General features: G+C 63.6%; 48 protein-coding genes, 2 tRNA genes, 1 pseudogene and 1 other annotated feature. Of the genes and pseudogenes, 24 read left to right on the forward strand and 27 right to left on the reverse strand.

Features of this window, described 5'->3' with window-relative positions:
* Positions 1-13: 13 nt before the first annotated feature.
* Together AB5Y64_RS11215 and tsaA are read right to left on the reverse strand one after the other, a co-directional pair.
* Complete coding sequence (locus tag AB5Y64_RS11215) at positions 14-1,342, reverse strand: IS4 family transposase (protein ID WP_053288733.1); 1,329 nt, start codon at positions 1,340-1,342, stop codon at positions 14-16.
* 126 nt (positions 1,343-1,468) lie between these two features.
* Positions 1,469-2,173, reverse strand: a complete 705-nt coding sequence (tsaA, locus tag AB5Y64_RS11220) for a tRNA (N6-threonylcarbamoyladenosine(37)-N6)-methyltransferase TrmO (protein WP_041214760.1) — start codon at positions 2,171-2,173, stop codon at positions 1,469-1,471.
* A gap of 305 nt (positions 2,174-2,478) precedes the next feature.
* Between tsaA and AB5Y64_RS11225 the strand changes: the two genes are divergently transcribed.
* The gene (locus tag AB5Y64_RS11225; RefSeq protein WP_368203801.1) at positions 2,479-3,474 is read left to right on the forward strand and encodes an NAD-dependent epimerase/dehydratase family protein; all 996 of its coding nucleotides are present in this window, start codon (positions 2,479-2,481) and stop codon (positions 3,472-3,474) included.
* A 71-nt stretch (positions 3,475-3,545) separates the two neighbouring features.
* On the opposite strand, the gene AB5Y64_RS11230 is transcribed toward AB5Y64_RS11225, so the two are convergent.
* The 4 genes from AB5Y64_RS11230 to cydD all read right to left on the reverse strand — a co-directional run bounded on the left by AB5Y64_RS11230 (position 3,546) and on the right by cydD (position 7,933).
* On the reverse strand, positions 3,546-3,932 hold the full coding sequence (locus AB5Y64_RS11230) for a DUF488 domain-containing protein (RefSeq protein WP_368203803.1): 387 nt from the start codon (positions 3,930-3,932) through the stop codon (positions 3,546-3,548).
* Between the two features lie 8 nt (positions 3,933-3,940).
* Positions 3,941-4,312 carry an Rcs stress response system protein RcsF gene (gene rcsF, locus AB5Y64_RS11235; protein ID WP_010673578.1) on the reverse strand — a complete coding sequence of 124 codons (372 nt, stop codon included), beginning with the start codon at positions 4,310-4,312 and terminating at the stop codon, positions 3,941-3,943.
* 107 nt (positions 4,313-4,419) lie between these two features.
* The gene (gene cydC, locus AB5Y64_RS11240) at positions 4,420-6,165 is read right to left on the reverse strand and encodes a cysteine/glutathione ABC transporter ATP-binding protein/permease CydC (RefSeq protein ID WP_171865648.1); all 1,746 of its coding nucleotides are present in this window, start codon (positions 6,163-6,165) and stop codon (positions 4,420-4,422) included.
* Complete coding sequence (gene cydD, locus AB5Y64_RS11245; protein ID WP_368203805.1) at positions 6,158-7,933, reverse strand: cysteine/glutathione ABC transporter permease/ATP-binding protein CydD; 1,776 nt, start codon at positions 7,931-7,933, stop codon at positions 6,158-6,160. The genes cydC and cydD overlap by 8 nt, the downstream gene beginning before the upstream one ends.
* A 201-nt stretch (positions 7,934-8,134) precedes the next feature.
* Here cydD and AB5Y64_RS11250 point away from each other — a divergent pair.
* Positions 8,135-8,208 (forward strand) — tRNA-Gly (locus AB5Y64_RS11250).
* Positions 8,209-8,302: 94 nt separating this feature from the next.
* Positions 8,303-8,377 (forward strand) — tRNA-Gly (locus AB5Y64_RS11255).
* A 147-nt stretch (positions 8,378-8,524) separates the two neighbouring features.
* Here the strand turns inward: AB5Y64_RS11255 and arcA are convergent.
* Positions 8,525-9,244: a two-component system response regulator ArcA gene (gene arcA, locus AB5Y64_RS11260; protein ID WP_010673581.1), complete on the reverse strand. Its 720-nt coding sequence runs from the start codon at positions 9,242-9,244 to the stop codon at positions 8,525-8,527.
* A gap of 385 nt (positions 9,245-9,629) precedes the next feature.
* Here arcA and AB5Y64_RS11265 point away from each other — a divergent pair, with 385 nt between their 5' ends.
* Both AB5Y64_RS11265 and AB5Y64_RS11270 read left to right on the forward strand, forming a co-directional pair.
* Positions 9,630-10,028 (forward strand): DUF3293 domain-containing protein, encoded by a 399-nt coding sequence (locus AB5Y64_RS11265; RefSeq protein ID WP_368203808.1) that lies wholly within the window; start codon positions 9,630-9,632, stop codon positions 10,026-10,028.
* Positions 10,029-10,135: 107 nt separating this feature from the next.
* Positions 10,136-10,615, forward strand: a complete 480-nt coding sequence (locus AB5Y64_RS11270; RefSeq protein WP_104455996.1) for a putative 4-hydroxy-4-methyl-2-oxoglutarate aldolase — start codon at positions 10,136-10,138, stop codon at positions 10,613-10,615.
* 3 nt (positions 10,616-10,618) lie between these two features.
* Here the strand turns inward: AB5Y64_RS11270 and AB5Y64_RS11275 are convergent, their stop codons facing one another.
* Entirely contained in the window at positions 10,619-11,095 is a 477-nt protein-coding gene (locus AB5Y64_RS11275; protein WP_104454508.1) for a hypothetical protein, read from the reverse strand.
* Between the two features lie 166 nt (positions 11,096-11,261).
* Here AB5Y64_RS11275 and AB5Y64_RS11280 point away from each other — a divergent pair, with 166 nt between their 5' ends.
* Complete coding sequence (locus tag AB5Y64_RS11280) at positions 11,262-11,651, forward strand: META domain-containing protein (RefSeq protein WP_104454507.1); 390 nt, start codon at positions 11,262-11,264, stop codon at positions 11,649-11,651.
* Between the two features lie 102 nt (positions 11,652-11,753).
* Here AB5Y64_RS11280 and aceK read toward each other — a convergent pair whose 3' ends face one another.
* Positions 11,754-13,481: a bifunctional isocitrate dehydrogenase kinase/phosphatase gene (gene aceK / locus AB5Y64_RS11285; protein WP_104454506.1), complete on the reverse strand. Its 1,728-nt coding sequence runs from the start codon at positions 13,479-13,481 to the stop codon at positions 11,754-11,756.
* Positions 13,482-13,676: 195 nt separating this feature from the next.
* Here aceK and AB5Y64_RS11290 point away from each other — a divergent pair, with 195 nt between their 5' ends.
* From AB5Y64_RS11290 to AB5Y64_RS11320, 7 genes are all read left to right on the forward strand, one after another.
* On the forward strand, positions 13,677-14,384 hold the full coding sequence (locus AB5Y64_RS11290) for a tRNA/rRNA methyltransferase (RefSeq protein ID WP_042878886.1): 708 nt from the start codon (positions 13,677-13,679) through the stop codon (positions 14,382-14,384).
* A gap of 72 nt (positions 14,385-14,456) precedes the next feature.
* Positions 14,457-14,587: a sequence feature (Thr leader region), on the forward strand.
* 57 nt (positions 14,588-14,644) lie between these two features.
* Positions 14,645-17,104, forward strand: coding sequence for a bifunctional aspartate kinase/homoserine dehydrogenase I (gene thrA, locus AB5Y64_RS11295; protein WP_368203812.1), 2,460 nt, complete (start codon positions 14,645-14,647; stop codon positions 17,102-17,104).
* A 1-nt stretch (position 17,105) separates the two neighbouring features.
* Positions 17,106-18,098 (forward strand): homoserine kinase, encoded by a 993-nt coding sequence (gene thrB, locus AB5Y64_RS11300; RefSeq protein WP_029314022.1) that lies wholly within the window; start codon positions 17,106-17,108, stop codon positions 18,096-18,098.
* Complete coding sequence (thrC, locus tag AB5Y64_RS11305) at positions 18,095-19,369, forward strand: threonine synthase (RefSeq protein WP_103244495.1); 1,275 nt, start codon at positions 18,095-18,097, stop codon at positions 19,367-19,369. The genes thrB and thrC overlap by 4 nt, the downstream gene beginning before the upstream one ends.
* Before the next feature lie 124 nt (positions 19,370-19,493).
* Positions 19,494-19,916, forward strand: a complete 423-nt coding sequence (locus AB5Y64_RS11310; RefSeq protein ID WP_103244496.1) for a DUF4440 domain-containing protein — start codon at positions 19,494-19,496, stop codon at positions 19,914-19,916.
* A 453-nt stretch (positions 19,917-20,369) separates the two neighbouring features.
* Entirely contained in the window at positions 20,370-20,588 is a 219-nt protein-coding gene (locus tag AB5Y64_RS11315; protein WP_233721005.1) for a hypothetical protein, read from the forward strand.
* A gap of 783 nt (positions 20,589-21,371) precedes the next feature.
* Positions 21,372-21,752: a hypothetical protein gene (locus AB5Y64_RS11320; protein ID WP_049636634.1), complete on the forward strand. Its 381-nt coding sequence runs from the start codon at positions 21,372-21,374 to the stop codon at positions 21,750-21,752.
* 159 nt (positions 21,753-21,911) lie between these two features.
* On the opposite strand, the gene AB5Y64_RS11325 is transcribed toward AB5Y64_RS11320, so the two are convergent.
* On the reverse strand, positions 21,912-23,936 hold the full coding sequence (locus AB5Y64_RS11325; RefSeq protein WP_279975352.1) for a BCCT family transporter: 2,025 nt from the start codon (positions 23,934-23,936) through the stop codon (positions 21,912-21,914).
* A 298-nt stretch (positions 23,937-24,234) separates the two neighbouring features.
* Here AB5Y64_RS11325 and AB5Y64_RS11330 point away from each other — a divergent pair, with 298 nt between their 5' ends.
* From AB5Y64_RS11330 to AB5Y64_RS11365, 8 genes are all read left to right on the forward strand, one after another.
* A complete protein-coding gene (locus tag AB5Y64_RS11330; RefSeq protein ID WP_010673595.1) occupies positions 24,235-24,498 on the forward strand; it encodes a DUF2282 domain-containing protein in 264 nt (87 codons plus the stop codon).
* 59 nt (positions 24,499-24,557) lie between these two features.
* Complete coding sequence (locus AB5Y64_RS11335; RefSeq protein ID WP_171865701.1) at positions 24,558-25,400, forward strand: DUF692 domain-containing protein; 843 nt, start codon at positions 24,558-24,560, stop codon at positions 25,398-25,400.
* Positions 25,401-25,514: 114 nt separating this feature from the next.
* On the forward strand, positions 25,515-26,267 hold the full coding sequence (locus tag AB5Y64_RS11340) for a DNA-binding domain-containing protein (RefSeq protein ID WP_109422587.1): 753 nt from the start codon (positions 25,515-25,517) through the stop codon (positions 26,265-26,267).
* On the forward strand, positions 26,264-26,719 hold the full coding sequence (locus AB5Y64_RS11345) for a DoxX family protein (RefSeq protein WP_109422586.1): 456 nt from the start codon (positions 26,264-26,266) through the stop codon (positions 26,717-26,719). The genes AB5Y64_RS11340 and AB5Y64_RS11345 overlap by 4 nt, the downstream gene beginning before the upstream one ends.
* Before the next feature lie 60 nt (positions 26,720-26,779).
* The gene (locus AB5Y64_RS11350) at positions 26,780-27,244 is read left to right on the forward strand and encodes a GNAT family N-acetyltransferase (protein ID WP_109422585.1); all 465 of its coding nucleotides are present in this window, start codon (positions 26,780-26,782) and stop codon (positions 27,242-27,244) included.
* Between the two features lie 202 nt (positions 27,245-27,446).
* Positions 27,447-28,742: a PAS domain-containing methyl-accepting chemotaxis protein gene (locus AB5Y64_RS11355; RefSeq protein ID WP_200164695.1), complete on the forward strand. Its 1,296-nt coding sequence runs from the start codon at positions 27,447-27,449 to the stop codon at positions 28,740-28,742.
* A gap of 144 nt (positions 28,743-28,886) precedes the next feature.
* Positions 28,887-29,444 (forward strand): DUF3332 domain-containing protein, encoded by a 558-nt coding sequence (locus AB5Y64_RS11360; protein WP_319884014.1) that lies wholly within the window; start codon positions 28,887-28,889, stop codon positions 29,442-29,444.
* Positions 29,445-29,528: 84 nt separating this feature from the next.
* The gene (locus AB5Y64_RS11365) at positions 29,529-30,902 is read left to right on the forward strand and encodes an HD-GYP domain-containing protein (RefSeq protein WP_210539122.1); all 1,374 of its coding nucleotides are present in this window, start codon (positions 29,529-29,531) and stop codon (positions 30,900-30,902) included.
* 70 nt (positions 30,903-30,972) lie between these two features.
* Here the strand turns inward: AB5Y64_RS11365 and AB5Y64_RS11370 are convergent, their stop codons facing one another.
* The 3 genes and pseudogenes from AB5Y64_RS11370 to mobA form a co-directional block, all read right to left on the reverse strand.
* Positions 30,973-32,052, reverse strand: a complete 1,080-nt coding sequence (locus AB5Y64_RS11370) for an FUSC family protein (RefSeq protein WP_045523960.1) — start codon at positions 32,050-32,052, stop codon at positions 30,973-30,975.
* Between the two features lie 345 nt (positions 32,053-32,397).
* Positions 32,398-32,883, reverse strand: a pseudogene (gene mobB, locus AB5Y64_RS11375) (molybdopterin-guanine dinucleotide biosynthesis protein B); the annotation flags it as partial.
* Positions 32,880-33,494 carry a molybdenum cofactor guanylyltransferase MobA gene (gene mobA / locus AB5Y64_RS11380; RefSeq protein ID WP_368203818.1) on the reverse strand — a complete coding sequence of 205 codons (615 nt, stop codon included), beginning with the start codon at positions 33,492-33,494 and terminating at the stop codon, positions 32,880-32,882. The pseudogene mobB and the gene mobA, both read right to left, overlap by 4 nt.
* A gap of 221 nt (positions 33,495-33,715) precedes the next feature.
* Between mobA and AB5Y64_RS11385 the strand changes: the two genes are divergently transcribed.
* From AB5Y64_RS11385 to AB5Y64_RS11395, 3 genes are all read left to right on the forward strand, one after another.
* Complete coding sequence (locus AB5Y64_RS11385; RefSeq protein WP_103244506.1) at positions 33,716-35,425, forward strand: NAD-dependent malic enzyme; 1,710 nt, start codon at positions 33,716-33,718, stop codon at positions 35,423-35,425.
* Between the two features lie 353 nt (positions 35,426-35,778).
* On the forward strand, positions 35,779-37,017 hold the full coding sequence (locus tag AB5Y64_RS11390; protein WP_274450079.1) for a uracil-xanthine permease family protein: 1,239 nt from the start codon (positions 35,779-35,781) through the stop codon (positions 37,015-37,017).
* A gap of 144 nt (positions 37,018-37,161) precedes the next feature.
* Complete coding sequence (locus tag AB5Y64_RS11395) at positions 37,162-37,902, forward strand: dienelactone hydrolase family protein (protein ID WP_368203821.1); 741 nt, start codon at positions 37,162-37,164, stop codon at positions 37,900-37,902.
* A gap of 63 nt (positions 37,903-37,965) precedes the next feature.
* Here the strand turns inward: AB5Y64_RS11395 and AB5Y64_RS11400 are convergent, their stop codons facing one another.
* From AB5Y64_RS11400 to AB5Y64_RS11465, 14 genes are all read right to left on the reverse strand, one after another.
* Positions 37,966-38,964 (reverse strand): beta-propeller fold lactonase family protein, encoded by a 999-nt coding sequence (locus AB5Y64_RS11400; protein ID WP_279976702.1) that lies wholly within the window; start codon positions 38,962-38,964, stop codon positions 37,966-37,968.
* Positions 38,965-39,020: 56 nt separating this feature from the next.
* Positions 39,021-39,629 (reverse strand): LysE family translocator, encoded by a 609-nt coding sequence (locus AB5Y64_RS11405; protein WP_279976701.1) that lies wholly within the window; start codon positions 39,627-39,629, stop codon positions 39,021-39,023.
* A gap of 120 nt (positions 39,630-39,749) precedes the next feature.
* On the reverse strand, positions 39,750-43,067 hold the full coding sequence (gene mscK / locus AB5Y64_RS11410; protein ID WP_151028259.1) for a mechanosensitive channel MscK: 3,318 nt from the start codon (positions 43,065-43,067) through the stop codon (positions 39,750-39,752).
* A 148-nt stretch (positions 43,068-43,215) separates the two neighbouring features.
* Entirely contained in the window at positions 43,216-44,628 is a 1,413-nt protein-coding gene (gene pykF, locus AB5Y64_RS11415) for a pyruvate kinase PykF (RefSeq protein ID WP_010673615.1), read from the reverse strand.
* A 403-nt stretch (positions 44,629-45,031) separates the two neighbouring features.
* Positions 45,032-46,162 (reverse strand): cupin domain-containing protein, encoded by a 1,131-nt coding sequence (locus AB5Y64_RS11420; protein WP_049636809.1) that lies wholly within the window; start codon positions 46,160-46,162, stop codon positions 45,032-45,034.
* Between the two features lie 152 nt (positions 46,163-46,314).
* The gene (gene purB, locus AB5Y64_RS11425; RefSeq protein ID WP_010673617.1) at positions 46,315-47,685 is read right to left on the reverse strand and encodes an adenylosuccinate lyase; all 1,371 of its coding nucleotides are present in this window, start codon (positions 47,683-47,685) and stop codon (positions 46,315-46,317) included.
* 30 nt (positions 47,686-47,715) lie between these two features.
* Entirely contained in the window at positions 47,716-48,327 is a 612-nt protein-coding gene (gene hflD / locus AB5Y64_RS11430; RefSeq protein ID WP_010673618.1) for a high frequency lysogenization protein HflD, read from the reverse strand.
* 347 nt (positions 48,328-48,674) lie between these two features.
* Entirely contained in the window at positions 48,675-49,781 is a 1,107-nt protein-coding gene (gene mnmA, locus AB5Y64_RS11435) for a tRNA 2-thiouridine(34) synthase MnmA (protein ID WP_010673619.1), read from the reverse strand.
* Between the two features lie 303 nt (positions 49,782-50,084).
* The gene (locus AB5Y64_RS11440) at positions 50,085-50,552 is read right to left on the reverse strand and encodes an NUDIX hydrolase (RefSeq protein WP_039039255.1); all 468 of its coding nucleotides are present in this window, start codon (positions 50,550-50,552) and stop codon (positions 50,085-50,087) included.
* 64 nt (positions 50,553-50,616) lie between these two features.
* Complete coding sequence (locus AB5Y64_RS11445) at positions 50,617-51,525, reverse strand: pseudouridine synthase (RefSeq protein WP_368203822.1); 909 nt, start codon at positions 51,523-51,525, stop codon at positions 50,617-50,619.
* A gap of 82 nt (positions 51,526-51,607) precedes the next feature.
* Positions 51,608-52,075: a GNAT family N-acetyltransferase gene (locus AB5Y64_RS11450; RefSeq protein WP_103244510.1), complete on the reverse strand. Its 468-nt coding sequence runs from the start codon at positions 52,073-52,075 to the stop codon at positions 51,608-51,610.
* On the reverse strand, positions 52,072-52,266 hold the full coding sequence (locus AB5Y64_RS11455) for a hypothetical protein (RefSeq protein WP_199767306.1): 195 nt from the start codon (positions 52,264-52,266) through the stop codon (positions 52,072-52,074). Before AB5Y64_RS11455 ends, AB5Y64_RS11450 begins: the two co-directional genes overlap by 4 nt.
* A gap of 7 nt (positions 52,267-52,273) precedes the next feature.
* Entirely contained in the window at positions 52,274-53,035 is a 762-nt protein-coding gene (locus AB5Y64_RS11460; RefSeq protein ID WP_274450088.1) for a DUF3142 domain-containing protein, read from the reverse strand.
* 3 nt (positions 53,036-53,038) lie between these two features.
* Positions 53,039-55,159, reverse strand: a complete 2,121-nt coding sequence (locus tag AB5Y64_RS11465; protein WP_274450089.1) for a hypothetical protein — start codon at positions 55,157-55,159, stop codon at positions 53,039-53,041.
* Positions 55,160-55,354: the final 195 nt, after the last annotated feature.

Below are 55,354 nucleotides of genomic sequence, written 5' to 3' on the forward strand. Positions count from 1 at the left end.
TAATGCCAGTCAGTTAAGCCTGACTGGCATTGTTTTTACTAGGTTTTCTCGTCGCATACTTCTGTGGTTTGGCTTTGATGCACCTTGGGTAACTTCGTTCTCGGCGGGCGGGTAACTTGAACTGCTCTGCCTGTTTGTCCAACTCAGCGACACGCCCTGGAACCATGCCCGGTGACACAAACGGCAGGCAACTGAGTTCATGCAGCAGATACACCGATGCCATGTGAAAGCTCAACTGGCTGGCCGTATAGCCCTTTAAGCTCGCCGCCATCCTAACCATCTGATATCTCAGTAGGTTATAGGCCAATACCAAGCCCCATAGCTCCTGCCTTACTCCATCGGGTTTCTTGCTGCGCAGCGTCAGCCGGTGCTGTTGCAGGCTATGTTTCATCTCCCGATAGCCCAGCTCGATTTCCCAGCGATTCTGGTATAGCTCCATCAACTCGCTGGCCGGGAAGCGCAGCGGGTCGGTGAGCGAGGTCAGCACCTGCCGCTCCTTGCCGTTTACCGTCCGGGTCAGCAGCCGGGCTTCGAACTGCTCCGGCAACTCGCTCCACTTCTTCTTGGCCTGCGGACTGGCACTGAGGCGTACCAGCACATCCTGCCGCCCCAGCTTGCGGATGACCTCGTATTGAGCCCCCTTTTTCAGCGGAATAAGCCAGTGACGCGCTACGCCCTGGCGTTGCCAGGCATGGAGTAACCCCAGTGAGTAGAAGCCCTTATCGAACAGGGTCAGGCTATTATCGGGTGTTTTTTCAATCAGTTGCTCTGCCAACACCATCTCGTTTACCGCACAGGAGTCCATCACTGTCTGGGTCAGCAGATGACTGGTCAGCTCCATCTGACACAACATGCGGACCTGGGGATATTGCGTCTCCCCCTGGACGGTTTTCGACTTGGCAAAGGCGCCGGCATTGTCCGGAGTATCGGGCGTGCGCCAGACCACCCCGTCCACGGCCAGCAGCTGCAAGCCGGCCCAGGTGGGGTGCTGACACTGCTGATGCCAGAGTGTGGCGGTCTGCTGGAACACCTGTCGAACGGCTTGGTCAGCCAGTTTTTGGCGCGCCTGGATGAAGGCGCTGGGGACGACAAACGGCCGGTCGCCGGGTAACAGGATATCGAGCTGGTTGGCCAGCTGGGCCATAGGGACATGACGAAACAAGGACATCCCGATAATGGCCCATAGCACCCGCTCCATGGGCATGCGCCGTCGGCGCAAGGAGACGGAGCCCGTCTCGGCCAAGCAAGCCTGCACCAGTTCAGGTGACAGCAGGTCAGACAGGGACTCAAACTTTCCGGGAGGACAGGCGTGAATGAAGTCGAGAGCTTGGTCGATACGCATAAAAAAATCCGAAACCCAACAAGGAGTTTCGGATTCTTACACAGCCTGAGGATCGGTCAATGGATCCTTAACTGATCGGCATTAACCCGGGAGGGTGGCTTTTTTCATGCTGCCCGAGAGGCTTTTTCAAGCGGGTTCGATGGCCAGTACCTGACATTGCGGTTCTTTTATCTGAAATCGCACGTTCACATCGAACAATCTGACACCGTACACCTTGTCATCCGGCTTGCCCTTCTTGTAAGCAGGGCGGGGATCCTGGGCCAGCACCTCCCTCACCAGTTCACGCAGCTCCGGGTGGGCCTTGAGCCAGGGGGCGAGCTGCTGCTCGGCCTGGGCGCTGAAGCTCACCGCCAGCGGCGGGGTGGGGGCATCGGGGGCGAAACCACCACGGGCGTGGGGCAGGCTGTCGGCATAGGGGACATAGGGCTTGATGTCGACGACGGGGGTGCCGTCGAGCAAGTCCACGGCGCCCAGCTCGAGCCAGAGCTTGCCGCGCTCACGTCCCACCCCGTGCAGCTCGACCACGGAGAGGCCAAGGGGGTTGGGGCGGAAGGTGGAGCGGGTGGCAAAGACCCCGACCCGCTCGTTGCCGCCGAGGCGCGGCGGGCGCACCGTCGGGTGCCAGCCCTGATCCATGGTCTGGTGAAACACGAAGCTGATCCAGAGATGGGAGAATTGCTCGATGCCGCGCAGCACATCGGGCTGATCGTAGGGAGGAAGCAGTTCGAGGCGGGCGCGAGCCGCGCTGACCAGACCGGGCTGGCGGGGTATGGCGAACTTCTCCTTGTAGGGAGAGCGGATGATCCCTAGGGTATCGATATCGAACTTCATGGCGGATCCTGGCTGAAAACCCGGGCAATGTAGCACAGGCACGCCGAAAACGCAGGGGGAGTACCAGGACGCGGCCCCTGTGATCCCGATCCCAGACCCGGTGCCAGGGGGCTGTGTCCTGGTGCCAACTTGCGTAGGGTGGGGCGGCAAAAGGGGTGGCGGGGGAGCGGACAAGGAATCTGCTGCCCGCACCATGACGATATGCCTGGCGGCATCAGGGCGTGTGCTCACCATGCCAGGCCATGGCCGTTTCGGCTGCCCGTGGAGGGGCTGCAAGGAGAGGGCGCCATAGAGGAGAGACAGGGATGAAATTGTTGATTATCGGCGGCACCGGCTTTCTGGGTCGCCACCTGACCACGCTGGCCCTGGATTGGGGGCACGAGGTGACGCTGTTCAATCGCGGCCACCGCCAGCACCCGGATTGGCGGGAGCTGACCCAGCTTCACGGAGACAGAGACGGGGACCTGGCCCCCTTGCGGGGCGAGGGGCGGCACTGGGATCTGGTCATCGACACCTGCTGCTATCGCCCCGAACAGGCCGAAGGGCTCTCTGACGCCCTGCTGGGGCGCTGCGATCGGCTCATCTTCATCTCCACCATCAGTGTCTATCGCGATTTTTCCCAACCCGGCATGGATGAGTCGGCCCCCCTGCACGAGATGGCAGGAACGCCCACCGACTACGGCCCCCTCAAGGTGCTGTGCGAGTCGGTGTATCGCGCCCGCTGGGGAGATCGCCTGTGCACCCTGCGCCCCGGCGTGCTCTGCGGCCCCTTTGACCCGACCGCTCGTCTTGCCTGGTGGGTGAGGCGGGTGCAGCGGGGCGGGCCCTGGCTCTTGCCGGGGCTGGGGGAGGACAGGCTGCAATACCTGGATGTGCGCGACTGTGCCGAGTTCGTGCTGCGGGCTGCCGAGCAGCGACTCGCTGGGTGCTTCAACCTGATCAAGCCCGGCATCGCACTGAACGACTGGGTGGAGCGCCTCGCTGCCCGGCTGACGCCAGTGACCCCCTTGCAGCTCGAGTGGGCTCCCTGGCGTGACCTGATGGCGGCAGGGGTGGCGCCCTGGCAAAGCTATCCCACGCTGCTGCCAAACGAGCTGCCGGAGTATGCTGGGTATGGCACCATCAGCGCCGAGGCCGCCATCGTCCATGGGCTGAACTTTCGCCCCCTGGAGGAGACGGTTGACGATCTGGTGGTATGGCTTGCCAGCAACCCCCGGGGGCCGCTGCCGGGCATGACCCCTGATGAGGAACAGGCCTTGCGACGACGGGGGGCGCTTCCCCTGTCATCGAATGCGTACTAGCTGACATCATAAAGAAGAGGGCACCCTGGGGTGCCCTCTTCTCATGTGGGGTGTTCATCCATGACGGGCGCTCAGCGCAGCACCGCACCCGCCTCGGCCAGCAGGGGCCTCAGCACACTGCGATGGCAGCGGGACTCCTGTTCGCAGTAGCACCCCACCGAGAAATGGGTGGTGTGGGAGAGGGCGGCCAGCAGGGCCAGATCGTGCCTCGCGGCCGGGGCGGCCATCTCAGCCTTGTACTGCTTGCAGAAGGCGGTCCACCGGGCCGGGGTGTCGGCAGTCTGACCGAGTTTCATGGTCTCGGCGCTGGGGGCCAGATTGGGGAACCAGACGTCGTACCAATCCAGGCTGGCGAACGCCGCTTTGGGCACGCCGCGAGGGGGGCGACGCACGGTGCCGATGCGAAGCCCCTCATCCTCGAGGCGGAGGCTGCCGAGTCGCACGATGGCGATCGCCATGGCAGGACTTACTTCTCTTCGGCCACTTTCAGCGCCTGGCCGTAGCAGATCACCTGCTTCAGGCAGCCGGGCACGTCGCTGAACTCGGCGCACTTGTCGAAGCTGACGCCGTTGCCCCCCATGTCCGCCACGCGGCGGCGGGCCAGGGTACGGGCTTCACCGGCATTGGGCACCGCCTGATTGGCATCGCTCTGGCAGGATTCCCCCTCGACGGTGCCGAGATAGAGGTAGTTGAGGTCGGCGAGCTCGCTCTGCTCGTAGATCCGCACGCTCCCCGGCTTGAAGTACTCGTCGAAGTTTTCCTTGTCCAGATTGCTGTTGAAGGCGAAGTCGGCGCAACCGGAGGCAATCAGGGGCATCATCAGGATCAGGCGTTTCATATCGGCATCTTGTTGGGTGGCGAGTGGGTCATTATAGGGGGCAGTCGCCGATGGCGACCAGCCCCATTTTTAGCCATATCAATGGATTGTAGCGAGACGACCCCGGATCAGGCGGGGGCCAGTCGCCGGTGCAGGCTGCGGTAGTGATCATCTTCCAGCAGCTCCTGGTGGGGGGCACACAGACGGATGCGACCCTCTTCCATCAGGGCTACCCTGTCCATCCGTTCCAGCCCCAGCAGGCGGTGGGAGATGAGCAGCAGGGTGCGATCCGCCCCCAGGGTCAGCAGCAGATCCATGATCTCCCGTTCGGTCTGGGTATCGAGCCCTTCGGTGGGCTCGTCCAGCAGCCAGAGCGGTGCATCGTGGAGCAGGGCGCGGGCGATGCCGATGCGGCGGCGCTCCCCGCCGGAGAGCGGACGCCCGCCATCCCCGAGCCAGGCATCCAGCCCCTGTTCGGCCTGCTCACCCTCATCGCACAGCAGAGTCCCGAGCCCCACCTGGGTGAGTACCTCGATGAGCCGTTCGTCGCTGGCTCCGGGGGCGGCCAGGGTGAGGTTGCCACGCAGGGTATCGGCAAACAGGTGGACCCGCTGGCTCACCACGGAGCAGGAGGCGCGCAGCGCCTCTTCGCTGTAATCGGTGAGGGGCTTGCCATCGAGCAGGATCTCCCCCGATAGGGCCGTCCACTCCCGGGTCAGCAACCCCATCAGGGTGGACTTGCCACAGCCGGTCTGCCCCAGCAGCGCCAGCTTCTCTCCGGCATGCAGTTGCAGGGTGCACCCTTGCAGCACGGGTGCATCCTGGCCTGGATAGGTGAAATACAGGTCGCTTATCTGCACGGCACCCCGGGCAGCGGGGGCTTGCTGTGCTCCCCACTCCGGCGCCTTGGCCTCTTGCAGGATCTCGTTGAGACGGCGGGCGGAGGTGAGGCTGGTGGAGAGGTGCTGGAAGGCACCGGCCAGCGGCAGCAGCGCCTCGAAGCTCGCCAGGGTAGCGAACACCATGAGTGCCGTGATGGGGTCAGGGGCACTGCCACCGACGCCGTGACCGGCCAGCCAGAGCATCAGGGTCAGAGTCCAGCCGCTCAGCAACTGCACCGAGAAGGCGGCCAGGCCGCTGACGCGGGCCATGCGGGCCTGGGCCCGGATCAGGGCCTGCTCCGCCTGCTGCAATCCGGTGAGCGCCTCGGGAGCGGCGGCGAACATCTGCAGTTCGGCCTGGCCGTCCAGATAGTCCACCATGCGGGTGCGCAGGTTGGACTTCTCGGCGATGAGCTGGCGGCCCGGCGCGCGCCCGGCAAAATAGAAGACCAGGGGCAAGGCCAGCATGCCAAAGAGCAGAATGGCTCCCAGCGTCAGCGCCAGGCGACCATCGAAGAAGGAGAGGAAGAAGACCAGCCCGGCGCAGCTCAGCAGGGCCGCCCCAATGGGGGTGATGAGGCGCAGATAGACGTGATCCATGGCATCGATGTCGGCCACCAGACGGTTGAGCAGGTCAGCCTGGCGAAAACCGGCAAGGGAGCCGGGGGAGAGAGGGGAGAGCTTTTGCCAGAACCAGACCCGCAGCCGGGTCAGCACCCGGAAGGTGGCGTCGTGGCTCACGACCCGCTCGCCCCAGCGACTGGCGGTGCGCACGATGGAGAAGAAACGCACGCCCCCCGCAGGGGTCATGTAGTTGAAGGTGTCTCGGGTGGCGACCGCCAGCCCGGCGACGGCGGCGGCGGAGAGGAACCAGCCGGAGAGGGAGAGCAGGCCCATGCCGGCCACCAGGGTGACCAGGGCCAGCAGCAGGCCGATGGAGAGGCTGAGCCAGTGCTGGCGATAAAGGCGCAGGAACGGCAATAGATCAGTCATCGAGAGAGTCTCCGAAACCTTGGGATTGCGACAGGAGGCGGGCGAAGGGGCCCTGGGCCTCGCCGAGTGCGGCAAAACGTCCCTGCTCCACCAGCTTGCCGTGCGCCAGCACCAGGATGTTGTCCATCTGGCTGAGCTGATCGAGGCGGTGGGTGATCATCAGCAGGGTCTGACCTTGTGCGGCCTGTTCGAGGGCGCTCATGACGGCTCGCTCAGAATGGCGATCCAGGCTGGCAGTGGGTTCATCCAGCACCATCATCTGGGTCGTCTTGAGCAGGGTACGGGCAAGGGCGATGCGCTGGGCCTGGCCGACGGAGAGGCCGCCTGCCTGATCCCCGACCCGATAGTCCAGCCCTTTCTCGTTGACGAACTCCCAGGCCTGGGCGCGCTTGAGCGCGGATTCCAGCTCGGCGTCGCTGGCGGATGGTCTGGCCAGAAGCAGGTTGTCCCGCAGGGAGCTGTGGAAGAGTTGGGGATTCTGGGAGAGCCAGCCTAGCTGCTGGCGCCACTGGCTGATGTCCATGGTACGAAGTTCCACTCCGTTGACGCACAGGGAACCGCGATAGGGGGCAAAACCGAGCAGGGCATTGACCAGGGAGCTCTTGCCCGCGCCGCTGATGCCGACCAGGGCGGTGCGCGTGCCGGCTTCCAGCGTGAAATCGAGGGGACCGACCAGCACCTTGCCCTCGGCGCTCAGCACTTCCAGGCTGCGGGCTTCTACCTTGACGGGGCCATCCGCATGGAAGGGGAGCGTCCCGGAGGCGGGTTCGCTCACGTCGGCCTCGAGAAATTCCAGCAGTTGTTCGGCGGCGCCAATGGCCTGTGCCTTGGCGTGATAGTGGGCACCGAGTTCCCGCAGCGGCGCGTAGAACTCGGGGGCGAGGAAGAGCACGAACAGGCCGGTAAAGAGGGTGACCTTGACACCATAGCTGCCAAAGTTGAGGTGATCGATGTAGGAGAAACCGAAGTAGACGGCCACCAGGGCCACCGCGATGGCGGCGAAGAACTCCAGCACGGCCGTGCTCAGGAAGGCGAGGCGCAGCACCTCCATGGTGCGCTCGCGAAAATCTTCCGATGCATCGCGGATGGCCTCCCCTTCCGCCCGGGTACGCATGAAAAGCTGCAGGGTGCGCAGTCCCTTCAGGCGATCGAGGAAGTGGCCTGAGAGGCGCGCCAGCGACTGGAAGTTGCGGCGGTTGGCATCGGCGGCACCCACCCCCACCAGGATCATGAAGAGAGGAATGAGGGGGGCCGTGCCGAGCAGAATGAGGCCCGCCGCCCAGTTGACCGGGAACACGGAGACCAGGATCACCAGGGGAATAAAGACGGCGATGGCCATCTGGGGCAGATAGCGGGAGAAGAAGTCCTGCATCTCTTCGATCTGCTCGAGCAGCAGGCTGGCCCAGCTACCGGCGGGACGACGCTGGATATAAGCAGGGCCGAGCCTGGCGAGGCGGGTGAGCACCAGCTCGCGGATGGCCTGGCGCACCGCACTGCCCGCCTTGAAACTCGCCACCTCGCGGCCATAGGCCAGGGCCGCCTTGGTCAGGGTCACCAGCAACAGACTGATGAAGAGGGGGGCGGAGTGCTTCGGCGTGGAGCCTTCGATGATGAAACCGTGAATCAGGGTCGCCAGCAACCAGGCCTGCATCACCATCAGGACGCCCTGACCCAGCCCGAAGGCGATGGAGATGCCGATCCAGCGCCGACCATGGCCCGATTGTTTGCGCAACCAGCCATAGAGATGTTTCTGTCTGTTCTTGTCCATTACCACCCTCCTCAAACGAGTGGCGCAAGACTATCGTCGCCCCCACGGCTTGGCAACCTTGCAGAACCGGGCGGAGGAACATCATTGTGTGAAAAATCGGCTTCATGCTCATTAGTTGGCCGAACAGCTTGATTTATGGCAAAAAATGCGAGGTCGGTGATTGCGCTCGGCGGCAAAATGCATATAGTAGAGGCCACTGACGCGGGTGTAGTTCAATGGTAGAACGGTAGCTTCCCAAGCTGCATACGTGGGTTCGATTCCCATCACCCGCTCCACATTCCAGATAGCGGCACGCGCCGTTGTCCATATCAGCCAGATGGCTGTCTGTCGTGGGGATTCCCCATCACACCAAGCAAGTTTTGATGCCTAGCGGGCATCGTATAATGGCTATTACCTCAGCCTTCCAAGCTGATGATGCGGGTTCGATTCCCGCTGCCCGCTCCAGTCTTCACACAAAAAGCCCACTCCTGCGAGTGGGCTTTTTGTTGTCTGTTTTTTGATGCCGGCGAGAGTGCCAGAGCGGCCAAGCTGAAAGGCGCAGACATGGAAAAGGCGCCACAGGGCGCCTTTTCAACTCGGGAGTGGGGAGGATTACTCCTGCTCCAGCTCGCCGCAGAAGCGATAGCCTTCGCCATGGATGGTGGCGATGATCTCCGGGGTGTCGCCCACGCTCTCGAAGTGCTTGCGAATACGGCGGATGGTCACGTCCACGGTGCGGTCGTGGGGCTTGAGTTCGCGGCCCGTCATCTTCTTGAGCAGCTCGGCACGGGTCTGGATCTGGCCCGGGTTCTCGCAGAAATGCAGCATGGCGCGGAACTCGGAGCGGGGCAGCTTGAACATGTCGCCAGCCGGGCTGACCAGGGCGCGGCTGTTGATGTCCAGGGCCCAGCCATTGAACAGATAACGTTCCACCAGCTTCTTCTCTTCGCCACCGGCGGCCACGTTCATGGTGCGGCTCAGCAGGTTGCGGGCACGGATGGTCAGTTCACGGGGGTTGAACGGCTTGGTGATGTAGTCATCTGCGCCGATCTCCAGCCCCAGGATCTTGTCCACTTCGTTGTCGCGACCGGTCAGGAACATCAGGGCGATGTTGTCATCTTCACGCAACTCGCGCGCCAGCAGCAGGCCGTTCTTGCCCGGCAGGTTGATGTCCATGATCACCAGGTTGATGGTGTGGCTGGTCAGGGCCTGGTGCATCTCGTCACCGTTGTTGGCTTCGAGCACGATGTAGCCTTCGGCTTCGAAGATGCTCTTGAGGGTGTTGCGGGTGACCAGCTCGTCTTCGACGATCAGAATATGTGGTGTTTGCATGAGTATTCCCAGATTCTTATCAGTTAATTATCGAAATTTTAACACTCTTTGGCGTTATCCGACCGGTCCTGAAAATTTATTACGTCATCCTGGGTATGAATATCAGGTCGAATCATCGCGAATTTGGTAACTATGTCGGCAAGCATCCCTGTGCCGTACATGGGCTCTCAACAAGTCTGAACAAGAGAAGCCCGGAGAGGTAGTCCATTACAAAAGTTGCTGCATTTTATCAGTTAACAGGCGCATAACAACACTCTTTGCCGTCAGATAGCAACTTTTTAACTCAGCTTTGATATAAGTCAATCCCCGAGTTCGCTGCATCATACTTGGGCTGACCCGCTTTTTCGCCCTTAATAAATGTAATGGGATGTAACATGTGGTTGACATGACTTTGTGGGAAAACTACAGAAAAGTGTGCTTCATCGCCCCCTTTGCGCCTCCCTGCTGCCCAGCCTATGCCATTGTCACGGCCTGGAACCCGGCCAGCCGGTGGGTGGGGCTGCGCCGCAATGCCCGTCGCCAGCGAGCCCTTGTCCGGCAAGTGGGCGAGTGTCCCGTCATGGGAGAGGTCTGGGGGAGCGATGAGGATGAGCGCTGGCAGGAGGCGTCGCTGTTGTTGCCGCTTTCGCTGCCAGAGGCGATCCGGCTGGCCGCCCGATTTGGCCAGAATGCCCTCTATTGGGTGCGTGAAGGAGAGCTCTGGCTGGTGCCCGTGTTGCTGGAAGGGCCGCCCTGTCATCTGGGGGCGCTTGCGTCCCGCTGGCGGTTCAGGCCTTCGGGCTGACATGGCCCCCCGCCATCCGGACAGGGCACCCGGCCGGTGGATTGTCAGCGCCCCGACATGATGAAAGAATGAGCGGACACATTTCACTCCATGGAAGGATGATGATCATGCTGGACCTGCTGCCCGACCTTTGCGATGAACATGGCGATGCCCTTAGGGTCGCTGACCCCCTGTTTCAGGACTATGGCGGCAAGGCGCTGTTTTACGGCGAGGCCGTGACCCTCTCCTGCTTTGAAGACAACAGCCTGGTGCGTGAGCTGGTCAATCGTCCCGGCCATGGCAAGGTGATGGTGATCGACGGGGGCGGCTCCCTGCGTCGGGCGCTGCTCGGGGATCAGCTGGCCATCAAGGCGGTGGAGCAGGGGTGGGAGGGGATCCTCATCAATGGTGCCGTGCGGGATGTGGGGACGTTGGCGACCCTGGCGCTGGGGGTCAAGGCCCTGGCCCCCTGCCCGGTCAAGACAGAGAAACGGGGCCTGGGCACGCTGGACACCGTGGTCTCTTTTGCCGGTGTGACCATAGCGCCCGGCGACTATGTCTACGCCGACCTCAACGGTGTGCTGGTGAGCGGCGCCAGGCTCCTCTGAACCTCAGAAGTTGAAGCCCACTCCCAGAGTGAGAAAGTGTTCCGTGCTGAAGGCACTGAGTCCGTAGTTGGCGGTCAGCGCGAGCTGGGGCGTCAGCAGCAGGCTGCTGTTGAGCTCAACCAGGGTGCTGGCCTTGCTCACCCCCAGCTGCTTGAGCTGGCTGCCGATGTTGAGTGACGGGGAGAGGCGATAGCGCACCCCTGAGCTGATATTGAACCCGGCCTGCCCGCTTTGGGGGCCGATGGCGGGGCCGGCCTCCATGTAGAGGCTGATGTCATCCTGAAGCGGGTATTGGTAGCCGGTATTGATGAGCCAGAGGTCGAAGTTGTCGCCAAGATGGCTCTGGTTGCCGAGCAGTACGCCGGAATAGCTTTTGACGTAGAGCGGGTTGTCCGATTCGGTCTGGAGAAAACTCCAGTCGGCGGCCTGAGCCGAAAAGACGAGGCTGGATGCCATGGCGATGACGAGAGACTTGACCATTCGTTTCCCCTCCCTGGGTCCGAACAGGACTACAAGCATGGCACATGCCAGCGGGGAGTAAAGGGAACCCCGATCACAATAAAAGAGTTTTGATTGACGCCGCAGTCATGGTACACAGGCCCCTCACTCCGTGTCGTTACGACACGCGCCATCACGAGGTGAACTGATGAACCACAAACTGATCCTGCTGGCCGCTCTGGCCCTGGGAGGCTGCGCCATGACTACGGGTTCCACGCTGGCACAATTGCAGGCATCGACCTGGCAACTGCAAGGGGCGAGCGGTGATACCTTCACCCTGCAGGTCGCCGGTGACAAGGTGGCGGGCAAGGGCGGCTGCAACCGCTACTTTGGCGGCATCACAGAGCAGGGTGACGGCGTGTTGACGCTGGGCGCCATGGGTTCGACGCGCATGATGTGTGCGGGGGATCTGGCCGGCAAGGAAATGAACTACCTGCAGACCCTGGAGAAGGTGGCGAGTTTCCAGATCAGCGGCAAACAGCTGGTGCTAAAGGATGCCGACAAGGCCACCTTGCTGACCTTTGACGCCGTGAAATAAGCCGGGATCTCGTCAAAGGCTGTCGCAGGCGACCCCTGCGCCAGCGTGCAGGAGAATGTGAAAAGGGACGCAATAGCGTCCCTTTTTGTGCCTGATGCCGGGTCATCCCCCTCGCTGGAAGCGAAACCGCTTCTTGCGCCGGTAGGGATAGACATCCTCGAACATCCCCTCCTTGATGTTGCTCTGCAGCATCTTCCAGTAGTTGGCATCGAAGAGCTCCTTGTGCAACTGCATCATGATCTCCCGTACCTGGGGTTTTTGCAGCAGGAAGGTGGCGAACTCCTCCGGGAAGATGTCGTTGGGTGCCACCGAATACCAGGGTTCGGCGCTCCACTCGTCCTCCGGGTAGCGCGGCGGCGGGATCTGGCGGAAGTTGCACTCCGTCATATAGCAGATCTCGTCGTAGTCATAGAAGACCACCCTGCCGTGGCGAGTCACCCCGAAGTTCTTGAACAGCATGTCGCCGGGGAAGATGTTGGCCGCCGCGAGCTGGCGGATGGCGTTGCCGTACTCCTCCAGGGCGAGGCGGGTCTGCTGTTCGTCCGCCTGATCCAGATAGAGGTTCAGGGGGATCATCTTGCGCTCGGTGTAGAGGTGTTTGATCACCAGCTTGTCGGCGGTGAGGGTAAGCGCAGAGGGCGCCACCGCCTTGAGCTCGGCCAACAGCTCCGGCGAGATGCGATCGAGGGGAAACTCGAAGTTGGTGAACTCCTGGGTATCTGCCATGCGGCCCACTCTATCGTGCTGTTTTACCAGCCGGTATTTCTCCTTCACCTGCTCGTGGCTCACCTCCTTGGGCGGGGTGAACTCGTCTTTTATCACCTTGAACACCACATCGTAGGAGGGGAGGGTGAACACGCTCATCACCATCCCCTTGATGCCGGGCGCAATGACGAACTGCTCCCGGCTCTGGGCCAGGTGCTGCTGGTAGTGACGATAGAGCTCGGTCTTGCCGTGTTTCTGGCAGCCGATGGCGTTGTATATTTCATAGTCCGGTTTGCGGGGCATGATCTGGCGAAGGAAGGCCACAAAGAGCGCCGGTACCGGGGCATAAACCATGAAGTAGGCGCGGGCGAAGCCGAACACGATGGAGGCCAGCTCCGGCTCGAAGATGACGGTGTCCACATAGATGCTCTGACCGGTGCTGAGCAGGGGCAGGATGAAGGGATAGACTTCTCCCTTCACCCGGATGAGCCCCACCAGATAGGCTCCCTTGTTGCGATAGAACACTTCCCTGAGCAGCTCGATGGCGAAGGGCTCCTCGTGCAGGATGGCCGGGCCGCTCTCTGCCAGATGGCGGTGGATGTCCATGATGTCCCGCTGCTTGTCTTCGAAAGGGAGGGTGAAGCTGTAATCTCCGAGCAACTGGCTCAGGGTCTGGGGCAGGTGGGAGAGATCGGTGCGATAGATACGCAGCAAGGATCCCAGATCAGGCTTGTCACCCCGGCTCACGAAGGGGTGGATATAAAGGTTCTCGTCGCGGATGTTGCGATGGCGGAAGATGCGGCGATAGACGGAATTGAAGAAGGACTCCGCCACCTCGAAGTTCTCGCAGCGGGGCAGGAGATCGCTGAAGGCGCCTTTCACCTGCTTGAGCAGGGCCTGGGTCGGCAGCTGCTCCCCCATCATCTGTTTGATCTGCGCCGTGGTGGCGCCGACATGGTGATCATAGAGGCGGATGCGCTCTCGACCGGCGAGCTGCACCCCCAGCCAGTCGCTGTTCTCGAAACGGCTCTTGCTGCCCTGGGTTATCTCGAGAAAGCGGCTGTAAAACGACTCAAAACGTTGCAGGATCGTCTCGGCGACCGCCTGCTCCAATGGCTGCTGCATCTCTCTCTTCCTTGTGATCTGTCGGGCCCATGGCGTCAGTGCCCTGAGGCGGCGGACTCGCGTCCAAGGCCACTATGGCAACATCCAAACATCTGTTCAAGTGGCAATATTTCGGGATAAACGGTAGATTGCGCCCCTGTTTTGCCGACGGTTCGCCGCAGTTCGCGGCGTCGGCCTCATCCTGGAGAGAACCCGATGAAACTCTATTTTGTGCTGGTGTCGCCAGCCCGTGCCGCCAACGTGGGGGCTGCTGCTCGCGCCATGAAGACCATGGGCTTCGACGCCATGCGACTGGTGGGGAGCCGGGTGCACGAAGAGGAGGAGGCGAGCTGGGTTGCCCACGGGGCGCAGGAGATCCTGACGGATGCGCAAGCCTTCGACACCCTGGAAGAGGCCCTGGCGGACATGGATCTGGTGGTCGCCACCACCGCCCGGCAGCGCGGCCGCTACCAGCACTACCTCACCCCGGCGGACATTCGCGACCAGATCCGGGCCAAGCCCTCCCTCGAGAAGGTGGCCATCGTGTTTGGCTGCGAGGAGTCCGGACTCTCCAACGAACAGCTTGCTCAGGTGGATCTCATCAGCTACCTGCCTCTCAAGGTCTCATACCCGTCCCTGAACCTGGGTCAGGCGATCATGCTGTATGCCTATGAGCTGAGTCCGCTGCTCGATGACCAGAAAGTGAGCGACGAGCAGGACGTAGCAGAAAATTTCGAGAGTGCCGGGCAGGTTCGCGTGCTGAAATCAAAAACAGCAGAATTGCTTGGTGAAATCGGAGTTTCGCAGGATGAAAAACTGCATCAATGGGTGATGGACCGAGTGCCCATGCTGCCGCAGCGGGATCTCAATATGCTACATCTGCTCTGCAAAGACCTTGCCCGCAAGTTTGGCAAGGAGGTTTAGGTTGACAGCCCCTCGCCGGGCGCGGTATTGCTAACAACCAGATTCGTTCAAGAGTGTTCGTCATGCAGCTATTCACCAACATCATCACCACCACCATTATTACCGGTACCACCACAGGTGGCACTGGGGCCGGTTGATGCGCTGACGAACAAGCACAGAAATCAGAAAAAGGCCCGTACCCACCCAGTACGGGCCTTTTTTGTTGGATTGTTTTTAGACCAATTAGCAGATCAATTTGCAGGGAATACAGGGAGATAGCGATGAGAGTGTTGAAATTTGGCGGGTCGTCACTGGCCGACGCAGAGCGTTTCTTGCGGGTTGCCGATATCGCGGTGAATACCCATGGCCAATCCCAGGTGGCCCTGGTGCTGTCGGCACCGGCCAAGGTGACCAATCACCTGGTCGCCCTGGTGGAACAGACCAGTCGCGGCATGGATGCAAGCAGTACCCTGTTCGAGATCAACGGCATCTTCTCCCGCCTGCTGGCCGGCTTGAAGGCCGCCTATCCCGCGCTGGATGACAAGGCGCTGCAGGCTCGTTTGACCAGCGAACTGGATCAGGTCGAGCGGCTGATGCAGGGTATCCGTCTGCTGGGGCTGTGCCCGGACAACGTCCAGGCCCGCATCCTGAGCCGTGGCGAGAACCTCTCCATCGCCTTCATGCACGAGCTCTTGCGGGTGCGCGGCCTCGAGCTGGATCTCATCGTGCCCGAGCAGTTGCTGGTCACCGATGGCGGCTACCTCGAAGCCCATGTGGACATCGAAGCCTCCCGGGTGCGCTTCGCCGCCAAGGGCCTGCGCTCTGATTGTCTCTACCTGATGCCGGGCTTCACCGGTGGCAGCGACAAGGGCGAGACCGTGCTGCTGGGCCGCAACGGCTCCGACTATTCCGCAGCCGTCTTGGCCGCCTGTGTCGATGCCGAGTGCTGCGAGATCTGGACCGACGTGGAGGGCTGCTACAACTGCGACCCGCGCCTGGTACCGGATGCCTACCTGCTCAAAACCCTCTCCTATAAAGAGGCGATGGAGCTCTCCTACTTCGGTGCCAAGGTGCTGCACCCGAAGACCATCGCCCCCGTGGCCCAGTTCCACATTCCCTGCCTCATCAAGAACAGCTTCAACCCTCAGGGTCCGGGTACCCTCATCGGGGTCGATCAGGGGAATGACGATCTGAAGGTGAAGGCCATCTCGGATCTCTCCGGCATGTGCATGTTCAATGTCTCCGGTCCCGGCATGAAGGGGATGGTGGGCATGGCCGGTCGCATCTTCTCCGCCGTCTCCCGCGCCGGGGTCAGCATCGTGCTGATCACCCAGTCGTCCTCCGAGTACAGCGTCAGCTTCTGTATCCACAGCTACGACAGCGACAAGACCCGCAAGGTGCTGGAGCGCGAGTTCGAGCTGGAGTTCAAGAACCAGTTGCTGGACCCGCTCGAGATCATGACCGATCTGGCCATCATCTCCCTCATCGGTGACGGCATGCGCACCTCCAAGGGGATGGCGGCGCGCTTCTTCACCTCCCTGGCCCAGGCCTCCATCAACATCGTCGCCATCGCGCAAGGGTCGAGCGAGCGCTCCATCTCCGCGGTCGTGCGCTCCGGCAAGGTGGCGGAAGCCATCAAGGCGTGCCACCAGAACTTCTTTGGCAGCCAGCAGTTCATCGATCTCTTCGTGGTCGGGGTGGGCGGCGTCGGTGCGGCCCTGGTGGATCAGATTGCCCGCCAGCAGCCGGTACTGGCCGAGCAGGGCACCGGCCTGCGAGTAGTAGGTATCGCCAACAGCCGTCAGATGGCGGTCAACAAGGATGGTCTGGCCCTCGCCAACTGGCGTGAACAGCTGGTGGAAGCACAAGGCAGTTTCAGCCTGGAGGCGGTGAAGAAGCTGGTGGAAGAGAGCCACCTCATCAACCCGGTGATCGTCGATTGCACCTCGAGCGAAGCCGTGGCCGTCCAGTACGCCGACTTCCTCGGGGCCGGTTTCCACGTGGTCACCCCGAACAAGAAGGCCAACACCGGGTCGCTCGATTACTACAAGGCGCTGCGTCGCACCGCCCGCCAGACCCGCCGCAAGTTCCTGTACGAGACCAACGTGGGCGCTGGCCTGCCGGTCATCGAGAACCTGCAAAACCTCATCAAGGCCGGCGACAAGCTGCGCGCCTTCGACGGCATCCTGTCCGGGTCGCTCTCCTTCATCTTCGGCAAGCTGGACGAGGGGATGGCCTTCTCCGAGGCTACCCAGATCGCCCGCGGCAACGGCTTCACCGAGCCGGATCCCCGCGATGACCTGAATGGCATGGACGTGGCTCGCAAGCTCCTGATCCTGGCCCGCGAGGCCGGCATGGCGCTGGAGCTCTCCGATGTGGAGGTGGAGCAGGCACTGCCGCCGGGCTTTGACGTGAGCGGCGACGTGGAAGCCTTCATGGCCCGCCTGCCCGAGGCCGACGGCTGGTTCCGCGACCAGTTCGCGGCGGCCCAGCGTGAAGGCAAGGTGCTGCGTTACGTCGGCTCCATCGAGGGTGGCAAGTGCAAGGTGGCCATCAAGGCGGTGGGTGGCGACGAGCCCCTGTTCAAGGTAAAAGACGGGGAGAACGCGCTCGCCTTCTTCTCCACCTATTACCAGCCCATCCCCCTGGTACTGCGCGGCTATGGCGCAGGGACCGAAGTGACCGCCGCCGGTGTCTTCGCCGACGTGCTGCGCACACAGAACTGGAAGCAGGAGCTGTAACATGAGTTCAGAGATGAACCCGAATGTAGAAATCGGCGGCAGCGTGGTGGCCTATGCCCCGGCCTCCAGCGCCAACCTGAGCGTGGGTTTTGACGTCCTGGGGGCAGCGCTCGCCCCCGTGGATGGCTCCCTGCTGGGGGATCGCGTCCAGGTCAAATCGGCAGAGGTGCCTTTCGCTCTCTCTTCCGTGGGCCGTTACGCCCACAAGTTGCCGGACGACCCGAAAAAGAACATCCTCCACGACTGCTGGGTCGCCTATGGCGAGGCGCTCGAGAAGCGCGGCCTGGGTCTCAAGCCACTGGAAATGGTGCTGGAGAAGAACCTGCCGGTGGGCTCGGGTCTGGGATCGAGCGCCTGCAGCGTGGTGGCGGCGCTGGAAGGGCTCAACGCCTTCCACGGCGCGCCCCTGAATGAACACGACCTGCTGCTGCTGATGGGGGAGATGGAAGGGAAGATCTCCGGCTCCGTCCATTACGACAACGTGGCGCCCTGTTATCTGGGCGGCATGCAACTGGTGCTGGAGGAGGGGGGCGTCATCAGCCAGGGCATCCCGGTGTTTGACGAGTGGTACTGGGTGGTCTGCTACCCGGGCACCGTGGTCTCCACCGCCGCCGCCCGCGCCATCCTGCCGGCCCAGTATCGCCGCCAGGACTGCCTCACCTATGGCCGCCGGCTGGCCGCCTTTGTGCATGCCAGCTACAGCCGCCAGGAAGGGCTGGCCGCCAGCGTCCTGAAAGACGTGATCGCCGAGCCTTATCGCGCGGCCCTGATTGAAGGTTTCAACGAGGTGCGGGCCCAGGGGGCCCAGAACGGGGCGCTGGCCACCGGCATCTCGGGGTCCGGTCCCACCGTGTTCGTGGTGATGAAGGATCTGGCCCAGGCCGAACGCATGAAAGAGTGGATGGAAGCGCACTTTGTGCGCAATGAAGATGGATTTGCCCGGGTCTGCAAACTGGACATGGCCGGGGCACGGGTAACAGGAAGCGAGCTATGAATCTTTACAACATCAAGGACAAGAGTGAACAGGTGAGCTTCGCCCAGGCGGTGCGTCAGGGGTTGGGCCGCGAGCAGGGGCTGTTCTTCCCAGAGACCCTGGCGCCGCTGGCCGACGTGGATGCCCTGCTGGATCTGCCGCTGGTCGAGCGCTCGGCCCGCATCCTGAGCCACCTGCTGGGTGACGAAGTGCCGGCTGCCAAGGTGAGCGAGCTTATCGACGCCGCTTTCACCTTCCCGGCGCCCCTGGTGAAGCTCAAAGATGGCACCTATGCCCTGGAGCTGTTCCATGGCCCGACCCTGGCGTTCAAGGATTTCGGCGGCCGCTTCATGGCCCAGTGTCTGGCTGCGTTCAGAACCAATGACAAGATCACCATCCTCACCGCCACCTCCGGCGACACCGGTGCCGCCGTGGCCCACGCCTTCTATGGCCTGGAGGGGATTGAAGTGGTGATCCTCTACCCCAAGGGCAAGATAAGCCCCTTGCAGGAGGCGCTCTTCTGCACCTTAGGCGGCAACATCCGCACCCTCGCCATCGACGGTGACTTCGATGCCTGCCAGGCGCTGGTCAAGGATGCCTTCGACGATGAAGGGCTCAAGACCGCCATCGGCCTCAACTCCGCCAACTCCATCAATATCAGCCGCCTGCTGGCCCAGGTCTGCTACTACTTCGAAGCCGTGGCCCAGTTGCCGAAAGCCGATCGCGCCAAGGCGGTCATCAGCGTGCCGTCCGGCAACTTTGGCAACCTCACCGCGGGTCTCATCGCCAAGGCGCTGGGGCTGCCGGTGAAGCGCTTTATCGCCGCCACCAACGCCAACGACACCGTGCCGCGCTACCTGAAAACCGGCCAGTGGGAGCCGCACCAGACAGTCGCGACCCTGTCGAACGCCATGGACGTGAGCCGCCCCAACAACTGGCCGCGCGTGGAAGAGCTGTGCCGTCGCAAGGGCTGGGCGCTGGAAACCTTGGGCTCAGGGATGCGTGACGATGCCCAGACCCGCGATGCGCTCAAACGCCTCCATCAGCTGGATTACCTGTGCGAGCCCCACGGGGCGATTGCCTGGGATCTGCTGAACGAGCAGCTTGGGCAAGACGAGGTCGGTGTGTTCCTCTGCACCGCCCATCCGGCCAAGTTCAAGGAGTCGGTGGACGAGATCCTGAATCTGGATGTACCGCTGCCGGGCCCGCTCGCCAAGCACGCCGCGCTGCCGCTCCTGTCCCACGATCTGCCCGCCGACTTTGGCCGCCTCAAGGCCTTCCTGCTCGGTTAAGCCGTCATGAGACGCTGACGATCCCCCGCTTTTTCACGAAAGCGGGGGATTTTTTATGTCCGGTATTGATGTCCGGTATTGGGCGGGTAGCCCGCCCAGATCCCCCTGAAACAAGGAGCACGGCATGAGCCCGCATCCCCTTCGCACCCTGATCGAGACCTGTGACGCCGCCATCTCCCGGCGCGACTTCGAGGCCCTGATGGCCTTCTACGCCGAAGACGCCGCCCTGGTGATCAAACCCGGCATGGTGGTGCGCGGCATTCCCGCCATCCGCCGCGCCTTCACTGCCATCTCCGATTACTTTGACGGCCAGCTTGAGGTGACCCAGGGGGCCATGGAGGTGATCGAGGGGGCCGACAACGCCCTGGTGATCATGGAGACCCGGCTGCGCTACCCGGGCGGAGAGGGGTGGATCGATGAAACCCGGCGCGCCACCTATGTGTTTCGCAAAGAGCCCGGCGGGCAGTGGCGCTGCACGGTGGACAACTCCTACGGCACCACGCTGCTGGGAGCGCAGCAGCCTGGCGATCGGCCTGCAACTGACTAGCGCAGTCACACTGGCTCGGCTAGCCAGATTGAGTAGCAAGAGCCAAGCCATGCAGGCCGGAGAACCCGAGCCGCACGCAGGGCGCCGCTCTGCCTGGGAGGGGGCATCACAGCGCTGCCCAAGGCGCAACTCCCCGTTTTGGCTGTGCCTCACAACCTGCTGTCAGAAAGTGCGCTGACAGTGATTGCTGCGACGTTTTTACGAATCTGGTTTGCACTTTCGTTGTTATGTTCGCCCCTGGCAGCACAACCCTGTAGGCGGGTCATTTCCAGCCCCCCGTGGCCCGTTGACCCGGTCTGCCGTGGCTGCTAATCAGGGTGACACCCTTCATGGACGAGCAGAGCCGCAGATGCCTCGACGGCGCGGCTTATCGACAACAACACCACAGTGCAGGGAGCAGACCATCATGTGGCCGTACCGAAAAATAGTGACCCAGTCCCTCAAAACCCCCTGATGATCGCCAGGATCATCTTTTACTTCGCCCTGATATTACTGTTGCCGCTGCCGTTTATGGTGTCCGCAGACACCGTCCTGGCAGAAATCGGGCGCACTTATTACGCCCTGTTCTCATTGCCCATCGCTATGGTGCTGATGCTGATATCGAGCCTGATGGCCATCCTCATTGCCATGGTGGAGTCGCGCAACCAGCAGCCACCCCAGGGACGGTGGTAAGAAGATCCCTGTCTTTCAAGCCATCCAATAAAAAACCATCCCGGGCGGGATGGTTTTTGGACTTCCAAATTGGGACACCCACCTTTTTTTTGGCCCTGAAACATGGACCTGCCATCCGTCAAAAAGGTGGGTGTCCCAGATTTCATATTTCTTGTTTTCCGAAGTGTGAGGGCGAGAATTTATTATGTCGATACAACATCTAAGGAAGGTGCGAATAAGTCATATGGCACGAGAGCATTTACTGGTAACCCATTGATATTAAATGACTAAAATTTTCATTTTTTGTTCGTGGGATACTTGTTCGCACTTTCCCTAGTAGATCAGCGCTGAACGAAGTAAGGTATAAAAAATTGCCAAGAAGGTGACTTTTATTTGACAGCTATTTATTCGCGACAATTTAATTTGCCTGTTAAGATATCTGTCTATCGTCTATCCCACGCTACCGCCCCTGGATTACAGCTTCCAATATGCTCCATCGACCAGCGGGCGGGGCCCGGATGGTGCTGTAGGCGCCGAATGGCCAGCATATCCTCAAGCCTCATACGCAAACCAGTCAAAAGTTGACGCAACCGCAAGGAAGCGCTGGATTTTTGCGCCAGCTCAACAATTGAAGTGAAGGCGCCGGGTGGCCGGAGGGAGGGGCTGGAAGGGGGTTGTCGAAGAGGAAGGGGTATTTTGTTGTCACGGGGAGGGGGGACTATAGTGCAGCGAGGCGAGGGTGCCTCGTTTGGCCCGCGTGAGTGGGGGCCAATCACAATGGATAGAACGATGGGAGTGTGACATATGAAGCGGATCCTGATGGTATTGAGTCTATGTGTGACGGTCATGGGCATGGGAATGGGGGTAGCCCAGAGCGCGACCTCTGGCGCGCAGCAAGAGTGCGAGGCCCAGGCGGCGGTGAAGAAGCTGGCGGGCGCCGCCAAGACCAGCTTTGTGGGCAAGTGCGTCAAGGATGCCTCCGCCAGTGCCAAGGCAAGCCAGTGTGAGAAAGCGGCCGCCGACAAGAAGCTGGCTGGCGCGGCCAAGAACAGCTTCGTGCAAAAGTGCCTGAAGACGGACGGGGCCGCTGACAAGGCGACCCAGTGCGAGAAGGCGGCGGCGGACAAGAAGCTCGCCGGGGCGGCCAAGAACAGCTTTATCCAGAAGTGCGTGAAAACCGCCTGAGCCGGTGAGGCTCTGACACCAACGCTGGTTGAGGCAGTGACGAGAAAGGGGCCCTGGGGCCCCTTTCTCTGTTGTGATGGGTGGTGGGGGCAGCTCTCGCCGCCAGTGTGCCCGGCCATAAGCTGTGGGCGGGGAGCTGACTTGATCCCTGCCTGGTCATCACTCTCCCTGGGTTGGCTGGGTATGTTCGGGGGCGCTGCTTAGCAGATCCTGCCCCTCGTCCTGGCTCAGCACCAGATAGCGCTCGTACTGGCGCAAGACGTCGGCACTCAGCTCGTCCCGGGTCAGGTACTGGATGTCGTAACCGGCGCGGCCATCGGCAAAATAGGTGATGGGCTCGAAGATGCGGGCCTCGGGATCGTGGTTGTGGGCCGCCTCCAGGGGGTTGAAGGCGGGTGCGGGGCGGGCCTCGATGCGCACCCCGTAGCAGAAGTCCCGGCGGCCTTGCTGGGGCACCAGCAGATGGCACTGATCTGGCCCATCCTCTTCGACCCGGCTGGTGATGCCCCGGGCAGCGAACTCCTGACTCAGGGCCGTCAGGGCGGGCAGGGCGACCTTGTCCAAAAAGGCGCGGGCCTCCTGCTCGGTGGAGGGGCGCAGCAGGTGATCCATCCGGGTGCGCCACTGCTTGCCGTTCCAGAAGTCAGTGGCGGGGGAGAGGCGCCTGGCCGAGTGCTCCTTGTCTGCGACAAGGCCGCGGCAGAGTCCGAGGCAAAGTAGCACCATGATGAAGGCAAACGGCAGGGCGGCGATGAGGGTCATGGACTGGAGTGCCGCCAGCCCCCCTGTGCTCATCAGGGTACCCGCGGTGACCCCGAGCAGCAGAGCCCAGAACAGGCGCTGCCAGATCGGTGAGCCCTCCTTGCCCTGGGTAGCGATGTTGTCGATGACGAAGGCGCCCGAGTCGGCGGAGGTGACGAAGAAGACGCTGATGAGGATCACCGCGAGCGCCGAGGTGATGTCCGTTCCCGGTAAGAGGTCAAAGAAGTTGAACAGCAGGGTGTCGATGTTGCCGACCGAGTCGATGAGGCTTGTGCCCCCCTCATGCTGGCTGGCCCAGATGGCGGCGTTGCCGAACACCGTCATCCAGAGCAGGTTGAAGGCGGTGGGCACGAACAGGACGCCGAGGATGAATTCGCGCAGGGTGCGTCCGCGGGAGATGCGGGCGATGAAGAGACCGACGAAGGGGGACCAGGAGATCCACCAGGCCCAGTAGAGCAGGGTCCAGTTGCCGAACCAGCCCGCCTGGCGGGTCTCGCTGTAGGTGAAGGTGCGGAAGGTGAGCTGGCTCAAAGAGGAGACATAGTTGCCAATGTTCTCCGAGAGGGCTCCCAGCAGGTACTGGGTGGGGCCGGCTACCAGCACGAACAGCAGGAGCACGATGGCGAGAAAGAGGTTGAGCTCGGAGAGGCGCTTCACCCCCTTGTCGAGACCGGTGACAGCCGAGATGCCGGCGAGGGCAATGACGACCCCGATGAGGCCGAAGCGAAACAGCTCCCCCGAGGTGTCCATGCCGGTGAGGCGGGTGATCCCCGCCGAGAGCTGCATCACGCCATAGCCCAGGGTGGTGGCGATGCCGAAGATGGTGCCCACCAGGGCGAAGACGTCCACCGCGTGGCCGAGCGGCCCGTGGATCTTCTCCTTGAAGATGGGATAGAGGCCGGAGCGGATGGTCAGGGGCAGGTTGTAGCGAAAGCCGAAGTAGGCCAGCACCAGGCCGACGATGGCGTAGACGGCCCAGGCGTGAAAGCCCCAGTGGAAGAAGGTGGTGACCATGGCCTCGCGGGCGGCCACCTGGGTCAGGGGCGTCGCCTGGGGCGGGGAGACGAAGTGACTCATGGGCTCGCCCACCCCGAAATACATGAGCCCTATCCCCATGCCGGCGGCAAACAGCATGGCGAGCCAGGAGGTGAAGCTGAACTCCGGGCGGGCATCGTCCGGCCCAAGGCGAATGTTGCCAAAGTGGCTGAAGGCGATCACCAGCAGCAGGATCAGGAACATGCCGACCACCAGCACATAGAACCAGCTGAAGTGCTGGGCTATCCAGCTCTGGCCGCTGCCGAAGAAGCGGGCGGCGGCCTCCGGGGCCAGGGAGCAGATGGCCAGCAGCGCCAGGATGAAGAGCAGACCCGGGATGAAGATGGGCAGCGACAGGGTGCATCTGGGGGGACGGGGAGCATTCATGGGACACCTTTGGGTGGAAGGACTCAAGACACTATAGGCCCCTCGGGTGCAAAGCAGACAAGGGGTGGACGGCGAGTGACGGGGTCAACGGCCATGAGCACCATGGGGGAGGCACTCGTCGTCCTGTTTTTTTCATCGTATTTTATGCCTTTAAATCAGATGGTTACCGCTTTCTTGTTTGTTAATAGCGAGTTGGTGCCGTTTTTTGGGAAATCTTTTCCCCCCTCGTCCGGTTCTATTGAACGTAGCCGGATGAGATGCGCCGGAGACATCACTCTCGACAACAAGGAATAGAGACATGAACGTGAAAAAAAGTACTGCCATCGCCTCTGCCATGACGGGTCTGCTGGCCCTGGGTGCCCAGTTCATCGCCGCGCCGGCCATGGCTGCGGATGACAAGGAGAAGTGCTACGGCGTGGTCAAGGCGGGCAAGAACGATTGCGCCACCAAGGGCGGATCCTGCGCCGGCACCGCCAAGATGGATGCCCAGGGGGATGCCTTCGTGGTGGTGCCCAAGGGGCTGTGCGAGAAGCTCGCTGGCGGGTCCCTGCAACCCAAGTAAGCCGCATGCCATGGTGTGGCGCCCGCCACATCATGGCCCTATCTATTGAGAGCCCAGCCATGAACCCCTTGATCGGTATCGGTTTACGCACCCCGCACTACGACGAGATCCGCCACACCCTGCCCGGAGTGGGCTGGCTTGAGGTACACAGCGAAAACTACTTCGAGCGCCACAACCAGGGCTTCGAGGTGCTGGCGGAGCTTGCGAGGCACTACCCCGTGAGCCTTCACGGAGTCGGCATGTCGCTGGGCTCCGCCGATCCGCTCGATGCCGGGCACCTGCGCCGGCTGGCAGCCCTGGTGGCGGCCATCTCGCCGGTACGGGTGTCGGAGCACCTGAGCTGGGGCAGCATCGGCGGGCGCTATTTCAACGATCTGTTGCCCATGCCCTACACCCGGGCCGCTCTTTTGCACATGAGCGACAAGATAGATCGGGTGCAGCAGACACTGGGCAGACAACTGCTGGTCGAGAATCCCTCCTCCTACCTGCAACTGGCGGGGGAGATGGGGGAGGCCGAGTTTCTGGCCGAGCTGGCTGGGCGCAGCGGTTGCGGCGTCCTGCTCGATCTCAACAACCTCCATGTGAGCGCGGTCAATCACGGCCTGGAGGTGGACGACTATCTGGCGACTATCGACCTCGACATGGTCGGCGAAATTCACCTGGCCGGTTTTACCGAGAAGCACCTGCCCCAGGGGCCCCTCTATATCGACACCCACAGCACCCCCGTGGCCGAGCCCGTCTGGGTGCTCTACGAGCAGGTCTGCCAGCAGCGCGCCATCCCCACCCTGATTGAATGGGATCTGGCGATCCCCCCGCTGCCGGTACTGCTGGGAGAGGCGCAGCGTGCCAGCGAGATCCTGAGCGCGGCACAGCAAACATCCAGGGAGGCCGCCCATGTCTGAGCTTGTTTCCCCGCAAGGTACTTTTGCGAGCGGTCTGCTCGGGGAGGCCACTTATGTCTGAGCTTGTTTCCCCGCAAGGTACTTTTGCGAGCGGTCTGCTCGGGGAGGCCACTTATGTCTGAGCTTGTTTCCCTGCAACGCGCTTTTGCGAGCGGTCTGCTCGGCCAGGATGATGCCATCCTCGGGCACATCCAGCCGGGACGCTTTGCCCCCGACGCCCTGTTGCAGATCTATCGCAACAACTTCATCCTCGGCCTCACCGAGGTGCTCGCCAGCAGCTACCCCGCGGTACGCGCCATGGTTGGCGAGACTTTCTTTGAGGCGGCGGCACGAGGGTTCGTGCTGGCGGCACCTCTGGAGGAGGGGAGCGTCATGGACTATGGGGAGGGCTTTGGCGACTGGCTGGCACGCTTGCCCACCACGGCCGCGTTGCCCTGGCTCGGGGATCTGGCCCGCTTCGAGTGGGGGCTGGAGCGGGTCTCGCTGCTTGCACCAGAGACGCGGCACTGGCCCGCCGAGCGGCTTGCCGCCATGACCCCTGAGCACTGTGAGCGGCTAGTGCTGCATCCTGCCTGCGATCTGCAACTCCTGGAGAGCCCCCATCCGGTGCTGGCGCTCTGGCAGATGGCCCTGCACGGCGGTGAGACGGTCAGGGAGCTGGATGCTGTCTGCTCCCTGGCACTCAAGAAACGCCCCGGACACCGGGTCGACCCCATTCCCCTGGATGCCGCCGCCTGGCGTCTGCTGCAAGGCTGCCTGCAGGGCAGGCCGCTGGCCAGCCTGCTGGCTCAGGATCCCGCCATGGCCGAACACCTGGCCCCCCTCATCACCCTCGACCTGCTGGTCGATCTGGAGCTTGCCCCATGACAACGCAAACCCTTGCCAGGCACCTTGGCCCCCTTGTTGAACGCATCTTGCCCTGGTGCAGCGGTGGCCTGTTGCTGCTTGCCAGGCTCTGGGTCGCCACCATTTTTCTGCGATCCGGCTGGCTCAAGTTAACGGCCTGGGACAGCACCCTCTATCTGTTCGAGTTCGAATATCAGGTGCCCCTGCTGCCCTGGCAGTGGGCGGCCTATGCGGGCACGGCGACCGAGCTGTTGCTGCCCCTCTTCCTGCTGGCGGGCCTCTTCACCCGTCCGGTCGCCTTGCTGCTCTTTGGCTTCAACGCCATGGCGGTCATCTCCTACCCGGCCCTCTGGGCGGGAGGCTTTCACGATCACCAGTTGTGGGGCTGGATGCTGCTGACCCTGGCCGTGTGGGGGGCGGGCCCCCTGGGGCTCGACAGCTGGCGCCTTGCCCGTCGCTCGCCTCCGGCGTAAGGTGGCCGCACACGAGCCCTGCCTGACTGAGGGGTGGGAAAGGAATGCAAAGGAGAAGAGATGAAGGTTCGCGAGGCCCTGGCGGCCGATATTCCTGCCCTGACGACACTGCGCATGGCGCTCTTTTGCGAGGTGGGGGAACTTGCCCGGCCCGATGAGGATCCGGTCCTCAGGGAGGCGACGCAGGCCTACTTCATTCAGGCGCAGGAAGAGGGTCGCGCCCGTAGCTGGGTGGTGGAGGAGGAGGGCGAGGTGGTGGCGTGCGCCACCCTGGCACTCTTCGTGCGCCCGCCCTACCCGGGCAATCTGGCGGGGCGGGAAGGGTACCTGCTCAACATCTACACCCGGCCGGCCTGGCGCAGACGGGGAATGGCGAACGCCCTGCTGGTGGCCATGGTGGCGTATGCCCGCGAGCAGCAACTGGGCAAGCTGTGGCTCCATGCCAGCAGTGATGGGCGCGCTATCTACGAACGGTTCGGCTTTGCTGGCAATCCTGCCTGTCTCGAGTGCGTACCTGGCCGTTAGCCTCCTCTTTTTCTGCACCGGGCTGATCCTCTTTCACAAGGGCTGCGTACTGGGAGCCCTTGGCGGCATCGCCGCTTTTCTATACACTGCGCGCCCCATTCGTTTCAGTCGTCCGACCACTTATGTCGGCGCTGGCGGTGCCGATACCCTCTGTGGGTGAGGCCGTGGTGCCCATGGGGATGGTCAACGAGGAAGAAGTGTCATGTTCAATCAGAAGCTCAAAGCGCAGTTGCAGGCATGCCAGACCCGGCTCGACGAGGAGCAGGGCATCATAGAGGCGATCAAGGCGGGTGCCGCCACCGTCATCTTCAGCCCGGAGGGGATCATCCAGGAGGCGAGCCCCCCTTTCCTGGCCCTGATGGGATATGGTGCCGCCGAACTGATTGGGCAGCCCCACAGCCAGCTCTGTCCGAGGGCCTGGGGGGAGTCCGGTGACTATCGCCAGTTCTGGCGCCGCCTCGCCCAGGGGGAGGTGCAGTCTGGCACCTTCGAGCGCGTGAACCGGCAGGGGGAGACGCGCTGGCTGGAGGCGACCTATTTCCCGGTGAAGCACCAGGGCCGGGTGACCCGGGTACTCAAGATGGCCAGCGACGTCACCGAACAGCACCAGCGGCTGGAGCGACTCGAGGCGCTGACCGAGGCGCTGGACCGTTCCCGGGCCATGATCGAGTTCACCCCGAACGGCGACATCATTCATGCCAATGCCAACTTCCTGAGCGTCATGGGTTACACCCTGGGGGAGATCGCGGGCAGGCACCACAGGATCTTCTGTGACGAAACCTTCCTGCGCGAGCAGCCCCGTTTCTGGGAGGAGCTGGCCCGGGGCCAGTTCAAATCCGGCCTCTTCATGCGCCACAACAGCCGGGGGCAGGCCGTCTGGCTGGAGGCGACCTACAATCCCATCCGGGATGGCAGCGGCAAGGTGGTGCGGGTGGTGAAGTTCGCCAGCGACATCACCGCGCGCATCGAGCAGAACCACGCCACCCGGGAGGCGGCCCGCCTGGCCCACAGCACCGCCCAGGAGACCCTGCACAGCGCAGAGGAGGGGGCGGGCTTGCTACGCGCCGTGGTGCAGACCTCTTCCCTCATCGCCTCCCAGGTGGATGAGGCCATCGCCCTCATCGGCCAGCTCAACGAGCAGTCCAGAAGCATCGAGGCCATCGTCTCGACCATCAGCGCCATCGCCGATCAGACCAATCTGCTGGCCCTGAACGCTGCCATCGAGGCGGCGCGGGCGGGGGAGCAGGGGCGCGGGTTTGCGGTGGTGGCGGACGAGGTGCGCCAGCTGGCCGCCCGCACGTCGCTCTCTACCGACGAGATCGCCAAGGTGGTGCAGAAGAACCGCGAGCTGACCGCCAGGGTGACCGACGACATGGCCGGGGTGGCGGGCAGCGCCGAACTCGGCAAGCAGCAGATCGCCGGGGTGGACAAGCTGATGAGCGAGATCCACCAGGAGGCGGACAGGGTCTCCCAGACGGTGTCCGCCCTCTCCATCTGAGGGGCTGACCGCAAGATTGCCAACAGAGTGAGCGATCGGACGGCCAGGCTGAACCCTGGCTGTATGACGCCCCCCTTCGTCATTGTGCCGCCCGGCCCCCTTGTTTAGGCTGCCGCCTCCTTTTTATTGAGCAGGTAGACAACAATGGCAGTACGACAGAGAGGCAGGGCACTGGCCCTGCTGCTGGGAATGGGGGCGAGCCTGGGGCTCGGTGGTTGCATGGGCCAGATGGGCCTCTCTTCCATGGTGACCAAGGGCAACCTCAGCGTGGTGGACAATCGCTACGGCCGTGCCGGCGTCTTCGTGCTCCTTTCCCCCGTCTATGGCTTGGCGGCCACGGCGGATCTCTTCGTGTTCAACACCATCGAATTCTGGTCCGGCAAGAACCCCATTACCGGCAAGGCGCCCGCCCTGGTGGATCAGAAGAGCGATGCGATCATCAAGGTGAACCCGCACCTGGATCCTGCCCTCAACCAGGTGCCGCTGGCCCTGCTGCCCCAAGGGGTGCGCGAGGTACAGGTGAGCTACCCGGACGAGCGCACCGCCCAGATGGAGATCCACTACATCGATGGTCAGCGCAGCCTGATGCGGGGAGAGATGCGCGGGGAGCGACTGGATCTCTATCTGGACGACAGACTGGTCTCGACCCTGAGCCGCGAGCAGCGCGATGCGGCGGCAAGTCGGGGAGCGGTGCAGGTATAATTTGTCGCGCCCCTGATCCTTTACTCCCAACAAATGCTATACATGCCTGCGGGCAAGTACGCCCCGATGTAGAGGGAGTGGGCTATGACGGTAAACGGGTTGCGTTTGGCAGAGCTGATTGGTTCTCTCAGCCATGCCCTGGACATGACGGAAGGGCAGCCGAGAGGCCATTGCATCCGCTGTTGCTGGATAGGCTCTCGTCTGGGGGAGCAACTGGGACTGGATGCCCGGCAGCGCCACGACCTCTACTACACCCTGTTGCTCAAGGATCTGGGGTGCAGCAGCAATGCCGCCCGCATCTGCGAGCTCTATCTCACCGACGATCTTCACTTCAAGCGCGACTTCAAGCTGGTGGATGGCTCCCTCTCCGAGGTGGTCAACTTCGTGCTGGGCCACACCGGCTTGCAGGCGGATCTGCTGGGCCGTTTCCGCAGCCTGTTCCACATCTTTCGCAACGGGGATCAGATAGCCAACGAGCTGATCCTGACCCGCTGCCACCGGGGGGCGGACATCGCCCGCCAGTTGCGTTTCAGCGACGAGGTGGCCCAGGGGATCCTCTCCCTGGATGAGCACTGGAGCGGCAAAGGGCGGCCGCAACAACTGGCGGGGGAGGCCATTCCGCTCTTCTCCCGCATCGCCCTGCTCTGTCAGGTGGTGGACGTGTTTCACGCCGCCGCCGGGCCGGACGCGGCGATGAGGGAGCTGCGCGAGCGCAGCGGCAACTGGTTTGATCCCGCCCTGGTCAAGGCCTTCGAGGCGCTGGCCGATGACGCCTTCTGGCAAGGGCTGGCGGATCCCGCGTTGGCGGAGCGGGTCTTCGCCCACCCGGCGGGGCAGGGGGAGGTGGCGCTGGATGAGGATTATCTGGATGAGATTGCTGCGGCCTTCGGCCAGGTGGTGGACTCCAAGAGCCCCTATACCGCCGGGCACAGCGGCAGGGTGGCGCTCTATACCGACATCCTCGCCGCCCAGATGGGGCTGTCCGAGCCACGGCGACGCTGGCTCAAGCGGGGTGCCCTGCTCCACGACGTGGGCAAGCTCGGGGTGAGCAACGCCATCCTCGACAAGCCGGGCAAGCTTGACGAGCAGGAGTGGGCGGCGGTGCAGATGCATGCCGCCTACACCGAGGAGATCCTGAGCCGCATCGGCGCCTTCGAGGAGCTGGCCCAGGTGGCTGGCGCCCACCATGAGCGACTCGACGGCAAGGGCTACCCCAAGGGGCTCAAGGGGGAGGCGATCACCCTGGAGACGCGCATCATCACCACCGCCGACATCTTCGATGCCATCACCGCCAAGCGTCCCTATCGGGATGCCATCCCGGTGCCGAGGGCCCTGGAGATGATGGCGGAAAACCTGGGCACGGCCATCGACCCCGACTGCTTTGCCGCCCTGAAGGCGGGGATAGAGGACTTCTCCCTCTACCTCACTCCGGAGCAGCCCCTGGCTCGTGCAAGCTAAGGCGCGAGCCCGAGACAAACAAGCCCCGCATCGGCGGGGCTTTTTTTGTGGGCGGTTGCAGGCGGCGCGATCAGGGGCGGGCCGAGGGCTTGGCATAGGGTTGCAGCACCAGCCCCAGCAGGCGATGGAGGTGGGCGAGCTGCTCGATGAGATGGAGATTGAGCCAGAGGTAGCCGCCAAGGGTGGGGTCGTGTCCCTGGCCTGGCGCCTGGCTTGCGTCCCCATCGAGCCGGGCGGCGGCCTCTTGCAGGCGGCCGATGGCCTGGTCGGCCGCCGTGGTATCACCGCTCTTGAGCATGAGGGCGAGTTCGGTGAGCACCGACTCCGTCGCCTGCTGGCAGGCGCGAAGCCCCGGGTGGCTCTGCATCAGGAAGTGGCTCTGGCGATCCCGCCAGTAGGTGTTGGCCAGCATCTCCAGGGTGCAGACGCTGTTGCGAAGGGTGGTCTGGGTCGCCTCGAACAGCGGGCTGCCAAGGCGGGTCTCCTTGACCGCCGGGGCCAGCAGGGGGCGCAGGCTGACTATTTTGGCGAGCAGGCGGGCATGGCTTCGGGTGAGCTTGGGGCGCTCCAGCACGTTGGGGGAGAGGTGGGTGTGGTAGAGCCGCCCGGCCTGCTGCAGGGTGTCGTGCATCTGCAGACGCCAGTGGGTATAGGCCCGCTGGGGGTAGATGCTGCAAAACAGCAGTGCCAGCACCGATCCCAGGATGACGTCGCCGCTGCGCCAGAGCGCGGTCTCGATGTCCCCGGGCACCCCGCCGACGATGACCCCCAGGGTGATGCCGATGAGCAGCCCCACATAGGGGCGCTTGCCGAGCGCCAGGTAGCCGCACAGGAACATGATGGCGCAGCACCAGGCCAGCATCAGGGGCAGGGAGTAGAGCTCCAGATAGAGGGCCACCACCCCGCAGGCGGCGCCAAAGACGGTGCCCACCACCCGTTGCAGGGCGCGCGACAGCACGTTGCCCCAGAACGAGATGGGGCCCATCACCACCACCAGGGTGATGAGGGGCCAGGTGCTCTCCGGCAGCTTGAGCTCCCGGGTCAGCAGGAAGGTGAGGGTGAAGGCCAGGGCGATGCGCAGGCCGTGGACCAGGCGGTAGCGGCCATAGATGAGCAGATCGAAGCGGGAGAGCGGGGCATTGAGGCGCAAGGGCGTTCTCTTATCTCGGGTCAGGGTTGTGAGGATAGCAAGGGGGACGGCATTCGCCTTGACCTGCGTCGTTTCTCCGGTTCATGGGGGCGCACCTGTCGGCAGGCGCACCATGACCCGCTCGCCGGGGGGAAGGGCCGCGCTACCCGGCGCCCGTTCGATGCGGCAGTTGGCACCGTCGTGGCCCCCATCCACCGGGCGCACCAGCAGGGTGCCCGCCTCGTCCTGACTGAGCAAGCCGGGCACAACGCCCTGCTCTGCCGATGGGGGCAGGGCCGCCAGCAGCCGGGCGCAGAGGCGAAGAGGCGGCGGGGCCTGACGGGGGGCGTGCGGGGGCAACCGGGCGCAGATGAAGTCGGCGATGGCCTCCAGATCCTCGAAGGGGAATCGGGGCAGGGTCGTGGCCTGGGGAGCGTCGCTCACGAGGGCGACGATGTCAGGATCATCGGGGAAGAGCAGGGGCCGGCCGATGGCGGCGCGATACAGCTCCACCTTGGGAAAGCGCCTGTGCTTGAACCCCTCGACCAACAGCAGATCCAGGGCGCTCGTATCGAAGCGGGCCAGCAGCGCCTCGAAGGGGGGCTCCCCCTCCGGGGTCTCCCGGATCAGGGCGTGGCGCCGGTCGGAGGCCGCCATCACCTGGGTGGCGCCCGCCTGGCGCAGGCGGTGGCTGTCCTTGCCGGGCTGGTCCATGTCAAAGGCGTGGTGGGTGTGCTTGAGCACCCCGAGGCGCAGACCGCGCGCCACCAGGCGCGGGATGAGGCGCTCCAGCAGGGTGGTCTTGCCGGTGCCGCTCCAGGCGACGAAGCCGAGCAGGGGCAGGGGGCTCATGGCGCGCCCCCTTCCCGCAGCCTCGCCTCCCAGGCGGCGAGTTCGGCCGGGCTGTTGAGGTTGACGAAGGCGTCGGGCAGATCGGCAAAGGGCACCACCGCCATCCGGTGGCGGGCAAACCAGGCCCCGGTCTTGCGCTCCCCGTCCGCCAGCGCCTGGCTCAGGGAGGGGCGCAGGGCGCGGCGCAGCAGGGCGACCACGGGCTGGAGGTGCTCCCCGTCGTGGGCCACCACCAGATCGGTGTCCGGGGTGATGGCGGCGCGAAAGCGGGTCATCAGATCAAGGGGCAGGGCGGGGCCGTCACAGGGGACGAACAGCACCCAGTCGTGACGGGCCGCCGTCAGCCCCGCCAGCATGCCGGCCAGCGGCCCTTGGAAGTCGGCCTGCGCGTCCCCGATGACGGGGGCAAGCTGCCGGTAGCGAGCCTGGCTGCGGTTGGCGTTGATCAGCACCTCGTCCACCTGGGGGCGCAGGCGGGTCAGCACGTGTTCGATCAGGGGAGTGCCCGCGAGGGGCACCCAGCCCTTGTCATCGCCCCCCATGCGGGTGGCGCGACCGCCCGCGAGGATGACGCCGCTGACGAGAAAAGCGGGGGAAGAGGAAAGGGTCATGGTGCTCCGTTGCTCGCAAAGGGATGCCCACAGGGGCGTGTCGGGATCTTGCGCCAAGGCGGGCGCGTGAGCAACCTTCGGCTGCCCCGGCAAAGGCGCCTTTGGCCGCAGGGTTTGTCCAAGCTCACAAAACCGGATCGGCAAACGTCATATGATCCCCAGCATTCTGAGCCTTGCTCTCCTGCCTGATGGCAACTTCATGTAAATCAAAGAGAATGACTATGGCTACCGGACAATATCTGCTGTGGAAAGATGCACAGGGTCACGATTTTCGCCCCGTTGCGCTGACGGGCACCAATCTGCTCAACGATCGCAACCTCAACAAGGGCACCGCCTTCACCGAACAGGAGCGGGCCGATTTTGAGCTGGGCGGCCTCTTGCCGCCCCAGGTGCAGACTTTCGAAGCCCAGCTGGAGCGGGTTTATGAGGCCTTCCTGAGCGCCTGCAGCGACATCGAGAAGTACCAGAACCTGCGAGCCTTGCAGGATCGCAACGAAACCCTGTTCTACGCCCTCCTGTCCCGCCACGTGGAGGAGATGACTCCCTACATCTACACCCCGACCGTGGGCAAGGCGTGCCAGGAGTTCAGCCACCGCTTCCAGAAGCCGCGCGGCCTCTACATCACCCCGAAGAACGTCGAGGACATGGGCTCTCTCGCCCGCCACATGGATGCCAAGGCGGTGCGCATCATCGTCGTGACCGACAGCCAGGGGATCCTCGGCATCGGCGATCAGGGGGTGGGGGGTATGGGCATTCCCATCGGCAAGCTCGCCCTCTATACCCTGGGGGCGGGCATCCACCCCGCCTGCTGCCTGCCCATCGCGCTGGACGTGGGCACCGACAACCAGGCGCTGCTGGATGACCCCATGTACCTGGGGCAGCCCCACAGGCGCATTCGCGGCAAGGAGTACGACGACTTCATCGACAAGTTCGTGGCCGGGGTCAAGCGCCACTTCCCCAACGCCGTGCTGCAGTGGGAGGACTTCAGCAAGTCCAACGCCTTCAACAACCTGGCCCGCTACCAGCAGGCGCTGCCGTCGTTCAATGACGACATCCAGGGCACCGGGGCCGTGGTGCTGGCGGGTATCATTGGGGCTGTCAAATCCAAGGGGGAAACCCTGGGCCAGCAGCACTACCTGGTCTACGGGGCCGGGGCTGGCGGGGTCGGGGTGGCGGATCAGATCTGCGCGGGGATGATCCGCGAGGGGCTGGATCCGCAGGCGGCGCGGGATCGCATCTACATCCTGGATACCCAGGGGCTGGTGTGTGACAACCGCGAGGGGCTGGATGAGTACAAGCGCCGCTACGCCAAGCCGGGCCTCTTGCTGGCCCAGTGGGATCTGCAGGGCAAGGCGGGGCTGACCGAGGTGCTGCGCCACGTGCCCATCACAGTGCTGCTCGGCACCAGCGGCGCCGGTGGCGCCTTCCAGGAGGAGCACATCCAGCTGATGCTGACCCACTGCGATCGCCCCATGGTGTTCCCCCTCTCCAACCCCACCGCCAACTGCGAGGCCCTGCCGGAAGACATCTTCCGCTGGAGCCAGGGGCGCGCCATCGTCGCCACCGGCAGCCCGTTCAAGGACGTGCACCATGAGGGGCAGGATTATCGCATCGGTCAGGGCAACAACGTCTTCATCTTCCCCGGCGTGGGGCTGGCGGCCATCGTCAGCCAGATCCGCGAGATAAGCCCGGACATCTTCACCACCGCCGCCTTTGCGCTGGCGGAGTGCGTGAGCGAGGCGGATCTCGCCCGGGGCACCGTCTACCCGAGGATCAGCGAGCTGCGCAACATCTCGGTGCACGTGGCGACCGCAGTGCTCAAGGATATCGTGCGCCGCGACCCCTCCCACCCGCTCATCGGTCAGGATCTGCAAGAGCACATCCTGAGCCATATGTGGGAGCCGGTCTACCTGCCCTATCGCCGGGTCTGACGGGGTTTCGAAAAAACGCGACGGGGTGGCGCCAGCCACCCCGTTTTTTTGCGTCTGCCACCGGGGCGGCAGCCATCTCGGCCCAACCGGGGCGGCGGGTCGGGCGACCAGTTGAAACCCTTGCCATGCTATCTGCCCGGAAAAACGATTGGCGTCGGCCACAAAAGTGCGTAAAATCGCATACTCGATGCTTGTAGCAGCGAATCCTGCCTAAAAAGCCAGTTTCATGCCCTCCCCAAGCAGTAAAAGGCAACAAATGACGCCGTTTGGCCCGTTGGCTGCCTTGAAAACGTCTTGTGATGACTGAAAAGTGTCAAATATCCCTGTCAGTTATCAAAAAATTAAGGATACCCATGTTTTCCTTGGTCAAGCAAAGCGTCGCCGGGCTGCAAATTCTGTTTGTCGCCTTCGGTGCCATGGTGCTGGTGCCCCTGCTCACCGGTCTGAACCCCTCCATGGCCCTGCTTGGCGCCGGTGTAGGCACCCTGCTGTTCCAGCTCTGCACCCGTCGTCAGGTGCCGATCTTCCTCGGCTCCAGCTTCGCCTTCATTGCCCCCATCATCTATGCCACCCAGACCTGGGGCCTGCCCTCCACCATGTTCGGTCTGTTTGCCGCGGGCTTCATGTATTTCATCCTGGCGGCCATCATCCGCGCTCGTGGCATGGGCTTCGTGCACAAGCTGCTGCCCCCCGTGGTCATCGGTCCCGTCATCATGGTGATCGGCCTGTCGGTGGCTCAGGTAGCCTGCAACATGGCCATGGGCCGTGCCGGCGGTGAGCAGGTGGTGCCTGCCACCACGGCGCTGACCCTGGCGGGGATCTCGCTGGCGGTCACCCTGATTGCCGCCGTGTTCTGCAAGGGCTGGATCAAACTCATCCCCATCCTGTGCGGTGTCATCGCCGGTTATGTCTGTGCCGTGCTGATGGGCCAGGTGAGTTTCGACGGCATGGTCAACGCCCCCTGGCTGGCGCTGCCCCACTTCGAGACCCCGGAGATCAACTGGGCCGCGGCCCTCTTCATGCTGCCGGTGGCCATCGCCCCCTGCATCGAGCACATCGGCGGCGTGCTGGCCATCGGCGGCGTGACCGGCAAGGACTACACCAAGGATCCGGGCCTGCACCGCACCCTGGCCGGTGACGGCATTGGCGTCTGCTTCGCCGGTTTCATCGGTGGCCCCCCCGTCACCACCTATGCGGAAGTGACCGGCGCCGTGATGATCACCCGCAACTTCAACCCGGTCACCATGACCTGGGCCGCGGTGTTCGCCATCATTCTGGCCTTCTTCGGCAAGTTCAACGCCCTGCTCACCTCCATCCCCATGCCGGTAATGGGCGGCATCATGCTGCTGCTGTTCGGATCCATCGCCGCCATCGGTCTCAAGACCCTGGTGGAGTCCAAGGTGGATCTGGGGCTGTCCCGCAACATCGCCATCGTGGCGGTGACCCTGACCGTGGGTGTCGGTGCCCTGGAGATGAAGATTGGCGACTTCGCCCTGGCGGGTGTGGGTCTGGCCTCGGTGGCCGCCATCCTGCTGAACCTCATCCTGCCCCAGCACTCCGAAACGGGTGCCATGGAGAGCGCCAAGGATTAAGCGCCTGGCTTGCTGTTCGTTGAGATGATGAAAAAGAGGCCACCTTCGGGTGGCCTCTCTTTTTTGCCTGCCTACCACTGAACCCGGGCTCCCCATGTGAAGCGGCTACACTCAGGGGCACCATTGACGGGAGAGGACGAAAGGATGAAGAGGGCATGGATCCTGGCCCTGCTGGGGCTGATGGGGAGCGGTGCGGCCGAGGCCGGTGCGGTGCGCTACGAGGTCGAAGGCAAGCCGTTCGAGGGCTATTACCAGGCGGGTGCCGACAAGCAGGCCCCTCTGGTGGTGCTGGTGCACGACTGGGACGGGCTCAACGGTTACGAGATCAAGCGGGCCGAGATGCTGGTGGCCCTGGGCTACAGTGTCTTTGCCGTAGATCTGTTCGGTGCCGGGGTCAGGCCGAGCACGGTGGAAGACAAGAAGCGCCTCACCGGGGCCCTTTATCAGGACAGGACCAGGATGCGCACCCTGCTGCAAGGGGGATTGGCGGAGGCGGGCAGGCAGGGGGGGCGGCTCGACAATGCGGTGGCCCTCGGTTACTGCTTTGGCGGCGCCGCCGTGCTGGAGCTGGCCCGCAGCGGGGCGGATCTCAAGGGGGTGGTGAGCGTACACGGCGGGCTGGAGACCCCGGCCGGGCAGGACTACAAAGAGGCGAAGGGAGAGTTGCTTGTCCAGCACGGCAGCGCCGACGAGGCGGTCTCTCTGGGTCAGTTTGCGGCGCTGGTGGCCGAGCTGGAGAGCGCCGGGGTGAAGCACGAGGCGACCAGCTACAGCGGCGCCCCCCACGCGTTCAGCGTCTTTGGCTCGGACAACTACCGCGCCGATGCCGATGCCAAGTCCTGGCGGCGTTTCACCGGTTTCCTGAAGGAGGTGACCGGCTCCTGAGGGGGCCGGCTCACGTAGGCCATGGCAGTGCCATGGCTTTTTTTATGCCCGTTTTTCGCCATCTCAGGGGAGGGCGAGCACCCTCACCCACATGGCCCCCTTGCCCACCTCGCTCCGTGGGCCCGGGGTGAGCTGGCCGCTTTCGGGGTCGATGGCATGCAGCGCCACCTCGTGGGATTGCTGCCCGGTCGCGATGAGCCAGTGGCCGCTGTGGTCGATGGCAAAGCCCCGGGGGCAGGCCTCGGTCGGGAAGTGGCCGAGGGGGGTGAGGGCGCCATCTTGGGGGGAGACGCCGAACAGGGTGAGCAGGCTGCTGGCCCGCTCGCTGGTGTAGAGATGACGCCCGTCCGGGGTCAGGTGGATGTCGGCCCCCCAGCGCTCTCCCTGATAACCCTCGGGCAGCATATCCAGGCTCTCCCGCGCACTGATGCGACCATCCGCCTCCCTGTGGTAGCGGTCGAGGGTGCCATCGAGCTCGTTGAGGCAGTAGAGATCGCCGTTGCTCGGGTGCAGCGCCAGATGGCGGGGCCCGGCGCCGGGGGCGGTGTGAATGTCCCCCAAGGGATGGGGAACCAGCCTCTCGTCCACCAGGGCAAAGCGGCGCACCCTGTCCTCTTTCAGGCAGGCCACCAGCAGCTCCTGCTCCCCGTTTTGCCCCGGGAGCCAGGTGACCGAGTGGGCCGCCATCAGGTGGTCGAGACGCTGGTGAGGGGGCTGCATCCGGCCCGCCTGATCCTGGCGGGAGACGGTGACGTGGTTGAAGGCGTAGGAGGCGGCAAAGAAGAGGCGGCCGCTGTCGTCCGTGCAGGTGTGGGAGGCGCTGCCGAGCAGTGGCGCCGAGGTCGGGGCCCCGAGCCGCCCATCGGCGGCGATGGGGAAGCTCAGCACCCGAAAATCGGGGCGCACCCCCGCATGGAGCCAGCGCCGGTCCGGGCTGATGACCAGGGGCTGCACTTCGCCGCCGGTCTGCACTTCCTGCAGTGGGGCGAGGGTGCCTGCTTCGAGGCGAAACACATGGATCAACCCGCTCACCGGGTTGGCCACATAGACCACTTGTTGCATTGCATCTCCTTTGCGACGGCCATCCGTCGGGTCAAGGGAAAGGGAGTCCCGGCGTCTCAGGCGGGGATCAGGATCTCGCGAATGACGGGCACCACTGACAGTGCCAGCAGGGCCGCCATCACCTGGTTGAAGCGGCGACGGGCAAGATCGTTTGCCAGCCAGCGCTTGAGCAGGGAACCGCACAGGAGCCAGAGTCCGACGCAGGGGAAAGAGACGATGAAGAAGGTCAGGGCGATGACGAGGTGCTGCTCAAAGGGGTCGCTCCCCGCGCTGGTGAAGGCGGCGATGGCGCCGGTGGCAACCACCCAGGCCTTGGCATTGACCCACTGGAACAGGGCACCCTTGAAAAAGCCGAACGGGCGGGCCCCGTTGCTGTCAGCCATCCCGTCCGTCGGGCGTGCGATGAGCCAGGCAAGATAGAGCAGATAGAGGGTGCCCGCGCACTTGATGAACATGTGGAGTTCGGGGAAGCGGGTAAAGAGCTGGCCAAAGCCCAGCCCCACCAGCAACAGCATCAGGGTGAAGCCGACGCAGATCCCCATGAGCAGGGGCAGGCTCTTGCGTATCCCGACGCTGGCGCCGGCGCTCATCACCATGATGTTGTTGGGGCCGGGGGTGACCGATGCCGAGATGGCAAAGAGCACCACGGCGTAGAGCGAGTCCATTGGGTTCCTCGTGCAGACAGTCCGTTGTCTTCCCTATATTGGGGGCGATCTGCGCTTTCCAAGGCGGGGGGCGGGCAGAAAAAAACAGGCCCCGTGACGGGGCCTGTGAAGTGGGCGGGATCAGACGGGCTGGTTCCCTGCCGGCGGCAGCGCCGGGCGGGATTCCACCTTCTGTTCGTCTCCCTGCATGTTCTTGATGTAGACGTCCATCTGGTTGAACGCGATCTCGATGCCATGCTCGCGGAACAGCACGTCGATGCGGCGGTTCAGCTCGTCGATGGCCGGGTTGCGATCCCCCAGCTCGCTCACGAAGAAGCGCAGCTCGTGATCCAGGGTGCTGGGCCCGAAGGTGAGGAAGTAGACGATGGGGGCCGGGTCTTTCAGCACCCGGCTGTTCTCCATGGCGGCCTGCATCAACAGCTTGCGGGTCAGATCCAGATCCGAGCCATAGGCCACCCCGACCCGGGCGATGACCCGAGTGACGGTGTCGGACAGGGACCAGTTGATGAGCCGCTCTATCATCAGCTGCTGGTTCGGGATGATCACCTCCTTGCGGTCGAAGTCGGTGAGGGTGGTGGAGCGGATCCTGATCTTGTTGACCGTGCCCGAGATGGTGCCGATGGTGACGGTGTCGCCGATCCGCACCGGGCGCTCGAACAGGATGATGATGCCCGAGATGAAGTTGGAGACGATCTGCTGCATGCCGAAACCGATACCGACCGAGAGACCGGCGGCCAGCCACTGCAGCTTCTCCCACTGGACCCCCAGCATGGCCAGCGCCGTCAGGCTGCCCACCCCGATCAGGGCGTAGTTGAGCATGGTGGTGAAGGCGTAGGCCGTGCCCTGGGCGAGGCGCAGCTTGGAGAGCACCAGCACCTCCAGCAGGCCCGGCAGGTTGCGGGCCAGCGACAGAGCCGCACCAAACACGAACAGGCCGGTCAGTACGTCGCTCAGGCTGATGGGATAGAGCACGGCGTTGGCCCCGGTCCCCTCGCTCTTGTGCCACAGCACCACGCTGTCGAGGTAGGTGAAGACCGCCACCAGATCAGACCAGAGCCAGTAGAAGGCGACGCCGAACACCAGCAGCAGCATGATGCGGGTCAGACGCAGGGACTGCTGGCTGACCTCTTCCAGATCCATGGGCTGCTCTTCGATGGCTTCGCCCCCTTCCGCATCCTCCTGGGTCTTGTGTTCCCGCTTGGCGACCGCGCGGCGATAGGCCAGACGACGGGCCGCCAGTTCAAGACCGCGCAGGGCGGTGCGATAGACCAGACCCCAGATGATGATGAGGTAGAAGGACTCGATGAGCCTGCCGGTGAGTTTCAGGGCCGTGTAGTAGTAGCCAAGGGCTGCCAGCACCATCAGGGCCACCGGCGCCAGCGCCAGGGCGACGGCGGTCAGGGTCTGCAACATGCTCGCCTCGCCCTTGATGCGGGCGCGGGAGATGGGCAGCACCAGGTAGGCGGTCAGCCCCAGCAGCAGCATGGTCATGCCCTGGCCGATGACGTCGTTGCCAAGGGAGGAGGGTTCCACCACCGCCTTGGTCGACAGCATGATGAGGGGCAGCAGGGGCAGCCAGAGGTAGCGCATGCTGTTGCGCTTGGCCTGCAGCTCGTCCCGCGGCATGCGGAAGTGGGTCTCGCCGATGCCCCCCGGTCGCATCACCGACAGGTAGACGCTGAACACCAGGTAGCCGAGGGCCAGGTTCAGGGTGATCTGGAAGATGAGTCTCGGGCTCAGCAGACCGCAATAGGCGAGCAGCAGGCCGGCGGCCAGGATGAAGAGGGTGCCCGGCAGGCGTTGCAGCACGGTGAACAGCAGCGCACGGGGGGTGTGCCACTGGCTGTCCTGACGAAAACGTCCCAGATCCTTGACGATCTTCTTCTGGCGCTCGAGCAGGGTGCCGCGCTTCCACAGCAGCAGGCCGCCCACCAGCAGCAGCGGCAGGGAGAGCAGGGAGACCGCCAGTAGCATGTCGCCCCAGCCGCTCCAGTCCGGTTTCAGCACCCAGTCGGAGGCCTGCTTGAAGGCCTGGGCCGGCCAGGTGATGAACCACTTGGCATCGATGGGCTTGTTGCTGCTCACCCAGAAGATGTGCTGCTGCAGGGTGAACTCGATGGAGGCATAGACCCGGGTCAGCTGCTGCTGGGTCAGTTGCAGGCTGATGGCGTTGGTGAGCTGGGCATCCATCTGGCGGTTGAGCTGATCCAGCAGGCCGATGCGGGTGTCGATGAGCTTGGCAAGGCTGGCCCTGTCTTCGTCGCTCACCGTCTCGCCGCTGCTGGCGATGAGGTTGTCCAGATACTGGTTCTTCTGGAACAGCTGGTCACGCTGCTGGCTCAGTTCGAACTGGGCCAGGTGCAGGTCGGCGATCTGCTCCTCCAGGTTCTTCACCAGGGTGGAGGGGGCCGCTTCCAGTTGCTGGTAGAGCTGATAGAGGATGCGCGAGAGCAGCAGGTTGCCCTTGAGCATCTGCACCTGTTCATTGAGGTTGCGCTCGGTCTGGGTGCCGCGCTCCAGCATGCTCTTCGCCTGCAGGTTCTTCTGGGCCAGGGTGTTGAGGCTGTTGGTGGAGCTGATGAGTTGCTGGCTGAGCTGGTAGTTGAGCTCCTGCTCTTTTTGCACTAGGGGGTTGTCTTCGGCGGCCACCAGTTCGCCGGTCTCTTCGGCGGTCTTCTCGGTATCCCCCAGGCGCTTGGCGCTGCTCTGCTCCTGCAATGCCTGCAGTTTCTGCTCTTCACTGGCAAGGCGGGCACTCTGGTAGTCCCGTTGCTTGACCACCAGATCCTGCATGCTGGTGCGGTTGTCCAGCTCCTTTTGCAGGTTGGCCAGTTGCAGATCCAGCAGGGCCAGCTCGGTGCCCAGCTTCATCTTCTCGGCGCTGCTCACCCCGTCCCCGGCGTTGAGGCGGGTGCGGATCTCCTGGCTGCGCTGATAGGCGCGGCTCATGCTGGCCTGGGCCCGCTCCGGCAGGGTCTGCAGGTTGGTGATCTGGCTGCCGATGGTGCCAAGGGCCTCCTGGGCCGCCTGCATGTTGGCCATGATCTCGGGTTGGCGGGCATCGAGCTCCGCCAGGCTCATGGTGGCGTATTCGCTCTTGAGCTGCTCCGGGCTCTTGCCCTGGGTCAGGGCGTCGAGCTTGGCGCCGATCTCCTTGAGCTCTGCCGGCAGGGTGCGCAGGCGTTCGCTCTGGGTTTTGGCCTTGCTCTTCTCCTTGTCGATGCTGTCGAGGAGGGAGAGGGTATCAGTCAGGAACTTCTGGTCCGCCTGCTGGCTGGCCGTGGGGGTGTCCGACTTGCCGAGGGCGTCGAGCGCCCGCTGCACGGTGGCGCGCTGGGGCAGATCCTGCGCCAGGGTGCTCGGGGTCCAGAAGGTGATGAGTAAACAGAGCAGCGGCAGCAGGGTGGCCGAGGCTCTTTTGAAGCGTGTTGAGAGCATAAAGCGTCCGGGTGATTATGCGATGTTCGGGGGATTTTCCACCAGGGTAAAATCCGCGTGGATTCTAGCACCGGCGCAAGAGGGGCAGCAGGGGGAGAGATAAAAAAAACGGCGCCCGCAGGCGCCGCTTTCATCGGTTCAGGACTGATTACAGTACGTGAACGGAGGCGGTGTTGGTGGTACCGCTCGGTACCAGGGCACCGGAGACCATGACAACCACGTCACCCTTCACGCCCATGCCGATTTCCAGCGCGGCTTCTTTGCCGATGCGATAGAAGTCGTCGGTGGAGGCGATGGAGTCAACCACGTGAGCAACCACACCCTTGGTCAGCACCAGCTGGGCAGCGGTCTTCTTGTTGGTGGTGATGGCCAGGATCCAGGCTTTCGGGAAGTATTTGCGAATGGCCTTGGCAGACTTGCCGCCTTCGGTGGCAACCACGATCAGCGGGGCGTCCAGCTTCTCGGAGGTCTCTACCGCGCCTTTGCAGACCGCTTCGGTGATGCGCAGCTTGTTGCTGTCGTTGGCAGCAGACAGGTTGGACGGCATCACGGCATCGGTACGCTCGCAGATGGTGGCCATGATGGTCACGGCTTCCAGCGGGTACTTGCCCTTGGCGGACTCACCGGACAGCATGACTGCGTCGGTACCGTCCAGGATTGCGTTGGCCACGTCGCCGGCTTCGGCGCGGGTCGGACGCGGGTTCTTGATCATGGAGTCCAGCATCTGGGTGGCGGTGATGACCACTTTGCGCGCTTTGTTGCACTTCTCGATGATCATCTTCTGGGCGAAGATCACTTCTTCCACCGGGATCTCGACACCCATGTCGCCACGGGCAACCATGATGCCGTCGGAGACAGCCAGGATCTCGTCGAAGTTGTCCAGGCCTTCCTGGTTTTCGATCTTGGAGATGATCTGGATGTTCTCGCCGCCGTGGGCTTTCAGGTGCTCACGGATTTCCAGCACGTCTTCTTTCTTGCGAATGAAGGAGGCAGCAACGAAATCAACGCCTTGCTCGCAACCGAAGATGAGGTCGCGCTTGTCTTTTTCGGCCAGGGCCGGCAGCTTGATGGAGACGCCCGGCAGGTTGATGCCCTTGTTCTCGCCCAGGTCACCGTTGTTGAGCACTTTACAGATCACTTCGCGCTCGGTGATTTCGATGACGTCCAGGCCAATCAGGCCGTCGTCAACCAGGATGCGGTTGCCGACGCGCAGGTCGCTGGCAAAACCGGCATAGGTGACGGCGACTTTGTCTTTGTTGCCCACCACGGTCTGGTCGGTGGTGAAGGTGAAGGTCTGGCCGGCGACCAGGGAGACGTCGTTGCCGCCTTCGAGCTTGATGGTGCGGATTTCCGGACCCTTGGTGTCCAGCAGGATGGCTGCGTGCTTGCCGGTTTCGGCCATGACAGCGCGCAGGTTGCTGATGCGACCACCGTGTTCGGCGTAGTCGCCGTGGGAGAAGTTCAGGCGCATGACGTTCATGCCGGCATCCAGCATCTTGCCCAGCATTTCTTTGGATTCGGTCTTGGGACCGATGGTGCAGACGATTTTGGTCTTTTTCATGTCAGTCTTCATGGTTAAGGAATTTCCGCCGTGCAATATACACCAGTTTTTGGATACTTTTTATGATCCAGAAACAACGTTTTGAGCGAAAACGGCCTCAATTTGAAAGATAACGTTTTCGCTCACAGCTCATTTTAGGGGCTAAAATAATTGATTTTCCGCAACTGAGGCCATTTGGTTCCCATTTCTGGCCCCGCATCCTGCCCGATCCCATGTTGTTAAATGACAAACAACAGGGCCCCCTTGCCGGGGCGATCCGGCCCGATGCCGTTGGCCGTCATCCAGTGTAGTCACTCCCTCCCGTGGCGTCAGGGCGAAGCAGCGCAAGGCAGGAGCCGGTTGGCCTACAGCGGAAAAAAACGCGCCCCTCCCGGCACGCCGGGAGGGGCGGCAGCCCTCTGGATCAGCCGAAGAACCAGTAGCCGCGGTTGACCAGCCGGGTCAGCAGTTGCAGGAAGCCCGCCTGATCGGCCAGTTCCACCAGCGCGTCCTGGGTGATGATGTCCTTGTCGCACAGGAGCGCGATGGCGGCCGGATCCTCGCTTGGCAGGGTCCAGGCTTCGCCGTCGATGTAGCAGGTGCGGCTCTCGCCGCTGAACCAGACGCTGCGCAACCCCGGCACCTTGATGGCGGGCTCCCCCTGGCTCAGCAGGTCGGCCACCTCGTCGGCGCTGTAGTCCGGCTCCACCGGATTGACGTCCAGATCGTGCTTGGCCTCGGAGATCATGGTGCCGAACCACTCCTTGAACAGGGTCTCGTCGTCGAGGGCCTGTTGCATCAGCTCCCGCAGGCGGTGCAGCTCGTGGGGCTGGATCTCCCCGTGGCGGGCGCGGGGCTGGAGGTCCGGGTCGCCGTAACGTTCGGTGCGGATCTCGTTGTCGATCAGGTGATCGGCAAAGGAGGAGACAAGGGCCTTGGCGTCCGGTGCGCGGAAACCCACCGAGAAGTTCAGGGAGGGCTCGATGGCGTAGCCCTCGTGGGGGAATCCAGGCGGGATGTAGAGGATATCGCCCGGCTCCATGATGACGTCGATGATCGCCTCGAACGGCTCGCAGTGCAGCAGGGCCGCGTGGGCGGCGAACTCGTTCAAGGGCTTGGCATCGCCGACCCGCCAGTGACGCTTGCCCTGACCCTGGGTGATGAAGACGTCGTAGTTGTCGATGTGGGGGCCGACACCGCCGTGAGGGGTGGAGAAGCTCACCATCACATCGTCAAAGCGCCAGCCCGGGATGAACTGGAAGGGCACCGCCAGCTCGTGCACCTCGGGTACCCAGTGGTTGCACGCCTGCACCAGCACGGTCCAGTTCTCTTCCCCCAGGTGATCGTAGGATTCGAAGGGGCCGTGGGCCGCCTCCCACTGGTTGTTGAAGCGGGTGACCAGGCGCGATTCGATCACCTCCTCCATGGCCAGACCCGCCAGTTCGTCCGGGCTGATGGGATCCTGAAAGTCGGTGAAACCGCCCTTGATGAGGAGCGGGCGCTTCTGCCAGTAGTGCTCGAGGAAGTGAGCGATATCCAGATTGAGTTGGTACATGGTGCTTCTCGTATCTTGTGAGAGGGCTTGCCCAAGGCGGGCTTGGGCAAGGGCTCTGAAATGGCCCGATAGAGGGTGATCATATCAAATGGGCCAAAATCAACGGGGGCCCTGCCGTCATGACAGAGCCCCCGCCGGTTCGGTTACATCACTTATTTCAGCAGATCGACCAGACGCTGGGCGTCGCCGATGTAGTTGGCCGGGGTCAGCTTCTTGAGCTCGACCTTGACCGCTTCCGGCAACTCCAGGGTGTCGATGAAGGTGCGCATCCCTTCGGCGTCGACGCGGCGACCACGGGTCAGCTCTTTGAGCTTCTCGTAGGGCTTCTCGATGCCGTAGCGGCGCATCACGGTCTGGATGGGCTCCGCCAGCACTTCCCAGTTGGCGTCCAGATCGGCGGCCATGGCGTCCGCGTTGGCTTCCAGCTTGGAGATGCCCTTCAGGGTCGCCTGATAGGCAATCAGGGAGTAACCCACCGCCACACCCAGGTTGCGCAGCACGGTCGAGTCGGTGAGATCACGCTGCCAGCGGGAGATGGGCAGTTTGCTCGCCAGGTGCTGGAACACGGCGTTGGCCAGACCCAGATTGCCTTCGGAGTTCTCGAAGTCGATGGGGTTGACCTTGTGGGGCATGGTGGAGGAGCCGATTTCGCCGGCGATGGTGCGCTGCTTGAAGTGACCCAGGGAGATGTAACCCCAGACGTCACGGTCAAAGTCGATCAGGATGGTGTTGAAGCGGGCCAGGGCATCGAACAGCTCGGCGATATAGTCGTGGGGCTCGATCTGGGTGGTGTAGGGGTTCCAGGTCAGGCCCAGGGAGGTGACGAACTCCTCGGAGAACTGGTGCCAGTCCACATCCGGGTAGGCGCTGATGTGAGCGTTGTAGTTGCCCACGGCACCGTTGATCTTGCCCAGCAGCTCCACCGCCATGATCTGCTTGAGCTGGCGCTCCAGACGGTAGGCGACGTTGGCCATCTCCTTGCCCATGGTGCTCGGGGTCGCCGGCTGACCGTGGGTGCGTGACAGCAGCGGCATGTCGCGGTACTCGACGGCCAGGCGCTTGATCTCGCTGATGAGCTTTTCGCAATAAGGCTTGATCACCTCTTCCCGGGCGGTCTTCAGCATCAGGCCGTGGGAGTTGTTGTTGATGTCTTCCGAGGTGCAGGCGAAGTGAATGAATTCGCTGACGGCGGCCAGCTCCGGGTTCACTTCCACCTTCTCTTTCAGGAAGTACTCCACCGCTTTCACATCATGGTTGGTGGTGCGCTCGATCTGTTTGATGCGGGCGGCATCCTGCTCGTTGAAGTTGCTGACGATGCCGTCAAGCACGGCATTGGCTGCCTCGCTCAGGGCAGGGACTTCCGGGATCCCGGCGTGGCTGGCCAGTTTTTGCAACCAGCGCACCTCGACTTCGACGCGAAAACGCAGCAGACCGAATTCGGAGAAGATAGGGCGCAGGGCATCGGCCTTGTCGCCATAACGACCGTCAATCGGGGAAACGGCAGTCAGCGCGGACAGCTCCATGGGGTGAACTCCTGATGATTGGTGTGGGGGTTAAAATCGTTTGGCCAGTTCCACCATCTTCTTGCGGGCGAAGATGATCTGGGTACGGCTGCCGCCGAGCTGGCGCCACAGCACCACGGCGCGGATGCCTGCGAGCAGCAGGGCGCGCACCTTGTGCTGCACCAGGGGCTGCTGCAGGAAGAGCGGGGTGCCCGCCACCTGGATGCGCGGCCCGATGGGGCTGATAAGGTCGCTATAGATGCTCGCCATGTTGGCCAGGATCTGCTCGTCGAGCAGATCGAAATGCTGTTGCTGGCGGCCGATCTGGCTGATCCGCTCCCCCAGCATGTTGAGGATGTCCTTGCGCTTGGCGAGCTTGCGCTCCAGCGCGATCAGGCTCACCACGTAGCGGGTCAGCTCGGCATTCTTCTGGCTGCCGTCGGCCCCCAGCTGTTCCACCAGGGCGCGATAGCCGTCGCGAATGGCCAGGTGGCTGCCGAACACTTCCAGCGGCTGCGTGGGGTTGGTGACCAGAATGCTTTGCAGGCTCTCGCGCAGGGAGGCTTCGTCGCAGGAGCCGTCACGGGCCACTTTCTGCACCAGATAGGCGGCCTGGCAGATGCCTGCGAAGGCCATGGTTCTGTCTTGGAATTTGTCGCTCATATCTTCACAGCCCTGTTCTGTTCTTTCACCGGCCGATGCCATTATCCGGCCTGGAATGTGTCGGCCATGTCTTCACAGCCCTGTTCTGTTCTTTCACCGGCCGATGCCATGATCCGGCCTGGAATGTGTCGGCCATGTCTTCACGGCCCTGTTCTGTTCTTTCACCGGCCGATGCCATGATCCGGCCTGGACGTTGCCAATCATGTATCGCTGCCTGGTACTGTTTTTCTTTGTCCCCTCTCCCTCAGGGAGAGGGTCAGGGTGAGGGTGGTTACCCCCTCATCCCCAACCCTTCTCCCGCGAGGGGAGAAGGGAGTACAGCGCGGACGCTCGTGAGCGCCCAGCCCTTAGACCGGATGGCTGAAACGCTGTTCGATGATGCCGCCGCCCAGACACACTTCCCCGTCGTAGAAGACGGCGGACTGGCCCGGGGTCACCGCAGCCTGCTTCTCGTCGAAGATGACCCGGATGGTCTCATCGTCGATGGGCTGGATCAGGCAGGGGATGTCTTCCTGCCGATAGCGGGTCTTGACGGTGCAGCGGCGCGGCGCGCGAATGGGGGTGCGATCCACCCAGTGCAGCTGGCTTGCGACCAGGCCGTCGGAGTAGAGGCGGGGGTGTTCCCCTTGCGCCACCACGAGCGTGTTGCGCTCCACCTCTTTGTCCACCACGTACCAGGCCTCTTCGGTGGCATCTTTGCGACCGCCAATGCCAAGCCCCTTGCGCTGGCCCAGGGTGTGGTACATCAGCCCCTGATGCTCGCCGATGATCTTGCCGTCCACGGTTTCGATGGGACCGGGCTGGGCGGGCAGGAACTTGGCCAGGAAGTCCTTGAACTTGCGCTCACCGATGAAGCAGATGCCGGTGGAGTCTTTCTTCTTGGCGGTGATGAGATCCAGCTGCTCGGCGATGCGGCGCACCTCGGGTTTTTCCAGATCCCCGACCGGGAACAGGCTCTGACCCACCTGGGCTTCGCTCAGGGTATAGAGGAAGTAGCTCTGATCCTTGTTGGTATCGAGGCCGCGCAGCAGGCGCGGGCGGCCGGTGCTGTCGTCACGGCGCACATAGTGGCCGGTGGCGATGTAGGTGGCCCCCAGCTCTTCGGCGGCGAATTCCAGGAACGCCTTGAACTTGATCTCCTTGTTGCACAGGATGTCCGGGTTCGGGGTGCGACCCGCCTTGTACTCTTCCAGGAAGTGCTCGAACACGTTGTCCCAGTATTCGGCGGCGAAGTTGATGGTGTGGAGTTTCATCCCCAGCTTGTCGCAGACGGCCTTGGCATCAGCCAAATCCTGGGCGGCAGAGCAGTACTCGTCCGTGTCGTCTTCTTCCCAGTTCTTCATGAACAAGCCTTCGACCTGGTAGCCCTGCTGCTGGAGCAGGTAGGCCGAGACGGAAGAATCCACGCCGCCGGACATGCCGACGATCACCTTGATTTGGCTGTTGTCTGTCATTAGTCGAAGTTACCAGTTCGTTTAAACGGGGCGTATTCTACCAGAGTTTTGCGCCCCCGGTCACATCTCCCTGCCGCCGTTCCCCTTGGAAGCCCGGCGGCGGGAAATCGTTTTTCTATTTGTCGGCGCCATGATGAAAAAATGGCGCCAAACGGTCCCGCATGGCCTGTTCACGATCTGTCACGAGAGGCCGTCAGCAAGGTAAAGAGCAGCGCAGGAACCGGAACGTATAGATATACGTGAGGATTCCGAGCAGCACATGAGCCTTGATCACGGTCTCGCAGTAAGAGCGTGGGCAGGCTCTCAGATGAAGGCCTTGAGGGCCGACAGCGGCAGCCTGGTGCCTGCCAGATAGTCCTGGATACACTGCCACACCAGGGGGCTTCGCAGGGCGGGCTTGCACTCGGCAATCTCCTCCAGGCTGAGCCAGTGACAGGCCAGTACGTCACCGTCGGGATCCTCTGGATGGTGCTGACCGGGCGACTTTTCAAGGTCGAAGATGACGGCGGTGCGCACAAAGGTGGCCTCGCTGTCCGCCGGTTTGAAGAGGTAGACCCCGAGCCAGCCGGTGGGCGCGGCGGTGAGTCCGGTCTCCTCCTTCAGCTCGCGGCAGGCCGCCTGGATGAGATCTTCTCCCGGCTCCACGTGGCCGGCGGGCTGGTTGAAGCGGCGCTGGCCCGCAATCTCCTCTTCCACCAGCAAGAAACGCCCCTGCCAGTGCACCAGAGCGGCCACGGTGAGGCGGGTGGGCAGCGGTGGGTGATCGCTCATAAGGACTCCTTGTCTTGTTGGCTGTGCCCCGGCAGGGGCGCTCGATGCAGATCCGCTGTCGCCTTCATTCAGAGGGCTTGGTGCGAGCCGGACGGCGGGCGGTGGTGCGCCCGCCGCTGCGATTGGCCTGGCGCGGGTCTGCCCCGCGGCGGTCCCGCCCCCGGGCTGGATCCTGATCTGTTGGCCGGGCGGTGCGGGGGGCACTGCGGCCAGTGCCCCCGGCTGCGGCGGATGCCCGTGGTTTGCCTTGCGTGGCGGCTGGTCGTGGCGCGGTTGCCAGCTCGGGGGCGGGCAGGGCGCGGCTCTCTCCCGGCGCCAGACCATCGAGGGTCCACTCCCCGATGGCGTAGCGGATGAGGCGCAAGGTGGGGTGGCCGATGTGGGCGGTCATGCGCCGCACCTGGCGGTTGCGCCCCTCCACGATTGTTATCTCGAGCCAGCAGGTGGGGATCTCTTTGCGCTCGCGAATGGGCGGATTGCGTGGCCACACCACAGGGTCATCCATGATGCGCGCCCCGGCGGGCAGGGTCATGCCGTCGTTGAGTTCCACACCGGCGCGAAGGGCGGCCAGTTTCTCCTCGCTCGGGATGCCTTCCACCTGCACCCAGTAGGTCTTGGGGGTCTTCTCTCCCGGCTGGGTGAGGCGTGCCTGCAACTTGCCGTCGTTGGTGAGCAGCAAGAGCCCTTCGCTGTCTCGATCCAGCCTGCCCGCGGCATAGATGCCGGGCTCTTTGATGTAATCCTTGAGGGTCTCGCGGCCCGCCTCGTCGGTGAACTGGCAGAGCACCATGTAGGGCTTGTTCAGGAGCAGCAGCTTGCGATCCGCCGGGGCGGGGGCCGGTTTGCGCTCGTTGACTCTCCCTGCGTGCCGGGCCTCCCGGCGTTGGGATGGGTGCACCGTGGTGGGCCCGCTGGCCGTGCGGCCTGCGTCAGGGCGGGCGGAGAGGGAGAGACGGGGACGGGCTGATTTCATCGCATGCCTACCAAAAACAGGGGATGGCGGAGTGTACCACAGGGGGCGGCCATCAGGGGGAGAGCGGGGCTTCCCTCTCGGGTCAGGGGGAGGCGATGTCCGGCGCCAGTGCGAGGGAGAGGCGCAGCATGTCCTTGTGCTGGATGCCGTGCTCCATCAGGGGCTCGGGATAGTGGATGAGGAAGTGATCCTTCACGACGGCATGGACGCGAAAGCCGTGGCGATGGTAATAGGTGAGCTGGTGGCCGAAGCTGCCGGTACCGAGCTCGACGCGGCCTATCCCCTTCCCGGCCAGGGTCTCCAGCACGAAGCGCAGCAGGCCGGAGCCGATGCCCTGCTGCTGGCGGTTGGGGGCAACGGCGATGTTGAAGATCTCGGCGGTTTGCTCCCCCACCAGGCCCGCCACGCAGGCCCCCACGACCTCGTTGTCCGCCAGGGCGGCAAAGCCCCAGGCCCCGGGCAGGTAGGCGGCGATGCGCGACGCGGCGGGATCGGCCTCCAGCAGCAGGGCCAGCGGCAGGTGGGCGGGGTTCATCTCGACATACGTCATCCTTGTTTCTCTTCCTGTTTGTGACGGCGCGCGCCGCGCAGCACGATGGCGGGCTTGACCGATGTGGTGGCTCGGGCGGTGTTCCTCTCGCACGGCATCTCGCCCGGTGTGGATGCCACCAGCCGGATCTGGGTCGGCCACAGCTGCTTGCCGTGGGCACGCCCTTGCCCCTGTGTCCCGATAGGGTTCACCCGCGTCTCAGGGGGCGTCATGCCGGGGAACAGGGGCGCTGGTCTCCGGGATCGGCACCGGGCGGTTGAGCAGGAAGACCACCTCGCCCCGGTAATGGGGGGAGGCGGCCAGTGTTGTCTGCCAGGCGGGATCCCACTCCCCATCCTGCACCAGCCCGACCTTGAACGGGATGGTCAGGTGCGCCATGGCGGGCAAATAGGCCTGATAGCCCGGCACCGTGTGCGTGCCCTGATAGGTCTGGATCACCAGCTCGTCCACGGGCAGGCGATTGAGCTCTGCCACGTCCCCCGTTTTCGCCCAGTCGAGCAGCCCCGTCACGCTGAGCTTGCACCCGGGAGGCAGGGCGCGCCGCAGTTGTTGCAGGGCGTTGCCATAGCGATCGAGCTGGCGGGTCGCCGCATCGAAGTCGATCTGGATGCCCGCCACCCTGGCCCCGGCCGCGCGCCACCCCTCGTAGAGGCGCACCAGCACCTGCTCGTGGGCGGGGGAGAGGGGGAGGGCGTTGACACGCACCACCAGCCAGACCTGCCCGGCCTTGAGGGGGGAGGGAACCCGCCCCAGCTTGACGAAGCGGGGGCCGCCGGGCCTGTCCAGGATCTCCCCCTGATGCAGATAGAGGGTGCTGGCCTGTTCCAGTACCGGCTGGTGGCGGGTGGCGGACCAGAGCCAGAATCCGTGATAGGCGCTGGCATCGACACTGGCCTCAAGGGGGGTGGCCAGGGCCGTCAGCAGCAGCGCCAACAGTGCGCGCTCAGAGCGTCTGCTCATGGCTCACCAGTAGTATTTGAGGGATCTGGCCCACACCGAGTTGCCATAGCGTTGCTTGAGGGTGTTGAACCAGGCCTGCCGGGTGCGTTTGGGGATCTCCTGGCTGTCGCAACTGTTGTAGCCGGAGGGGGCATAGCACTGGATGGCGCGATAGAGGGCATAGCTCTTGTCTTCGGGCTCCGCCTTGGGGTTGGCCATCACGGCCTGATAGAGGGCGAGGCGACTCGGGAACGTGGGGCGCTCGTCTTGCGCCAGCCCCCAGATCATCTCGCGATCCTGCCACAGGTCGATATGGGGATCCCGGCTGCGCAGGTACTCCCCGAAGCAGTTGAGGGCATGACCATCGTCGGGGCGCTGCACCAGGGTGCCAAGGGTCTGGGTCAGATCCCGGCAGTGGTAGCCCTGGGGCGTTCCCTCTCCGCGCCACTGGAACGCCGAGAGGCGCACATCCCCGTTGGGTACGGGCTCCCAGGGCGCGTCGGCGGGAGGGGTCGCCTCCTTGTAATCGGCGGGGATGAGGGCCACATCCTGCAAGAAGGTGGCCGGGTCGCTGGCGATGAGATCCCGCACCAGCAGGGTATGGAGCGCAATCTGCCGCTCCGCCGCGCTCGGGCCCTGACTGGCTTGCTGGCGCAACAGGGCGGGTTCGGCCTCCTGCTTGAGCACGGCCGCGCGGATGCGCAGCTGGGTGATGGGGCTGCCCGGCTGGAAGATGGCCGCCGTGTTGCCGGTGCGCACCCAGTGATCCGCCAGCACGTTCTCCACGAACGCCTGCTGGGCCTGACCCAGGGGGGAGGCCACCAGTGCCATCAGGGCCTGCTCGGCCTTGTCGAAGGCCTTCATGCCCTGCCAGGCCCAGATGCGCAGCATCTGGTGGCTGAATGCCAGGGTGGCGTCCTCCTGCCCCGGAGAGGGCAGGGCCAGCACCTGCTCGAACTGCTTGTCCAAAAAGAGGGCGTAGGCCTTGAGATAGGCCGCCTGCGCCTGGTGACCGGTTTTTTGCAGTTGCGCGATGGCGTCGTCCAGCTGGGCATCTTGCCAGTCCCGCGGCCGCTCATAGGTCGGTCTGAGACCCCGCAGGGCATTGACGAACAGCAGCGCCGGCTGGGCCGAGTCCTGATAGGCCGCCTGATGGCGATAGGCATCGCCACTGAGCAAGGTGAGATCGATCTCGTTGACCAGGGCCTCCAGCGCCGGCAAGGGCTGGCGGGTTGCCATGGCCTCGTCATAGGCATCCCGCAGGGCGCCGAGATCACCGGCCATCCACTGGATGCGTCTGAACAGTCCTCTGGTTGAGCTGGCGTAGCGCCCTTGCGGGTAGGCCGCCAGATAGGCCTGGCCCTGGGCCATGGCGCGGCGAAGGGCCTCCTTGTCGCTCCTGGTCACGTCCTGATCGCCGTATTCGTCCTTCGCCTCCTTCATCGCGAGGTTGATCTCCGTGCGCATCACCATGTAGGTCGCGCTCTCGGCCACCCAGGGGGCCTTGGCCTGCTGCAAGGCGGCAAAGCCTGCGCGGGCCTCCTCGAAGCGGCTCTCGTAGAAGTGCCGGGCGGCCTGCAGATACCCCTGCCACTCAAGGGCAGCACTGCTCATTTCGGTCGCGGGGGCGGGGCTCTCTTGCTGCCCCAGGATCAGCAGACGGCTTCGCAGCAGCGACGTGCGCTCCGGGGCGGGCACCTCGCTCTGCTCGAGGGCGTCCAGAAACGCGCTGACCGAGGAGAGGGAGTTGGAGATGGCGTGGCCGTAGAGGGAGTCGTGGCCCGCGTAGTGCTCGAGCAGCGGGGGGAGGGACGGGTCGTAGGCGGCCAGCCGGCTGCCGAGCTGCTCGCGCAGCGCCGGGTCCTCCACCTCCTCCGGCTGGGGGAGGCGGGTCAGGTAGAACAGCGGCTGGCTGCGCTCGTTCAGCGGATCCGCCGGCAGGGTGAAGGGGAGGGGGTGATGCTGGGCATCCCCCAGCAGCATCAGCAGGTTGCCCCGGGTGTCGTTCTCGTTGAGATAGAGCGGATAGGTGGGGAGAGGGCAGTCGGTGAGCCAGAAGCCGCACCCGTCACCGTCACCGGAGGCGAGGGCGGGCAGTGCAACCAGCGTCATCGCCAGCACCGAGCAGTGGGTCAGAGATGTCATGGGATCGCTATCCGTTTGTGGGCCCGTGCCGTGCGTGACGCCCGGGCCGGAAAAGGGGGTTCGCAGTGGCGGGCAATAGTACGAAAGAGGGTCACAAACGACAACCTATTCTGACCTGGTCGGCGCTCTCCCTGTCAGGACGCCTGCGCCATCTCCCTGTCCCGAGCGCGTGCTCTTTGCTGCTTCGCGGGTGTC

It is taken from the genome of Aeromonas sp. R5-1, assembly GCF_040908265.1.
Lineage (GTDB): Bacteria > Pseudomonadota > Gammaproteobacteria > Enterobacterales > Aeromonadaceae > Aeromonas > Aeromonas caviae.

What these genes read in the sequence shown, in the direction of transcription:
- AB5Y64_RS11215 (WP_053288733.1), bottom strand. Translation starts at nt 1,342, where the DNA reads ATGCGTATCGACCAAGCTCTCGACTTCATTCACGCCTGTCCTCCCGGA.
- hflD (WP_010673618.1), bottom strand. Translation starts at nt 48,327, where the DNA reads ATGAGCGACAAATTCCAAGACAGAACCATGGCCTTCGCAGGCATCTGC.
- mscK (WP_151028259.1), bottom strand. Translation starts at nt 43,067, where the DNA reads ATGCTCTCAACACGCTTCAAAAGAGCCTCGGCCACCCTGCTGCCGCTG.
- AB5Y64_RS11350 (WP_109422585.1), top strand. Translation starts at nt 26,780, where the DNA reads ATGAAGGTTCGCGAGGCCCTGGCGGCCGATATTCCTGCCCTGACGACA.
- AB5Y64_RS11365 (WP_210539122.1), top strand. Translation starts at nt 29,529, where the DNA reads ATGACGGTAAACGGGTTGCGTTTGGCAGAGCTGATTGGTTCTCTCAGC.
- AB5Y64_RS11400 (WP_279976702.1), bottom strand. Translation starts at nt 38,964, where the DNA reads ATGCAACAAGTGGTCTATGTGGCCAACCCGGTGAGCGGGTTGATCCAT.
- thrA (WP_368203812.1), top strand. Translation starts at nt 14,645, where the DNA reads ATGAGAGTGTTGAAATTTGGCGGGTCGTCACTGGCCGACGCAGAGCGT.
- AB5Y64_RS11450 (WP_103244510.1), bottom strand. Translation starts at nt 52,075, where the DNA reads ATGACGTATGTCGAGATGAACCCCGCCCACCTGCCGCTGGCCCTGCTG.
- thrC (WP_103244495.1), top strand. Translation starts at nt 18,095, where the DNA reads ATGAATCTTTACAACATCAAGGACAAGAGTGAACAGGTGAGCTTCGCC.
- thrB (WP_029314022.1), top strand. Translation starts at nt 17,106, where the DNA reads ATGAGTTCAGAGATGAACCCGAATGTAGAAATCGGCGGCAGCGTGGTG.
- tsaA (WP_041214760.1), bottom strand. Translation starts at nt 2,173, where the DNA reads ATGAAGTTCGATATCGATACCCTAGGGATCATCCGCTCTCCCTACAAG.
- AB5Y64_RS11360 (WP_319884014.1), top strand. Translation starts at nt 28,887, where the DNA reads ATGGCAGTACGACAGAGAGGCAGGGCACTGGCCCTGCTGCTGGGAATG.
- AB5Y64_RS11330 (WP_010673595.1), top strand. Translation starts at nt 24,235, where the DNA reads ATGAACGTGAAAAAAAGTACTGCCATCGCCTCTGCCATGACGGGTCTG.
- AB5Y64_RS11325 (WP_279975352.1), bottom strand. Translation starts at nt 23,936, where the DNA reads ATGAATGCTCCCCGTCCCCCCAGATGCACCCTGTCGCTGCCCATCTTC.
- AB5Y64_RS11355 (WP_200164695.1), top strand. Translation starts at nt 27,447, where the DNA reads ATGTTCAATCAGAAGCTCAAAGCGCAGTTGCAGGCATGCCAGACCCGG.
- AB5Y64_RS11345 (WP_109422586.1), top strand. Translation starts at nt 26,264, where the DNA reads ATGACAACGCAAACCCTTGCCAGGCACCTTGGCCCCCTTGTTGAACGC.
- AB5Y64_RS11395 (WP_368203821.1), top strand. Translation starts at nt 37,162, where the DNA reads ATGAAGAGGGCATGGATCCTGGCCCTGCTGGGGCTGATGGGGAGCGGT.
- cydC (WP_171865648.1), bottom strand. Translation starts at nt 6,165, where the DNA reads ATGACTGATCTATTGCCGTTCCTGCGCCTTTATCGCCAGCACTGGCTC.
- AB5Y64_RS11310 (WP_103244496.1), top strand. Translation starts at nt 19,494, where the DNA reads ATGAGCCCGCATCCCCTTCGCACCCTGATCGAGACCTGTGACGCCGCC.
- AB5Y64_RS11385 (WP_103244506.1), top strand. Translation starts at nt 33,716, where the DNA reads ATGGCTACCGGACAATATCTGCTGTGGAAAGATGCACAGGGTCACGAT.
- AB5Y64_RS11290 (WP_042878886.1), top strand. Translation starts at nt 13,677, where the DNA reads ATGAAACTCTATTTTGTGCTGGTGTCGCCAGCCCGTGCCGCCAACGTG.
- AB5Y64_RS11265 (WP_368203808.1), top strand. Translation starts at nt 9,630, where the DNA reads ATGACTTTGTGGGAAAACTACAGAAAAGTGTGCTTCATCGCCCCCTTT.
- arcA (WP_010673581.1), bottom strand. Translation starts at nt 9,244, where the DNA reads ATGCAAACACCACATATTCTGATCGTCGAAGACGAGCTGGTCACCCGC.
- rcsF (WP_010673578.1), bottom strand. Translation starts at nt 4,312, where the DNA reads ATGAAACGCCTGATCCTGATGATGCCCCTGATTGCCTCCGGTTGCGCC.
- AB5Y64_RS11460 (WP_274450088.1), bottom strand. Translation starts at nt 53,035, where the DNA reads ATGAGCAGACGCTCTGAGCGCGCACTGTTGGCGCTGCTGCTGACGGCC.
- AB5Y64_RS11225 (WP_368203801.1), top strand. Translation starts at nt 2,479, where the DNA reads ATGAAATTGTTGATTATCGGCGGCACCGGCTTTCTGGGTCGCCACCTG.
- AB5Y64_RS11440 (WP_039039255.1), bottom strand. Translation starts at nt 50,552, where the DNA reads ATGAGCGATCACCCACCGCTGCCCACCCGCCTCACCGTGGCCGCTCTG.
- AB5Y64_RS11315 (WP_233721005.1), top strand. Translation starts at nt 20,370, where the DNA reads ATGATCGCCAGGATCATCTTTTACTTCGCCCTGATATTACTGTTGCCG.
- mnmA (WP_010673619.1), bottom strand. Translation starts at nt 49,781, where the DNA reads ATGACAGACAACAGCCAAATCAAGGTGATCGTCGGCATGTCCGGCGGC.
- pykF (WP_010673615.1), bottom strand. Translation starts at nt 44,628, where the DNA reads ATGAAAAAGACCAAAATCGTCTGCACCATCGGTCCCAAGACCGAATCC.
- AB5Y64_RS11320 (WP_049636634.1), top strand. Translation starts at nt 21,372, where the DNA reads ATGAAGCGGATCCTGATGGTATTGAGTCTATGTGTGACGGTCATGGGC.
- AB5Y64_RS11280 (WP_104454507.1), top strand. Translation starts at nt 11,262, where the DNA reads ATGAACCACAAACTGATCCTGCTGGCCGCTCTGGCCCTGGGAGGCTGC.
- AB5Y64_RS11420 (WP_049636809.1), bottom strand. Translation starts at nt 46,162, where the DNA reads ATGTACCAACTCAATCTGGATATCGCTCACTTCCTCGAGCACTACTGG.
- AB5Y64_RS11445 (WP_368203822.1), bottom strand. Translation starts at nt 51,525, where the DNA reads ATGAAATCAGCCCGTCCCCGTCTCTCCCTCTCCGCCCGCCCTGACGCA.
- AB5Y64_RS11465 (WP_274450089.1), bottom strand. Translation starts at nt 55,159, where the DNA reads ATGACATCTCTGACCCACTGCTCGGTGCTGGCGATGACGCTGGTTGCA.
- AB5Y64_RS11335 (WP_171865701.1), top strand. Translation starts at nt 24,558, where the DNA reads ATGAACCCCTTGATCGGTATCGGTTTACGCACCCCGCACTACGACGAG.
- AB5Y64_RS11230 (WP_368203803.1), bottom strand. Translation starts at nt 3,932, where the DNA reads ATGGCGATCGCCATCGTGCGACTCGGCAGCCTCCGCCTCGAGGATGAG.
- aceK (WP_104454506.1), bottom strand. Translation starts at nt 13,481, where the DNA reads ATGCAGCAGCCATTGGAGCAGGCGGTCGCCGAGACGATCCTGCAACGT.
- AB5Y64_RS11390 (WP_274450079.1), top strand. Translation starts at nt 35,779, where the DNA reads ATGTTTTCCTTGGTCAAGCAAAGCGTCGCCGGGCTGCAAATTCTGTTT.
- AB5Y64_RS11340 (WP_109422587.1), top strand. Translation starts at nt 25,515, where the DNA reads ATGTCTGAGCTTGTTTCCCTGCAACGCGCTTTTGCGAGCGGTCTGCTC.
- AB5Y64_RS11405 (WP_279976701.1), bottom strand. Translation starts at nt 39,629, where the DNA reads ATGGACTCGCTCTACGCCGTGGTGCTCTTTGCCATCTCGGCATCGGTC.
- purB (WP_010673617.1), bottom strand. Translation starts at nt 47,685, where the DNA reads ATGGAGCTGTCCGCGCTGACTGCCGTTTCCCCGATTGACGGTCGTTAT.
- AB5Y64_RS11275 (WP_104454508.1), bottom strand. Translation starts at nt 11,095, where the DNA reads ATGGTCAAGTCTCTCGTCATCGCCATGGCATCCAGCCTCGTCTTTTCG.
- AB5Y64_RS11270 (WP_104455996.1), top strand. Translation starts at nt 10,136, where the DNA reads ATGCTGGACCTGCTGCCCGACCTTTGCGATGAACATGGCGATGCCCTT.
- cydD (WP_368203805.1), bottom strand. Translation starts at nt 7,933, where the DNA reads ATGGACAAGAACAGACAGAAACATCTCTATGGCTGGTTGCGCAAACAA.
- mobA (WP_368203818.1), bottom strand. Translation starts at nt 33,494, where the DNA reads ATGACCCTTTCCTCTTCCCCCGCTTTTCTCGTCAGCGGCGTCATCCTC.